Source organism: Deltaproteobacteria bacterium (assembly GCA_016178705.1).
Lineage (GTDB): Bacteria > Desulfobacterota > Binatia > HRBIN30 > JACQVA1 > JACOST01.
This window is the reverse complement of sequence record JACOST010000031.1, coordinates 173015-230685: the sequence shown is the minus strand read 5'-3', so window position 1 is coordinate 230685 and position 57671 is coordinate 173015. Positions and strand designations below refer to the sequence as shown.

The 57671-nt window shown below is 62.8% G+C and carries 55 protein-coding genes and 1 pseudogene (1 of these 56 cut by a window edge); 24 read left to right on the top strand and 32 right to left on the bottom strand.

Features of this window, described 5'->3' with window-relative positions:
• Window positions 1-176: 176 nt before the first annotated feature.
• The 18 genes and pseudogenes from HYR72_24200 (at window position 177) to HYR72_24115 (ending at window position 15627) form a co-directional block, all read left to right on the top strand.
• The gene (locus tag HYR72_24200) at window positions 177-995 is read left to right on the top strand and encodes a dienelactone hydrolase family protein (protein ID MBI1818094.1); all 819 of its coding nucleotides are present in this window, start codon (window positions 177-179) and stop codon (window positions 993-995) included.
• 33 nt (window positions 996-1028) lie between these two features.
• Complete coding sequence (locus HYR72_24195) at window positions 1029-1565, top strand: GNAT family N-acetyltransferase (protein ID MBI1818093.1); 537 nt, start codon at window positions 1029-1031, stop codon at window positions 1563-1565.
• A gap of 185 nt (window positions 1566-1750) precedes the next feature.
• Window positions 1751-2293, top strand: a complete 543-nt coding sequence (locus HYR72_24190) for an isochorismatase family protein (GenBank protein MBI1818092.1) — start codon at window positions 1751-1753, stop codon at window positions 2291-2293.
• 490 nt (window positions 2294-2783) lie between these two features.
• On the top strand, window positions 2784-3449 hold the full coding sequence (locus HYR72_24185) for a dienelactone hydrolase family protein (GenBank protein MBI1818091.1): 666 nt from the start codon (window positions 2784-2786) through the stop codon (window positions 3447-3449).
• Between the two features lie 549 nt (window positions 3450-3998).
• Window positions 3999-4865, top strand: coding sequence for a toll/interleukin-1 receptor domain-containing protein (locus tag HYR72_24180; GenBank protein MBI1818090.1), 867 nt, complete (start codon window positions 3999-4001; stop codon window positions 4863-4865).
• A gap of 99 nt (window positions 4866-4964) precedes the next feature.
• Window positions 4965-5969: a hypothetical protein gene (locus tag HYR72_24175; protein MBI1818089.1), complete on the top strand. Its 1005-nt coding sequence runs from the start codon at window positions 4965-4967 to the stop codon at window positions 5967-5969.
• A gap of 110 nt (window positions 5970-6079) precedes the next feature.
• The gene (locus HYR72_24170; GenBank protein MBI1818088.1) at window positions 6080-6493 is read left to right on the top strand and encodes a VOC family protein; all 414 of its coding nucleotides are present in this window, start codon (window positions 6080-6082) and stop codon (window positions 6491-6493) included.
• A gap of 204 nt (window positions 6494-6697) precedes the next feature.
• Window positions 6698-7351 carry a DsbA family protein gene (locus tag HYR72_24165; GenBank protein MBI1818087.1) on the top strand — a complete coding sequence of 218 codons (654 nt, stop codon included), beginning with the start codon at window positions 6698-6700 and terminating at the stop codon, window positions 7349-7351.
• A gap of 260 nt (window positions 7352-7611) precedes the next feature.
• A complete protein-coding gene (locus HYR72_24160) occupies window positions 7612-8100 on the top strand; it encodes a hypothetical protein (protein MBI1818086.1) in 489 nt (162 codons plus the stop codon).
• Between the two features lie 18 nt (window positions 8101-8118).
• Entirely contained in the window at window positions 8119-8430 is a 312-nt protein-coding gene (locus HYR72_24155) for a hypothetical protein (GenBank protein ID MBI1818085.1), read from the top strand.
• 99 nt (window positions 8431-8529) lie between these two features.
• Entirely contained in the window at window positions 8530-9372 is an 843-nt protein-coding gene (locus HYR72_24150; GenBank protein ID MBI1818084.1) for a DUF4242 domain-containing protein, read from the top strand.
• A 1503-nt stretch (window positions 9373-10875) separates the two neighbouring features.
• On the top strand, window positions 10876-11232 hold the full coding sequence (locus tag HYR72_24145) for a hypothetical protein (protein ID MBI1818083.1): 357 nt from the start codon (window positions 10876-10878) through the stop codon (window positions 11230-11232).
• A gap of 407 nt (window positions 11233-11639) precedes the next feature.
• Entirely contained in the window at window positions 11640-12035 is a 396-nt protein-coding gene (locus HYR72_24140) for a DUF1304 domain-containing protein (protein ID MBI1818082.1), read from the top strand.
• 75 nt (window positions 12036-12110) lie between these two features.
• Window positions 12111-12464 (top strand): DUF2834 domain-containing protein, encoded by a 354-nt coding sequence (locus HYR72_24135; protein ID MBI1818081.1) that lies wholly within the window; start codon window positions 12111-12113, stop codon window positions 12462-12464.
• A 205-nt stretch (window positions 12465-12669) separates the two neighbouring features.
• Entirely contained in the window at window positions 12670-13158 is a 489-nt protein-coding gene (locus HYR72_24130) for a DUF1772 domain-containing protein (GenBank protein MBI1818080.1), read from the top strand.
• Window positions 13155-13721, top strand: a complete 567-nt coding sequence (locus HYR72_24125) for a hypothetical protein (GenBank protein MBI1818079.1) — start codon at window positions 13155-13157, stop codon at window positions 13719-13721. Before HYR72_24130 ends, HYR72_24125 begins: the two co-directional genes overlap by 4 nt.
• A 171-nt stretch (window positions 13722-13892) precedes the next feature.
• The gene (locus HYR72_24120; protein MBI1818078.1) at window positions 13893-14243 is read left to right on the top strand and encodes a YciI family protein; all 351 of its coding nucleotides are present in this window, start codon (window positions 13893-13895) and stop codon (window positions 14241-14243) included.
• A gap of 150 nt (window positions 14244-14393) precedes the next feature.
• A pseudogene (locus tag HYR72_24115) lies at window positions 14394-15627 on the top strand (RNA polymerase subunit sigma-70).
• A gap of 12 nt (window positions 15628-15639) precedes the next feature.
• On the opposite strand, the gene HYR72_24110 reads toward HYR72_24115, so the two are convergent.
• Window positions 15640-17916, bottom strand: coding sequence for an aconitate hydratase (locus HYR72_24110; GenBank protein ID MBI1818077.1), 2277 nt, complete (start codon window positions 17914-17916; stop codon window positions 15640-15642).
• 148 nt (window positions 17917-18064) lie between these two features.
• Here HYR72_24110 and HYR72_24105 point away from each other — a divergent pair, with 148 nt between their 5' ends.
• Window positions 18065-19783, top strand: coding sequence for a PAS domain-containing protein (locus HYR72_24105; GenBank protein MBI1818076.1), 1719 nt, complete (start codon window positions 18065-18067; stop codon window positions 19781-19783).
• Window positions 19784-19811: 28 nt separating this feature from the next.
• Here the strand turns inward: HYR72_24105 and HYR72_24100 are convergent, their stop codons facing one another.
• From HYR72_24100 to HYR72_24000, 21 genes are all read right to left on the bottom strand, one after another.
• Complete coding sequence (locus tag HYR72_24100) at window positions 19812-20354, bottom strand: GNAT family N-acetyltransferase (GenBank protein MBI1818075.1); 543 nt, start codon at window positions 20352-20354, stop codon at window positions 19812-19814.
• A gap of 64 nt (window positions 20355-20418) precedes the next feature.
• Complete coding sequence (locus tag HYR72_24095) at window positions 20419-21156, bottom strand: hypothetical protein (GenBank protein MBI1818074.1); 738 nt, start codon at window positions 21154-21156, stop codon at window positions 20419-20421.
• 170 nt (window positions 21157-21326) lie between these two features.
• Window positions 21327-21917, bottom strand: coding sequence for an SCO family protein (locus HYR72_24090; GenBank protein ID MBI1818073.1), 591 nt, complete (start codon window positions 21915-21917; stop codon window positions 21327-21329).
• A gap of 71 nt (window positions 21918-21988) precedes the next feature.
• Window positions 21989-22306, bottom strand: coding sequence for a cytochrome C oxidase subunit IV family protein (locus tag HYR72_24085; GenBank protein MBI1818072.1), 318 nt, complete (start codon window positions 22304-22306; stop codon window positions 21989-21991).
• Between the two features lie 18 nt (window positions 22307-22324).
• Window positions 22325-22930, bottom strand: coding sequence for a cytochrome c oxidase subunit 3 (locus HYR72_24080; protein ID MBI1818071.1), 606 nt, complete (start codon window positions 22928-22930; stop codon window positions 22325-22327).
• Between the two features lie 14 nt (window positions 22931-22944).
• Window positions 22945-23238 (bottom strand): hypothetical protein, encoded by a 294-nt coding sequence (locus HYR72_24075; GenBank protein MBI1818070.1) that lies wholly within the window; start codon window positions 23236-23238, stop codon window positions 22945-22947.
• Window positions 23239-23242: 4 nt separating this feature from the next.
• Entirely contained in the window at window positions 23243-23893 is a 651-nt protein-coding gene (locus tag HYR72_24070) for a heme-copper oxidase subunit III (protein ID MBI1818069.1), read from the bottom strand.
• A gap of 129 nt (window positions 23894-24022) precedes the next feature.
• Window positions 24023-24922, bottom strand: a complete 900-nt coding sequence (gene cyoE, locus HYR72_24065; GenBank protein MBI1818068.1) for a protoheme IX farnesyltransferase — start codon at window positions 24920-24922, stop codon at window positions 24023-24025.
• Between the two features lie 17 nt (window positions 24923-24939).
• The gene (locus tag HYR72_24060) at window positions 24940-26706 is read right to left on the bottom strand and encodes a cbb3-type cytochrome c oxidase subunit I (protein MBI1818067.1); all 1767 of its coding nucleotides are present in this window, start codon (window positions 26704-26706) and stop codon (window positions 24940-24942) included.
• 5 nt (window positions 26707-26711) lie between these two features.
• Window positions 26712-27431: a cytochrome c oxidase subunit II gene (coxB, locus tag HYR72_24055; protein MBI1818066.1), complete on the bottom strand. Its 720-nt coding sequence runs from the start codon at window positions 27429-27431 to the stop codon at window positions 26712-26714.
• 85 nt (window positions 27432-27516) lie between these two features.
• Window positions 27517-28227, bottom strand: coding sequence for a hypothetical protein (locus HYR72_24050; protein MBI1818065.1), 711 nt, complete (start codon window positions 28225-28227; stop codon window positions 27517-27519).
• A 22-nt stretch (window positions 28228-28249) separates the two neighbouring features.
• The gene (locus HYR72_24045) at window positions 28250-30934 is read right to left on the bottom strand and encodes a c-type cytochrome (GenBank protein ID MBI1818064.1); all 2685 of its coding nucleotides are present in this window, start codon (window positions 30932-30934) and stop codon (window positions 28250-28252) included.
• Between the two features lie 10 nt (window positions 30935-30944).
• Window positions 30945-31115: a hypothetical protein gene (locus HYR72_24040; protein MBI1818063.1), complete on the bottom strand. Its 171-nt coding sequence runs from the start codon at window positions 31113-31115 to the stop codon at window positions 30945-30947.
• A 32-nt stretch (window positions 31116-31147) separates the two neighbouring features.
• Entirely contained in the window at window positions 31148-31975 is an 828-nt protein-coding gene (locus HYR72_24035) for a cytochrome C (protein MBI1818062.1), read from the bottom strand.
• Between the two features lie 4 nt (window positions 31976-31979).
• On the bottom strand, window positions 31980-32132 hold the full coding sequence (locus tag HYR72_24030; protein ID MBI1818061.1) for a hypothetical protein: 153 nt from the start codon (window positions 32130-32132) through the stop codon (window positions 31980-31982).
• A 20-nt stretch (window positions 32133-32152) separates the two neighbouring features.
• Window positions 32153-32917, bottom strand: a complete 765-nt coding sequence (locus tag HYR72_24025) for a cytochrome b N-terminal domain-containing protein (GenBank protein MBI1818060.1) — start codon at window positions 32915-32917, stop codon at window positions 32153-32155.
• A 45-nt stretch (window positions 32918-32962) separates the two neighbouring features.
• Window positions 32963-33562 carry a Rieske 2Fe-2S domain-containing protein gene (locus tag HYR72_24020; protein MBI1818059.1) on the bottom strand — a complete coding sequence of 200 codons (600 nt, stop codon included), beginning with the start codon at window positions 33560-33562 and terminating at the stop codon, window positions 32963-32965.
• Between the two features lie 12 nt (window positions 33563-33574).
• Complete coding sequence (locus tag HYR72_24015; protein ID MBI1818058.1) at window positions 33575-33931, bottom strand: hypothetical protein; 357 nt, start codon at window positions 33929-33931, stop codon at window positions 33575-33577.
• Between the two features lie 182 nt (window positions 33932-34113).
• Window positions 34114-34908, bottom strand: coding sequence for a bifunctional nuclease family protein (locus HYR72_24010; protein ID MBI1818057.1), 795 nt, complete (start codon window positions 34906-34908; stop codon window positions 34114-34116).
• A 65-nt stretch (window positions 34909-34973) separates the two neighbouring features.
• Entirely contained in the window at window positions 34974-37604 is a 2631-nt protein-coding gene (locus HYR72_24005; GenBank protein MBI1818056.1) for a 1-acyl-sn-glycerol-3-phosphate acyltransferase, read from the bottom strand.
• Between the two features lie 42 nt (window positions 37605-37646).
• Window positions 37647-38756, bottom strand: coding sequence for a mannose-1-phosphate guanylyltransferase (locus HYR72_24000; GenBank protein ID MBI1818055.1), 1110 nt, complete (start codon window positions 38754-38756; stop codon window positions 37647-37649).
• An 83-nt stretch (window positions 38757-38839) separates the two neighbouring features.
• On the opposite strand from HYR72_24000, the gene HYR72_23995 reads away from it, so the two are divergent.
• Both HYR72_23995 and HYR72_23990 read left to right on the top strand, forming a co-directional pair.
• A complete protein-coding gene (locus HYR72_23995) occupies window positions 38840-39673 on the top strand; it encodes an alpha/beta fold hydrolase (protein ID MBI1818054.1) in 834 nt (277 codons plus the stop codon).
• A 164-nt stretch (window positions 39674-39837) separates the two neighbouring features.
• Complete coding sequence (locus HYR72_23990) at window positions 39838-40809, top strand: TauD/TfdA family dioxygenase (protein ID MBI1818053.1); 972 nt, start codon at window positions 39838-39840, stop codon at window positions 40807-40809.
• Window positions 40810-40853: 44 nt separating this feature from the next.
• Here the strand turns inward: HYR72_23990 and HYR72_23985 are convergent, their stop codons facing one another.
• Together HYR72_23985 and HYR72_23980 are read right to left on the bottom strand one after the other, a co-directional pair.
• The gene (locus HYR72_23985; GenBank protein ID MBI1818052.1) at window positions 40854-45416 is read right to left on the bottom strand and encodes a DUF4215 domain-containing protein; all 4563 of its coding nucleotides are present in this window, start codon (window positions 45414-45416) and stop codon (window positions 40854-40856) included.
• 321 nt (window positions 45417-45737) lie between these two features.
• Window positions 45738-46637: a hypothetical protein gene (locus tag HYR72_23980; protein MBI1818051.1), complete on the bottom strand. Its 900-nt coding sequence runs from the start codon at window positions 46635-46637 to the stop codon at window positions 45738-45740.
• A gap of 667 nt (window positions 46638-47304) precedes the next feature.
• Between HYR72_23980 and HYR72_23975 the strand changes: the two genes are divergently transcribed.
• Window positions 47305-47754: a Uma2 family endonuclease gene (locus HYR72_23975; GenBank protein ID MBI1818050.1), complete on the top strand. Its 450-nt coding sequence runs from the start codon at window positions 47305-47307 to the stop codon at window positions 47752-47754.
• Between the two features lie 212 nt (window positions 47755-47966).
• Here the strand turns inward: HYR72_23975 and murJ are convergent, their stop codons facing one another.
• Window positions 47967-49607, bottom strand: coding sequence for a murein biosynthesis integral membrane protein MurJ (gene murJ, locus HYR72_23970; protein ID MBI1818049.1), 1641 nt, complete (start codon window positions 49605-49607; stop codon window positions 47967-47969).
• A gap of 89 nt (window positions 49608-49696) precedes the next feature.
• Between murJ and rpsT the strand changes: the two genes are divergently transcribed.
• Window positions 49697-49966, top strand: coding sequence for a 30S ribosomal protein S20 (gene rpsT / locus HYR72_23965; GenBank protein MBI1818048.1), 270 nt, complete (start codon window positions 49697-49699; stop codon window positions 49964-49966).
• 31 nt (window positions 49967-49997) lie between these two features.
• Here the strand turns inward: rpsT and HYR72_23960 are convergent, their stop codons facing one another.
• From HYR72_23960 to nrdR, 7 genes are read right to left on the bottom strand one after another with little or no spacing between them, the layout of a single operon-like run.
• A complete protein-coding gene (locus HYR72_23960; protein ID MBI1818047.1) occupies window positions 49998-50579 on the bottom strand; it encodes a hypothetical protein in 582 nt (193 codons plus the stop codon).
• Window positions 50576-52990, bottom strand: a complete 2415-nt coding sequence (locus HYR72_23955; protein MBI1818046.1) for a leucine--tRNA ligase — start codon at window positions 52988-52990, stop codon at window positions 50576-50578. Before HYR72_23955 ends, HYR72_23960 begins: the two co-directional genes overlap by 4 nt.
• A gap of 11 nt (window positions 52991-53001) precedes the next feature.
• Window positions 53002-53454 (bottom strand): transcription antitermination factor NusB, encoded by a 453-nt coding sequence (gene nusB, locus HYR72_23950; protein ID MBI1818045.1) that lies wholly within the window; start codon window positions 53452-53454, stop codon window positions 53002-53004.
• Window positions 53455-53475: 21 nt separating this feature from the next.
• Window positions 53476-53943, bottom strand: a complete 468-nt coding sequence (locus HYR72_23945) for a 6,7-dimethyl-8-ribityllumazine synthase (protein MBI1818044.1) — start codon at window positions 53941-53943, stop codon at window positions 53476-53478.
• Between the two features lie 7 nt (window positions 53944-53950).
• Window positions 53951-55162 (bottom strand): GTP cyclohydrolase II, encoded by a 1212-nt coding sequence (gene ribA, locus HYR72_23940; protein ID MBI1818043.1) that lies wholly within the window; start codon window positions 55160-55162, stop codon window positions 53951-53953.
• Window positions 55159-56265 carry a bifunctional diaminohydroxyphosphoribosylaminopyrimidine deaminase/5-amino-6-(5-phosphoribosylamino)uracil reductase RibD gene (gene ribD, locus HYR72_23935; GenBank protein MBI1818042.1) on the bottom strand — a complete coding sequence of 369 codons (1107 nt, stop codon included), beginning with the start codon at window positions 56263-56265 and terminating at the stop codon, window positions 55159-55161. Before ribD ends, ribA begins: the two co-directional genes overlap by 4 nt.
• A gap of 3 nt (window positions 56266-56268) precedes the next feature.
• Entirely contained in the window at window positions 56269-56763 is a 495-nt protein-coding gene (gene nrdR, locus HYR72_23930) for a transcriptional repressor NrdR (protein ID MBI1818041.1), read from the bottom strand.
• Between the two features lie 147 nt (window positions 56764-56910).
• Here nrdR and HYR72_23925 point away from each other — a divergent pair, with 147 nt between their 5' ends.
• Window positions 56911-57671, top strand: partial view of an LLM class F420-dependent oxidoreductase gene (locus HYR72_23925; GenBank protein MBI1818040.1) — the 5' portion only. It continues 85 nt past the right edge of the window; the window shows 761 of its 846 coding nt (coding positions 1-761); it begins with the start codon at window positions 56911-56913; its stop codon lies beyond the right edge, outside the window.

Sequence of the window (57671 nt, the reverse complement as noted above, 5' to 3'; positions counted from 1 at the left end):
GATGACGTTAAGGATGCACGGGAAGCCCTGCCCAACCGCGCAACTGGTGTGGGCAAACCGCAACCGCGCCGCCCATGTTCTGTCACATCAGGGCTAGTTCACCCGACGATCGACGGACATTCCGACCCGTGTGATTGTCCCGTGATCGACTCATCCCGACTCAAGGAGCTACCCCGATGCCGAAACGGAATATGAATGAGGACGACCGGCTCGAAGACTTCGATCGCCGCGAGATCACTCTCGACGGCAGCGCGAAGGTGGTGCACGTGGCCGGGGTCGGACCAGCGGTGATCGTCATGACAGAGATGCCCGGCATCAGCCCGCATGTGGCTCGCTTCAGTCGCTGGGTTCGCGATGCCGGATTCACTGTGTACATGCCTTCGCTGTTCGGTCGCGATGGTGCCGTGCCGAGCGTCGAGGAGGGTACGGCCATTTTCCAACGGGCATGCGTCAGCGCCGAGTTCCGCGCATTCGCCGCCAACGAGTCGAGCCCGGTGACCAAATGGCTTCGGTCGCTGGCGCGGCTGGCGCACGAGGAGTGCGGCGGTCCGGGCGTCGGCGCGATCGGGATGTGCTTCACGGGCAACTTCGCGCTCACGATGATGCTCGAGTCCTCGATGCTCGCGCCGGTATTGTCCCAGCCGTCGCTACCGCTCGACAACCCGGCCGGGCTGGAAATCGCTCCCGACGAACTCGTCGCGATTCGACGACGCATGGAGCGGGACGACCTGACCGTCATGGCCTACCGGTTCGAGGGAGATCGGTTCTGCAAGGCGCAGCGGTTCGCCGCCTACTCCGCGGGGCTTGGTGACCGCTTCATCGCACGGGTGCTTCCCGACAGCGCAGCCAACCGCGACACGCCCCCGTTTTTCGAACGAGTGGTAGGATGCCCGCACAGTGTCGTAACCGCCCACCTGATCGATGAAGCCGGCCAACCGACGATCGCCGCGCGCGACGAGATCCTGGCCTTCTTTGCCCGCCGACTGAGGTCATGATTCTCTCGGCGGAGCGACCAGAGAAGCAGAAACATGAGATCGATCGTCTACCGCGATCTCCAAGCCGACGAAGCACAACTGCTGGGAACCATCGATCGGTCGGAAGTCATCGAGGGAATCTATCGGGTAACCAACGGGATGCTCGAGTTGAACGTGACGCGGCAGGAGTTCCCGTCCTGGAACGGTGCCGAACTCGCGGCTCGGGTTGCACGATTGCAGGCACTCATTGCCTCAGGAGGAAGAGTGATTGCGGCGTGGGACGAGCGCAGACTCGTGGGCATCGGATCGTTGGACGTTTCTGGCGTGGGTGGCGATGGTGCGGTCATGGCGCTCGACATGCTCTACGTCAGCGCCGAGTACCGCGCGCGGGGAATCGGTCGCAAGCTAACCGAGATGGTGGCGGATCTCGCGCGCTCACTCGGCGCCACCACTCTCTACATCTCAGCCACTCCGACACGCGGTACCGTCGATGCCTACCTGCGCATGGGCGCCACCGTGCTGCGAGTGCCCGATCCAGAGTTGCTTGCGCGTGAACCTGAAGACGTCCATCTTGCGCTGAGTCTCGCGTGACGTGACACCGTGAAACTTGGGTTCGGCGGTGCGAGATCTGTCAAGAATGCTCGCCGGCATCGCGCGGCTTAGAGCGGAGCGACTTCATCTCGGAAGTCGTCGTTCAAGCCATTGTATCAACGCCGAGTTGTGCGCTATCACCGCGCGCATGAGGCGGCACGTTTGACAGACCGATGGAACGACCCTTGGACGCGTTGGTGATAGTCGACATGCAGGTTGCGTCGTTTGCCGACAACGACAAGCACGACGTCTCCGGCGTCGTTCACCGCATCAACCGGCTCGCGAGCTTCGTCCGAGGGTGCGGCGGTATCGTTCTCTTCGTGCAACACGACGGGGCGGACCAGGACGGCCTCACACCCAATACACCGGGATGGCAGGTGCTACCAAGCCTCGAGACGCGGTCCGTCGACCTCTTCATCCGCAAGACCATGAACGATTCATTCGCCGGCACGCCGCTGCTCGATGAACTCGTCAAGCTATCGGTGAGTACGTTGGGGGTTGCAGGTTGGGCCACAGACTACTGCGTGGACAGTACTATTCGGTCTGCCGTTTCCCGTGGATTCCGGGTTGTCGTGCCTTCTGATGCTCACACCGTCAGCGATCGTACCCACCTCACTGCAGCGCAGATTATTGACCACCACAATCGCACTTGGGCTGGCCTGATCGCCAAGCCTCCGGTCCGCGTTGCTCCGACGGAGGAGTTACTCGCCCGGGTTTTCCGAGCTTGAGCAACCACGGGACGGCCGAAAGGTGCTCGGTTGGGCCGTTGTGTTTCGTTCAACTCCACCCCTGCCGCGAAGGTAACTCCCGAACGGGCTGCCCAACATGGCGTTCAGCAGCCAAGCTTGTCGGTCGCGTTGCGCACTTCCTCTGGCGATTGTTGCTGAACGCCGATACCTTGGGCGGCAAGTGGAGGGATCTACGATCGCACATCGAGCTTACAGGAGTGGTCACCGGTACGATGAGCTTCGATGATTCATTCGTCGCTGAGATGACGGGGCAGATCCAATGTGCGGAGGCGCAATCCGCTCCGCGCGGCGCAACAAGCGATGAAGTTGACGGCCTGCGGGCTTCGGGTTTGCAAACAGCTGAACCTACATGCAGCGTGGTAGCATCACGCGTCCGTTAGCGGCCATCCGCTAGACGGCTCCAGAGCGAGAGACTGCTATGGTCGAGACCGAGCTCTCCCGAGTCAGCGTCCCGGCGGTTGATGGCATGATGCCCGCCGTGCTTTGCCGCCCGACGCAAGGCGAGCCGCACGCTGCGGTACTCGTCTTGATGGAAGCATTCGGACTCACGCCGCACATCGAGGACGTGACCACGCGCATCGCGCGCGAGGGATACGTGGTGATGGCGCCCGACTTGTACTACCGCGATCTTCCGAACAACAAGTTTGGCTACGATCAGGTCAACGAGGGCGTGACGATGATGCTTCGGCTTGATGCCGCCAAAGTCGTGGATGACGTCCGCGCTGCTCTCGCGTTCTTGAAATCTCGCGAAGACGTCGTGGCGGACAAGATCGGCGTCACAGGTTTCTGCATGGGCGGCGGCTTCACATTTCTCACCGCCTGCGAGCTGTCTCCGGAGATCGCTGCGGCGGCACCGTTCTACGGCATGGTTCAGGACGAGTGGATCGAGGCGGTTCAACGGATCACCGTACCCGTCTACCTGTTCTTCGGCGGTGCTGATCCGTTCATCCCGCCTACCCGCGTACAACAGATCGAGCGGCGATTCCGAGAGCTGGGCAAGGATTGCCGAGTCAAGAGTTACCCAGGAGCGGATCATGGCTTCTTCTGCCACGAACGTTCGTCTTACAACGCAGCAGCCGCGAAGGACGCATGGAGAGAGCTCACGCGCTTCTTGGCGCAGCATCTTCGACCATAGGAGCTTCTAGTCGTAGATTGACGGCGCAAGAGTTCCAGACTTGGGCGCCGAGCTTAGTGCGCCATGACCGCAGAACGAGTCTTCAGTCGCGTTTTTGTCGTGCCTCGCGGCGCTTGGCATCGCGTCCTCGGCCGAGAGCCGGGCAAGCTCATGTTCTGCACACCAGGCCCACGAACACCGCCCCGCCAATCGCGCGGCATCGCGGAAGTCTCCAACGCGCCAGAGTCGTCGGCGTAGCTGAAGTTCGGCGGGCGGCCTTGGAAATGGATGCGCCGACCCATAGAGCACCACTCGCGAACGACGCAAGCGATGCATCATTGCACTGCAGCTAGATCGGTCACAAGCGTGTTAGCCCGCCAAGTCGCGCGGTCTAACACAACGCGACTTCATCTCAGCACTCGTCATTCAACCCGTTGTATCCACGCCGAGTTCTGCGCTATCACGACGCTCATGAGTCGGCATGTTAGGCCGCGCAATCTCGCGGCCTTTGCAGACAACGTTCGGCAGCCTAATTGTAGTTAGGCATCGAATGGAGCATCGAGTGAGCACATGAAGCACCCTGCCATCACCGTCTCCGGCCGTCTCTATACAAAGAATCCGGATGTCGACCGGTACCAGATCGACGTCGCGGAGCTGGACGATCTCAGGATGTGCGACATTCCGCCTCACTCTCACCTCGAAATCATGGGGTTGCCCGTCCCGGACGGAGCGGAATTCGAAGTGTATGGTCTGAATATGGACGATCCAGGGATCTATGAGGGCCTGTGTGTCTACGGAGGAGTGGGATTTCGCGTGGAACCCAATGATGTACCAAGAACTGTCCTTCGTCTTCAGCAAGCGTTTCCTCATACGGCAGCGGATCCATATGGGTTCGCACGCAACCCACAAGTGACCACCCACGTCGAAGGCCCGACGGTTCTGGCATACGTGTTTCTGAACATTGCCTGCGCCAGCGCACCACGGGCGCTGGTTCGAAACGCAGTCGCTGCTTACGTCGAAGGCCTCTCCCGTCTCACAAAACCCAGCATCCATGCATTCGTCTGCTATGCGTCCGAAGACCGTACGGTTGCGCGAGAACTCGCTAAGACACTCTCACAACTCGGCGCCGATGTCTGGCTTGACGAGCGAGAGATACGTGTGGGCGACTCTATCGTTCAACGCATCAACGACGCGCTTGGTATCGTGTCCCACTTTCTGTTCCTGCTGTCGACGAACTCTGTCAACAAGCCATGGGTGCAGCGCGAGCTATCGTCGGCGCTCATGTTGCAGCTTTCACAGAAGGGCATCAAGATTCTTCCGGTGCGTCTTGATGACTGCCCGATACCATCCATACTCGCGGACATCAGATACGCGGACGCTCGAGAGGGCATGGGAGGTGCCGTTCACGAACTTGAGGGTGCTTTGTACTCGCTTTGATTGGTGGCCGATGCTTGGCAACACTGATTCTACAGGGATTGGCGGGTTGTTCTACAGGCTCAACGCGTGCTCGTTCAGGCCGCCCGAGCATACCCGACGATGAGCTACTGCTCCTCGAATAGTCTGGAGCCCGGCACGAAGGTCAATGATGTCATCGAGTTTGTCCGGCTACTGCGATATCGACCGGAGGGAAGTCTCAGTTCAGAGGAGGTCGGGCGCCTCCGTTGCTTCCATTGGTTTGACGAGGCGGACTACCGTTCGTGGTCAGGCATCGAGCTATCAATCCACGAGACCCAAGGGACAGTGCAGGTTGAAACCCGCACGCCGATTGGCCGCAGCTACTATGATCTCAGCCATCAGAACGATACGATTCGTCTCTTGCGCAAGCATTTCGGTGGATCGTTTGTCACCGACGAAGGAAGAGGTAGATACCAGCGGCCTGGCAGCGGACCACCAAGCCCTGCGGCCTCCGGTTGCCACCTTGCCTTTCAGCGGTTCGGTGCAAATCTCATTACGTGCCATGTCTACTTTAGAGATCGAGAGTTCAAGTCGCCGAAGCGGAAGCGGCCTACCGGTGTGTACGTGATGGATTTCACGAATCCCTGGCTGATCTCGAACAACCTGCTGCTCCCGTATCTGGTCGCGATAACAGAAGACTACTGGAAGTCCACCTTCATCCCGCTTCTACGGTATTCGAGCAAGAAGGAAGCAATACTGAGGTCAGGTCGCCTGACCGCGGAGCATCTCGCTGCGGTATCGGACGGGCGGCGCTCGGTTGAGGAGGCCCTTGTCGAGGCGTTGCCCTTCCAACGGGTGTCGGCGGCTTGTAGGCACTTCTCCGCGCTTGATCCGAACCTTGACTTCGCCGGAGTGCTCCGAAAACCATATCGACGGCGAAGGCAGTCGCTGTTTGAGTCGTTGGAGCAGATGACCGAGATTCGTCACGAACTCGTTCATCGTGCGCGATTGAGCGAAGTCCTCACCGACGAGTTTGTGGCTAGCCTTCTTCACAACCTGCAGGTTGCCGTGGTTCGCTGCTATCGGCATCTCACAAAGAGGAACGGTTGGGCATTCGAGAAATGGTGGGCAGTAGGAGGATTGTAGTCGCAGATGTCGCGCCGATTCGGCCTAACAACGGCATCCACACGACGCGCGGACAAACGCGGGCGTGTGATGCTTGGCGTTGGATGTCGAACTGGTCCCACATGCCACAGATGAAGCAATCGCTTGGTTTGGTCTCATTCGTCGTTCGCGACTACGACGAAGCGCTCGACTTCTTTGTCGGCAAGCTGGGGTTCCTTCTCCTCGAAGACTCGTTCGTCCCCGAGCAAGCAAAGCGATGGGTTGTCATCACGCCCCCGGGGGCGCGTGAGTCGCGTCTCCGGCTGGCGCGGGCGTCAACTCCAGAGCAGGAGTCACGGATCGGCGCACAAACGGGCGGTCGTGTGTTTCTATTTCTCTACACGGACAACTTTTGGAGGGATTACGAACGCTACAAGGCGCAAGGTATCGCCTTCGTTCGCGAGCCGCGGAACGAGCCGTATGGCACGGTCGCAGTGTTCAAGGACCTCTATGGAAACCTCTGGGATTTGGTCGAGCCGAAGAGCCATATCGAGGCGGCTCAGTGACGACACCTAACAACCAGTTGACTGACCCCGCATGCTTCGAGACGCGCCTATCGGCGCTCCTCAGCACGAGCGGTTCTCCCCTTCTGCCAGAACGTTTTCCCGCTCGTCCTGAGGAGGCGCGCAGCGCCGTCTCGAAGGGCGCCGCCCTTCTCCAACTGCCTGCCAACCCCTTCATCGAGCGGACATCACGCAGCAAGCCGGTTGATGCCGCTCGTATCAAACATCGGGCATGACACCATGACCGACCGTAGCCCCACACCCTCGATTCGCTTCTACTTCAGCTTCCGCAGCCCCTACGCCTGGCTTGCGGCCGAGCGCCTTGAGACAGAGATTGGGATTCTCGGGGTCCCGATCGAGCGGATACCGGTCTACCCAACACCTGAACTGTTCCCGAACCTCTTTGTGACGACGCCGGCCAGGATCGCCTACCTCGTGCAGGACATCCGGCGTCTCGTGCGCGAGCGCGGGCTGACGGTACAGTTTCCCTCGGCTGTGGATCCCGACTGGTCGCTCTCGCATGCCGCCTTCCTCGGGGCGCAGCAGCAAGGCGCGGGACACATGTTCATGGTGGAGGCGTTCCGCAAGCGCTTTTGTGAAGGGCTCGACCTCGGCGACGACGACGTCATCGCCAACGCCGCCCATCGCGCCGGGCTGGATCGGGGCACCATCCTGGCCGCGGCCCACTCCGACGCGCTACGCGCCGAAGCGTCCGAGGGCTTCCGTCTCGGCATGCAGCGCGACGGCATCTTCGGCGCTCCGAGTTTCGTCTATGCGGGGAAACTCTACTGGGGCCAGGACCGGATGCATTTCCTCCGCGACGCGGTCGTGCGGAAGTCAACTAACCTTGATGTGACATAAACGGATCCACCGCAGAGCGCGCCGAGAGCGCCGAGCCAAGGAGCGGGAGACAGGAAGGCACCAAACGAAGGTCCATTGCCAATTAGACCAAATGCAATAGCTCGAATACTTTCGTGCCGACTCTCCGTGTTCTCGGCGGTGAGTCTTATGTCCGATCAAGGCTAACAAAGCCGTCGTGAGCTGCGCTGGCTGCGCCGAAGCAGGGCAGGCGTGGCTCTCTTCGCGCTGCGGCGATAAGATCCCCACGCTGGAGGAGCCACATGGATGAGTTCGATCCGTCGCATCGCACCTTCGTCAGCTACATCGACAAGTCGCGCGAGTACTACCTCGCGCGGGGTTACGGAAACCCGTACAGGTGGGCACACCACGAGGACGTACCATTCGCGCCGCTCACAAAGTCGCTCGGCCAGAGTCGGGTCGCACTGATTACGACCGCGGCACTCACCGAGGAGGACCGAAGTGTGACGGAAGTTTACGCCGCGCCCGCCTCGCCGCCGCCAGCCGTGCTCTTCACCGACCACCGCTCGTGGCACAAAGAGGCCACGCACACTCGCGACGTCGAGTCCTTCCTCCCGATCCGCCGCCTCGAAGAATTCGCGACTCTCGCTCGCATCGGCACTCCCTCGCCGCGCTTCTACGGCGTGCCGACGGACTTCAGCCAGCGCCGAACTGTCGACAAGTATGCGCCGGCCGTCCTCGATCTCTGTCGCGCCGACGCCGTCGACGTCGCGTTGCTCTTCCCGCTTTGACCAGTTTGTCACCAGACCGTGAGTCTGGTCGCCCGACACCTTGAAGCGAATGGCCTGCCGACGGTCGTAGTCGGTTCGGCGCGGGACATCGTCGAGCAGTGCGGCGTCCCCCGCTTCGTGTTCACCGACTTTCCGCTCGGCAACCCGTGCGGCAAGCCAGATGATGTGCTGATGCAACGAGCGATCGTTGGCATCGCGCTCGACCTGCTTGAAACGGCGCGCCATCCGCGCACCACCGTGCAGACTCCATTTCAGTGGGACACGACCGGCCAGTGGCGCGCCACATACATGCCGATTCCCTCGATGTCAGAGAAGCCTGGATCATCCTGAGCTTGTCCCTTCTCCGATCACATGGGTTCGTGGTATGCGGTCGCTGCTCGGTGCGACTGAGCGTTGGGTGGTCAGGCGTCGCACTTTTCGGAGGTCGACATGCCAATGTATATGGACATCCACGAGGTCCAGGGAGCCACCGCGGAAGCGCTTGCGAAGGCGCACGCCGCCGATGTCGAGGTGCAGGGGAAGCACGGCGTCGAATATGTTAAGTACTGGTTCAACGAGAGCCGCGGCAAGGCTTTCTGCCTCGTCAACGCGCCTAGTCCGGAGGCGGCGGCCTCGGTGCACCGTGAAGCACACGGCCTGGTCGCAGAGCGGATTATCGAGGTCGAGCCCGAGGTAGCAGAGGGATTCCTCGGCGGAGGTGAAGTGAATCCATCGGGAGCGGTCCTCATCCCTGGTGGCATGGGCAGCGAGCGAGACCCTGGAATCCGGACCGTTCTCTTCACGGATATCGTCGACTCGACGGCGCTGACTCAACGCGTTGGCGATGACGCGGCCATGGTTCTGCTGCGTATCCATGACACCATCGTCCGGGACGCCCTGAGCGCGTTAGGCGGTCGTGAGGTTAAGCATACCGGAGACGGCATCATGGCGTCGTTTGCGTCGCCGGTTGCAGCGGTTCGGTGCGCAACTCGGATTCAGCGTACGTTGGCTCAGTATCAGCAGGAGCACGCAGACGACCCGATCAAGGTGCGAATCGGTGCCGCGGCGGGAGAACCCGTCGAGCATCAACACGATCTCTTCGGATCGACGGTTCAACTGGCCGCACGGCTCTGTTCCCACGCACAGCCGGATCAGATTCTGGTAGCGAACGTGATCGCCGAGCTGTGCATTGGAAAGGGCCTGACCTTCCAAGATCTCGGAGAAATGTCCCTCAAGGGATTCGAGCGCCCGGTCCGCGTTCACGCTGTCGAATGGCCCGGCGCCGCGGGCTAGCGTCGCGTTGAGCATCGAATTGGGACAATCCGAGTGCAACGCCTATCAAAGGTATGGAGTCGACGCCCAAAATCGGTGCGGCGCATGCCTGGGCGTATACGCAAGGGAGAGCCCATGGATGAGGCGACGTATAGAAGCCGAGACCTAGTACTGAAGGTCGTAGCGGGATTACTCGCCGCCATCGGAGCCGGGTTTGGGCTCTACGAGTACGTCGATGGTGTGCAGCGGGAATCGAAGAGGCCCTACTGGGAGCGCCAGGTAGCGTTGTACTTTGACGCGACAAGCGCCGCAGCCACGCTGGCTACGTCGCGCGATGAGCCAGAGCGCAAGAAAGCAGCCGCCGAATTCTGGAGACTCTATTGGGGTCCACTTGCTGTCGTTGAGGATCCACAGGTTGAGGCGGCGATGGTCGAATTCGCGAAGTGCATCGACAAGCAGTGCCCGCAGGATCAACTCCAGCGGTTGTCGTTGGCGCTAGCCCACACATGCCGCAACTCGCTGCGGACCTCTTGGAAGCTCACCCTTCGAGGAACTGAAGGGGAAACTCGACCGGATGAAGTCACCCGAAGGATCCAGCTAGCACGCCGATCAAGCTGCCAGGCTGCACTTGCTGCTTAACGACTAGCGGTGATTCGATGTCAAGCAATGTCCTGTAGCCGTCCGCACTCGAGGCAAGCGAGACTTATGAGACCGCTTCGAAGGTGGATTCCCAACTGGGGCGCTTGCGCGATGGCACTGCTAGTGGGTTGTGCGACAGCGCGACCGGTTCCAATTGCCGATCCGACCCAGCGCCTGGAGTTCCAGGGTTTCTCCATTCTGCCTCCGAGTGGAGAAAACTGGTTCGTGGCGCCTCCGGAGCTTCGCCAACAACTCGGGCCCGGTGTGATTGTCTCGTTTGGCAAACGGCTCACACCACCATCGCAAACCCATACGGTTACTGCGACAGTGAGAGGCGGTCGGGTTCCCATCTCAGCAGGAAGCCACGCCGAGGTCCTCCAGAAGATTGCCCAGGCCTACTCTGAGCAGACGGGACGCTACCGGCCTCTCTCAGTCAATACTTCTCTCGACGGCACTCCGGCACCGGACTGCTTGAGATATGATGCGACAGTTGAGGACCGCGGAGTCCCCGGGTTTCCAGACTCTCTCTTCGTCCTGGACATGCATGGCTTTGTCTGCCTGCATCCGGATTCGCCGGACGTCGCCATCGACATTCAATACAGCCAAAGGAGGCTCCAAGAAGAACAACCGCTATCCCTGGGAGCAGAGGGGGAACCTTTTGTGAAGAGCCTCATGTTCAACAAGTTTCCGATCCGCTCAGAACTAACAGCAACGAGAGACGATCGAGGGCCTTCATCGGGCGGCGGTGCTAGTACGACGGCAGCAACGATTCCGGCCGGGTATAGCCTGGGAGAATCCGCAGAGTCAGTAGTCGTTGGGCGCGTGGAAGTCGTCCGTCCGGATGGCCAACCATTGACGCCCGCTCCGAATCTGTTCGTTGGTCGCATGGAGCTCACCATCGAGAGCGAGACCGACGGCAAGAGCTACGCCATTTCATGCGATACGCGCGGGTTTCTCTCCGACTTCTATGTGTCGCTACCCGCGGGCCGATATCGGATCGTGAAATGGAATTCGGCGGCTATGAGCAGCCAGGTTCAGGCATGGTTCGAGGTGGGCGCTCGCCAAGTGGTCTACGCGGGCACATTGCGGTTCACTGGTGGGGGCAGCATCGTTGAGTGGGCGAGTGGTGGCTGGACCGTGGTCGACGCCTCGGAGAGCACTCTGCGGGCCTTTCGCGAGCGTTTTCCCCAGCTCCGACAAGCAGTCGCAAAGTCGCTTATGCAGACGGCGCCTGAGCGGTGATGCCAGGTATGAATCCGTCGGAAGCTACGACCCGCAGCACCTGCGATGGTGGAGGCTCTCAATCGGGGTGCTCGCGGCTTGCGCCCAACGAAGAGTAGGATCAAGCTGCGACGCGATGGCCTTTCGCCATCGAACGGAGGGCATTCATGGGCGACAAATCTCCAAAGGCGAAGCAACGCGACCTGAAACAAAAGAACGTTGCCAACCAGCAGTCCAAAAGCGAGAAAGACAAGCGGCAGGGAGCGCAGGCATGGCTTCCGACTAAACCGAAGAGGTAGCGCGCCCTGTCGCCCGCCCGGCGTGCGTCATGGGTTCAGAGCGCAGCTTCACGCGGCTTAGCACGCTAGTGCCGGCGCACCGGCCGTTCATGCGCAACCCGTTGAGCGGCCCACCAGAGGGAAAGCAATGTGATGACTGCAGCTAACGCGCTCGTCGCAATCGTCGCCATCGAACACCTCTGGTTTCTCGTTCTGGAGATGTTCTTGTGGACCACACCGCTCGGAACGCGCACGTTCGGTCTGACGCCAGAGTTTGCCGAAGCGTCGCGGGTGCTCGCCGCCAACCAAGGTCTTTACAACGGCTTCCTTGCGGTCGGTCTGATCTGGGGCCTGTTCTCGCAGCGCGCGGCCCGCTCGATCAAAGTGTTCTTTCTCGGCTGCGTGGTCGTGGCCGGCGTCTTCGGCGGACTCACCGCCAACGCTTCGATCCTGTTCGTTCAAGCCGCGCCGGCGTTGGTTGCGCTGGGGCTGGTCGTCGTCTCCAAACGAGGAGGCAAGGCCACGCTTCGTGGGCCGTCGAACTAGGCGCGATGAAGCAGGGTGGAGTTCACCGCAGACGCTGAGGTACAGGCAGGACGGATGACAGACCAGAGGAAGAGAATGCCCAGCGGCGACAGGCTGCTCTGTATCGTGTACGCCGTCATCGCTGTCGGCGCGTTGATTGCCACGTGGGGAACGGAGAACCTGAAGTTCTTCGCACTCCCTAACAACGGTGGCGCGCTAGGCTTCATCGCGCTTGCCTATGCGAATCCGGCGGCAGCCTCGATCGCCAACGATCTGGTCTTCCTTCTCCTCGCCGCGTTCACACTCATGATTGTTGAAGCGAAGCGTCTGGGAGTCCGTTTTGTCTGGGTGTACATGCTGCTCTCCGTCGCCGTCGCCATCTCGGTGATGTTTCCCCTCTTCATGATCGCCAGGCAGTTGAAGATCGCCGCGCAGCGACCCCGCTCATAGGTGCGCGCCCCAAGGCGAGATCATGATGCAACCGCCGATAGACGCCGATGTTCGCCGATCAGAGCGTTTTGCAAAAGCGAACGAGATCAGTAAACCCCATCGAAAGGCATTTGATGATCAAGCGGTGAGTCGCGTCGAGTTCCGCATCTGCGTTCATCGGCGTGCATCGGCGGTTTCCTCTCCTCCTTCGGATTGAGCCTAGCTCGTGTCCAAAACAAGAACGTCACTGGATACCATTGCGTCGGTAGTCAGCCTGCTCGCCGTGCTCGCGCTCGGACTATCAGCCGGTGCGATGCTCACGGAGGCCGCAGTGCTCGTACCGTACTGGCGGTCCTTACCGCCCGAGTCGTTCCTCGATTGGTATGCTGCCAACGCATCGCTGTTGTTCAACTTCTTCGGCCCGCTGGAGATTGGCGGCGCCGTCCTCGCGGTAGCAGCGGCGGCTCTGCACGGATACGGGCGTCGCCCCGGCCGTAGTCTGCTCATCGTGTCCGCCGTTCTTACGCTTGCGGTTCTCGCGGCGTTCCCGTTGTACTTTCAGGACGTCAACGCGCGCTTTGCCGCTGGAACTATTGCGCGCGATAGCGTCGCGACAGAGCTTGCCGCTTGGGCGTGGTGGCATTGGCTCCGCACCGCGATCGGGGCCAGTGCCTTTGTCGCAGTGATGCTCGGCGTGCGCGCTGATCGCCAATGACTGATCAAGTCTCTCAGCCATCCGCTGTATTGGTCAGCGGCATCCAGGCCGCAGGTAAGTCCACGGTGGGCCGCCTGCTCGCAGAGCGCTTCGAGCGCAGCGCTTTCGTCGAGGGCGATCTGATGTGGAGGTTGCTCGTGTCCGGCCGCATAGACATGACCCCGGACCCGTCTCCGGAGGCGATCAGTCACCTCCATCTCCGCTATCGCAACGCAGCGTTCCTGGTTGATTCGTTGGTGGCCGCAGGCTTCATCGTGGTTTCAACCGACATGGTCCTCGGCGCGGACCTCACGCGATACCTCAGTTGGGTGCGGACCAGACCACTTCGCATTGTCGTGTTGGCCCCAAGTGTCGAGGCCGTGGTCGAGCGCGAACTCGGGCGCGAGAAGGAGGCCTACCGGAGGTGGATGTCGAGAGGTGAGCGCATCGAAGATGCGATTCGCACATTTCAGGGATGGATCAATGCGACCCCAGAGATTGGGCTGCGGATCGATTCATCAAAACAGTCGCCGATCCAGACGGTTGATGCGATTCTCGAACGCTGGGACGAGGCGCTGGTTTAATCGGATGAGATAGACGCCCCTTGTGAGCGCCGGCGGGTGAGAATCGCAGACGCGTTCTGCAAACTAGCTCCGGAAAGAACATCTTGGCGCGCCTGTCCAAATCGCCGGCGTTCGAGCGTCATCGTAGTAGCGGGCATGTCGCCCACCCACGAACCCAGGAAGGAGACTCCCATGCAATACATGCTGATGACCTATGTGAACGAGGCCGGTTGGTCCAAACTGACAAAGGCCGAGCAGGAACAAGGGGTAGCGGCCTATACCGCTTTCATGGACGCACTGACGAAGGCGGGCGCCCTCAGGGGCGGCAACCGCCTCCAGGCGAGTTCGGCAGCGACGACCGTGCGGGTCGCGAATGGCAAGTCGCAGGTGCTTGATGGCCCCTATGCGGATTCGAAAGAGCAATTCGGCGGCTACTTCGTCATCGACGTAGCGGACCTTGATGCCGCGCTCTCGTGGGCGGCCCGCTGCCCGGCCGCAAGTCATGGCGTTGTTGAGGTGCGTCCAGTCTGGGTCATGGCGTGAGCCGCAAACGAGCACAACGCAACACGGCCGGCTTTGCACAAGTGCGCCCTCGATACGCTCGCTTCGGTCGCTACTCGGGCAAACGGTTTTGGAAGGCCGTGAACAGCACTCGTTTCCCCGCGTATCGAGGGGCACTTCTCGTGCAAAGCCATGCTACAAACCAATGGCGTGAATGAACCACGCGACGGCGACACGCAGGCGCGTAGGACGGCAGACGCAGTCGCGCGTCGCAGTTACGGCAAGCTCGTCGCCTTTCTTGCGGCACGCACGCGGGACGTGGCCGCTGCCGAAGACGCGCTCTCGGAGGCGTTCGCCTCAGCGCTGGCCGATTGGTCGCTGCGCGGCTGTCCGTCGAACCCGGAAGCGTGGCTGCTGACCGTTGCGCGGCGAAAGACGATCGATGTCGCCCGACGACGCCGCAGCGGCGAGAACGCCGCCACGCAGTTGCAGTTCCTTAGCGAGGAGCTGAACGCGGCGCCAACGGATGCGGAAATCCCAGATCATCGTCTGGCCTTGATGTTCGCCTGCGCGCATCCGGCCATCGAGGTCGGCATCCGTGCGCCGTTGATTCTGCAGGTGGTGCTCGGGCTGGATGCGAAGACAATCGCCTCGGCGTTCCTCACATCTCCGGCGGCCATGGGTAAGCGACTCGTTCGGGCCAAAGACAAGATTCGGCAGGCCGGCGTTCCATTCGGCGTCCCGGAGCGCGAGGAACTTCCCGGCCGGCTCGACACTGTACTCGACGCCATCTACGCCGCCTTTGCCGAAGGGTGGACCGACCCCGGTGGGACCGATGTCGTCCGCCGCGATCTCACCGACGAAGCAGTCTTTCTCGCCCGACTCGTGACCGAGTTGCTGCCCGAGGAACCGGAGGCGCTGGGCCTGCTTGCACTCATGCTTCACGCGCACGCCCGCCGCCGCGCGCGGAGAAATGTGCAGGGCGAGTACATTCCGCTCGCCGAGCAGCATCCGGCGTTGTGGGATTGCCAGCGCTCTGGGCGCCATCGGCCGCTATCAGCTAGAGGGTGCGTTGCAGTCGGCACATGTGCATCGTTGCCGCACGGGCCACGCCAACTGGACAGACGTGGTTCAGCTATACGACGCACTGTTCGCGCTCGCTGGCTCGCCGGTGGTCGCAATCAATCGCGCGCTGGCGATTGCGGAGTTACAGGACGCGAGCACCGCTCTCGAGGCGATGCCAGAGGTAGCCGGCGATGCGCGGCTCGCCGAATACCAGCCCTACTGGGCCGCGCGCGCCGAGCTGCTGGCCAAAACAGGCGCGCATGACGAATCCCGCCGCGCATACGAAATCGCAATCGGTCTCGAGCGAGACCCTGCGGTCCGCCGCTTCCTGCAGCGACGTCAATCGGCGCTACCGGCTTGATTCTCCCCGCCGCTACTTGCCGTGGAACAGATTCAGCGCCGAGCCTTTGCGAAACCATTCGAGCTGAGACGTTCCGTAAGAGTGCGCGAGTGCGAGTCGTTCGCTGGTTCCGTCGGCGTGTTTGACGAGACACGCGACGGGTTTGCCCGGCGCCATGCCCGCGAGGTCGACTAGGCTGATGCGATCATCCTCGCGGATGCGGTCGTAGTCGGCGGGATCGCGAAACGTCAGCGCCAGCAAACCCTGCTTCTTCAGGTTCGACTCGTGGATGCGCGCGAAGCTGCGCGCCATCACTGCGGCACCGCCGAGCAAACGCGGCGAGAGGGCGGCGTGCTCACGGCTCGAGCCTTCGCCATAGTTGCTGTCGCCCACGACCACCCACTTGATGCCCTTCGCCTTGTAGTCGCGCGCGTTCTTCGAGATTGATTGGCCAGCGTTGCCAGTCAGGACGTTCTTACCCTTGCCGGCTTCGCCGGTGTAAGCGTTGATCGCGGTCAGAAACATGTTGTCGCTGAAGCGATCGAGATGGCCGCGGAAGCGCAGCCACGGACCGGCGGGCGAGATCTGGTCGGTCGTCGTCTTGCCTTTGGTCTTCATCAGCACCGGCATGTCGACGAGATCCTTGCCGTCCCACGCCGGCCACGGCTCCATTGCCTGCAGGCGCTCGCTGCTCGGATTGATTTCGAGGGCGATCGCGCTCCCGTCTGCGGGCGGCGCGATGAAGGTGGCGTGGCCGCGGTCGAAACTGCGCGCGGGCACCTCGGGGGCGACCTTCGGCGGCGCGAGCGTGAACGGCTTGCCATCGGCGCCGTTGAGGGTGTCGGTGAGCGGATTGAACGACAGTCGCCCCGCAACCGCGAGCGCGGTGACGATCTCCGGGCTGGCGATGAAGTTCATCGTCGTCCGCTGACCGTCGTTGCGTGCCGGGAAGTTGCGGTTGTACGAGGTCACGATCGTGTTCGGAGCCGCCGCCGCCTCTTTCGCCCGGCGCCACTGGCCAATGCAGGGACCGCAGGCATTGGCGAGCACGGTTGCGTTGATATCCTTGAGAGAGCGCATCTGGCCGTCGCGCTCGATGGTGGCGCGTACTTGCTCGGAGCCCGGCGTCACCATCAGCGCCGAGGCCGCCTTGAGTCCGTGCGCCTTCGCTTGCTCGGCAACATCCGCCGCGCGGCTCATGTCCTCGTAGGAAGAGTTGGTGCAGCTACCGATGAGCGCGGACGAGATCGTATCGAGGAAGCCGTTGCTCGCGTCGGCGACCTCGGCGGCGAGCCGGCTGATCGGCCGCGCGCGGTCCGGCGAGTGCGGGCCGACGACATGCGGCTCCAGCGTTGAGAGGTCGAGTCGCACGACGACGTCGTAGTATGCCTCCGGGTCGCGCTCGACTTCGGCGTCGGGTTCTAGCAATCCGTGGTACTGCTGCATGAGAGGCACGAGATCACCGCGCTCGGTCGCTCGCAGGTACGTCGCCATCCTTTCGTCCGCGGGGAACATCGACGTGGTCGCGCCGAGTTCGGCGCCCATGTTGGTGATCGTCGCCTTGCCAGTGGCGCTGATCGTGCGCGCGCCGGGACCGATGTACTCGACGATCGCGTTGGTTCCACCCGACACGGTGAGCTGGCCGGCGACGTAGAGGATGACGTCCTTGGGCGCCGTCCACCCGCGCATCTGGCCCGTAAGGAACACCGCGATGTGCTTCGGATAGAGCACCTCCCACGGCAGACCGGCCATGACCTCGACCGCGTCGGCGCCGCCGACGCCGACCGAGCAGGCGCCGAGCCCGCCCGCGTTCGGAGTATGGGAGTCCGTGCCGATGATCAGCTCGCCCGGGAACGCATAGTTCTCGAGCACGACCTGATGGATGATGCCGGCGCCCGGTCCCCAGAAGCCGGCGCCGTACTTCGCGGCGGCCGAGCGCAGGAACTCGTAGACCTCCTTGTTCTCATCCAGTGATTCACGCAGATCACGCTCGCCCTCGACGCGTGCCTGGATCAAGTGGTCGCAATGGATCGTGGTGGGCACGGCGACGCGATCGCGACGGGTCTGCCGGAATTGCAGCATCGCCGTCTGACCGAGGACATCCTGCAGGACGACGCGGTCGGGACGCAGGAAGAGATAGCTTTGGCCCGACTTCATCTCTTGATGCTCGGGGTCGTCGAGATGTCCGAGCAGCACCTTGTCGGCCAACGTCAAGGCGCGCCCGAGGCGGCGACGGACGATGGCGAGGTTCTTCTCCATCGTTTGATAGACCTTGGCCGCCATTGCGGGGGTCGAAGCGATCGATGCCATTTGCTGGCCCTCCTTTGCAGGCCGGCAATCAATCTAACGTGTGGTGACCTGGAACGCGAGACTGGTCGCCGCTCGGGAATACGCGAGGCTTCGCTCGCGCCGCCCGAGTGCGCTACGCTTGGGTAGCGATGACGGGGCCGTTGTTCGAATGAATTGGGTTCTCGCAGCCAATATCGGGCTCTCGTTCGTTGCCGTGCCGATTACCGTGGCCGTCTGCTACGCGGCCTGGCGACGTCGCAGCGCGCCGGGCATCCTCTCCTTCTTCCTCATGATGGCGAATTGCTCGGTGTGGGTGATCAGCGATTTTCTGTCGACCCTCGGTCCGACCGAGCGGGTAGCGTTCGCTTGGCAGATCCCGATTCGCATGTCGGCGGTCAGCCTGCTGCCGCTGTTCTTTCTCGCGTTCTCTCTGGAGTATACCGGCAACAGCGCATGGCTGCGGCCGCGGCGTTTCGTCTGGCTGACGATCCTTCCGATCATCAGTCAGGTATTGATTTGGACGCCGCTGCACCCGCAATTCATTCGCAGCATCGAGTTCGCCCACATCGGCCCCTTCTTCTTGCGCCAAGGCGCAACGCTGGGACCGTGGTTTCCCATCCATCGCGCGTACAGCTACGCGCTCGTTGGCGTAAGCCTCTTGCTCTTGTTCGCTCAGATCTTCCGCTCGTTCCATTTCTATCGCCGCCAGGCAATCATCCTGTTCCTCGGCATGCTGCTCGCGGTAAGCGCGAATGCCATCGCCAACCTGAGCATCCCGCAGCTAGGGGGGACGGTCGCGCCCTGGCTGGACTGGACGCTGGCCAGTTTCACGATCAGTGGCATTGCCTGGTCATGGGCGCTGTTCCGCGTTCGCTTTCTCGACGTCATGCCGTTCGCGCTCGACGCGGTGTTCGACAGCATGAACGACGCGGCGATCGTTCTCGACAGCGCCGGCCGCATCGCCGATCTCAACCCTGCAGCCAGCTGGCTACTCGGGCGGACGCGCATGGAAGCCGTCGGGGTCGCGCTGCCGGAGGTCGCCGAGGATATTGCAGCCGTGGTGGACCGTCTGGATCTACCCGGCCAGCGCGCCGAGATCGCGGTGGGGGATCGTGTTCTCGAACTGCGGATTTCGCCGCTCGATGGACCGCGCGGTGTCGTCGGCCGCCTCGCGGTCCTGCGCGATGTGACGGAGCGTGTCCAACTGACGCGCGAATTAGACGCCTACGCACGCACCGTGGCTCACGATCTCAAGAATCCACTGACGGTCGTTGCTGGATACGTCGAGGTGATCCAAACCTCGGGAGTGCCGCTCGATCAACAGACGCAAGGCTATCTCGCGCGGATCGCCGACACCAGCAATACCATGGCTCGCATCATCAATGAGCTTCTCCTCCTCGCGCGCGTGCGCAACGTCGCGCAAGTGAAGACCACGCAGCTCGATATGGCGCGAATAGTCGCGAATGTCGTGGAGCGTTTCGGCAGTGAGATTCAGCGAACCGGTGCCGAGATTGTCGGTCCACCGGCATGGCCCTCGGCCCGCGGCTATGGCGCCTGGGTGGAAGAGATTTGGGCGAACTATGTGAGCAACGCGTTGAAGTACGGCGGAACACCGCCGCGCGTCGAGATCGGCGCCACCGAGAACTCGAACACCGTGCGATTCTGGGTGCGCGACCACGGTCCGGGCATGAGCGACGAAGCGTCCGTTCGAGTGTTCAAAGAATTCGAGCGCCTCAATGGTGAGCATGCCGAAGGGCATGGGCTCGGACTGTCAATCGTCACGCGCATCGTCAGGAAGCTCGGCGGCGAAGCCGGCGTGACGACTAAACTCGGCGATGGCTGCACGTTCTGGTTTACGCTGCCACGCGATCGCGACGTGAGCACGTAGGCGTAGCCTGAAGTACTCAAAGCTATAACTAGGCGGCGTTTGGCGACTGCCAGTCGGACGCCAAGAGCGAGTACAGCCTCTGGTCCCAGAACCGACCTTTCCAGTATGCGTAGGCGCGCAGATGGCCTTCGAGATGAAACCCGAGTTTCGTCAGGAGGCGTTCGGAGCGGTGATTGCCTGGGGTCACGAACGCCTCGATCCGGTGAACCATCAGGGATGACAAACCAACGGGGACGACCGTCGAAAGCACTTCGTGCATGATCCCTTTTCCCCAGACCTTCGCGCGCAGATCGTACGCTACCTCTGCCCGTGACCCGCGTTCGCGAACCAGGGTGTTGAATCCGCATGTTCCGAGGAATTCGCCCGATTCCCGCTCTCGGATCGACCAACGCACACCGCGAGCGTCGCGAAGGAGCGACTCTGCCCAGATGACGATAGAGGCGGCGTCCTCCAGGCTCTGAAGAGGACCGATGTCCAGAAACTCGGTGACCTCCGGCTGTGAGAAATGAGCGTAGAGATCTGGTATATCGCGAGCCGACAGGACGGTGAGGGCGAATCGGTCGGTTCCCATCTGTGTCGGTATCGACGCCATCACTGACCTGTCGCGCGCTGCCGCTCAACGTCCAGCGTCAGGCCTAGCCAATCCTGAGCGACGCAACGTACCGACCCACGCTCCAGCGCGGGCGGTCGCGCATGCCGTCGAGCTCGCCAAAGTAGCCGTCATAGCCGCCGCTTTCTGGGTTCGCACGCGTGATGGCTTCGCTGAATCGACCGATGAAGTCATCCGTGTGCTCCGGTAGAAGCGCCAGTACGTGCAGTTGGTTCCACCCCGGCATCCCTTCGGTTTCGAGGATGACGTGCTCAGTTTCGAGCGGTATGAAACTGAAGGTAAACCCCTCATCGTGCATTTCCCGACTGGCCGGGCCGGCGTTTCGTATCATCAACTCCTGGTAGTGCTCCAGCGCTTCCGGTTGGACGCGAATGCACTCCACGCTAAGCAGAGTGTCATTGTAACGCTCTCTGACGGAATCGATTGGCTGCGGTGAGTGCGAGTTCGGCGTCGTACGCAGGCTCTCACATCGCAGAATGGATGCAAGCGAGGCTTGCTCCTCACGCAGTGATGGCTGGCGAGCGAAGAGCTCATCCACCATCGCCCGCTCAAGCTCGAAGAACGCCGCACCGTTGCCGTGTTCTGGAACGCACCCGACCTGTAGAAGGTTCCAGTCCGGGACGCCCTCATCTCGCTTGAGGTCGCGAGTCAAGCGGATCGTCTCAAGCGAGGCCACGTCGCCTCGCTTGTGCATCTCGCGCCAGATGGGGAGCCGGTGCTCCTCGATGAACGAGAGATATTCCCGCTCGGCGCCCGGCCGCATCGCAATGGTTCGCGCGAAGTATGTCGCTGGTTCGTGGATCACGTGGGACTCCCGATACTAGTCTGTCCGGCTTTGCATGCACCCAACTTCACCATGTCGACCGCGTGTGGAGTCTCAGGACTAGCGCCGCGCCAGACGAATTCCAAGGATGTGCGAAACAATTGCTGCGCTCACCGGTTCGAATCGAGCAATGTGAGATCGGCACCCAGTCGTCCCAACGCTTCATCGTCGGTGCCACGATAGTAGCCGCGGATCTGCAGCGCACTATCGACCAACACAAAGCGGTCGCTATGGGTGATCAGATCGTTCGGATTTGCGTTGGCCGCACCTTCGCGCTGTTCGACGCTCAACCGAAAGCCTTGCATGATGAGCTGATCGAGCGCGGTGCGCTCACCGGTTAGGAAGAGCCAACTCTTCGCGTCCGCGTGAAAGCGACCGGCATACTCTTGCAGCACGGCCGGAGTGTCGTTGGCGGGATCGACGCTGAAGGAAACTAGCTGCACTGCTCCCTGCAAGCGCGCAAATCGCGCAGAGAGCGTCGGGCACACACCGCCGCACCGCGTGAAGATGAAGTCGGCTACCCACGGCTTACCCTTCAACCCGTTGGCCGTGACGATCGTGCCGCTGCGTTCAGTGAGCGAAAACTCCGGCACCGCACCGAGCACCGGGAGCGATGGGGGACGTTTTGATGATCGCAGCAGCGCGGTGCCGCCAACAATCAACAGCACGATGACGAGTCCCGCCCAAATCGCGCGCTGCATGGCAATCGGCGGAGACGAGGACGGAGGATCGGAGCGCGCCACCAGCGTGAGTCAGTCGCGCGCAATGGATGCTAGTGATGCCCCTCGACGGCCGCCGGAACGTTTGCCGTGTGGTGATCCACTGCCGTCAGGTCCGGCATCAATGCGAAGACGAGCAAGACACCGAGCACGAGTGGCGTGACCGCAATCACGCCGAGTGTCGTGCGTTCGAACTTCAGATGCATGAAGTACAAGCCGACGATCGCCGCTTTCGTCAGCGCCATGCTCACCAGCAAAATGCCGATCAGCACTTTCGGCAGCGCAAGAAACGTGGCGCCGACCTCGGCGACGGTCAGCACCCCGAGCCAGAGAAAGACCGCGTAGTAGTTTGGTTCCGCATGGGTATCCATGTGATCTCCTCGCCGCCGTTAGAGCAGATAAATGAACGTGAAGACCAAGATCCAGATCAGGTCCACGAAGTGCCAGTACAGCCCGGCGATTTCGATCGGGCTGTAGTTCGTCTCCGAATACTTTCCCGACATCACCTGCATCGACATGATGGCGAGGTAGACCACGCCGCCGAACACGTGGCAGCCGTGGAACCCGGTGGTGAGGAAGAAGGTCGTGCCGAACAGCGACGCACCGAACGGGTTGCTGGTGAGGCCGAGGCCTTCGCGGATCAGGTGGGACCACTCGTACGCCTGCATGCCGAGGAACATCGCGCCCCCGAGCACAGTCAGGAGCAGAAAGTTTCGCGCCCCAGCGCGGTCGTTGTGCTTGATCGCCGAGAGCCCTTTGACCATGGTAACGCTGCTGCAGATCAGCAAGAAGGTCATGAACGCGGTGAGGCCGATGCCCAACACGGTCGACGGCCGCGGCCAATCCGCGCTGGTGACGCGGAGGGCGCCGTACACACACAGCAGCGCGCCGAACGACATGGCGTCGCCGGCCAGGAACAGCCACATGCCGAGCTTGCCCCAGCTCTCTGGAGTCAGCGGGGTTTCGGCGGGCTCCACAGCTGCGGCTTGATTCATCGTCGCGGCTTGACTCACAGCATCCCCTCCTTCTGGCTCGGCGCCAGGTACGCCACCGGGCTCGCTGGGCGGCGGTCGCGCGCGTGCCAGTACTTGTAGACGATCCAGCCTCCAATCGATCCGAACATCAGGTACGGCGCGCAGATTAACATGAGAATACTCCAGTTGAAGGCGCGCACCGTCGGATCGTTGGGATCGGTGAACGAACTCCCGCACATCGCGCACGACTGCGCCAATGTTTCCGTCGGCATGAACGCGACGACCGCGAGCGCGAGCAGACAAAGATACAGAGCGATTGGTCTCATCATCACCTCACATTAGATAGGCCAGCCAAAACAGCACCAGCCAGAGCGCACACACGTACCCCCAGTACATGCCACACAAGCCGACCGCCTGGGAACTCGCGGGGGCGTACCGGCCGCGTGAAACTCCTCGCATGACGACGGCGAGCCACCCCACCGCGCCGATCACGTGCAGCGCGTGCAGGCCGATCAGGATGTAGAACGTCCCACCGTAGACGCTGCTCGACAAGGTGAGCCCATGATGAATCAGCCGCACCCACTCGAAGCCCTGCACAGCGAGAAACAAACTACCGAGCGCAAACGTCGCGGACAGATCGGTCCCGATGTGCGCACCCGCGCTGCGACGATTCGCCGCGGCCGCGCGCCACATCGTCCATCCGCTCGCCATCAGGATCGCAGTGTTGATCCAGGTGACCGCGATCGGCAGATATGGCTGCCCCACCGGTGGCCAGGCGCGGCTGCCAACGCGGAACACGACGAAAATCCCCATCAGTCCGGCGAACAACATGGTCTCGGTGGCCATGAACAGCAGGAGCGCGAGGCGAGCATTGGCCACCGGTGGTTCGCTTCGCGTCCCCGGTGGGCGCGCGCCGAAGTCCACTTGCGACTCCGCGGGAGCGAGCAACTTCGGGGCGATCTGAATGGCTGGAGATGCGGCCATGGTTCAACCCTAGTTCAGAATCAAGACGCTGACGACAGTCATCACGTACAACGCCGCCAAGGTCGCCACCAGGGCGAGCCCAACACGGCGGTTGCGGCGACTCAGGGTCTGATCGAGCTGCGCCATGATTTAGAGCGCCACCTTATCGAGCGCCATCACCACCAACAACAGGGGGAGATACGCGAGGCTGGCGAACAACAACCGCCGTGCCGCGGCGGGCGTGCGCGAGCGCGCCAACGAGACGCCGAACCCAAGCAATGCGCTACCGAGCAATGCAGCCACGGCGAAGTAAATGGGGCCGGTCAATCCAAGCAGCGTCGGCAGCAGGCCCACCGCGAGCAGCGCCAAGCAGTTGGTGACGACTTGGCGGCCGGTGCTCCGGCCATCGGGCTCGACGACGGGCAGCAGCTGCATGCCCGCGCGCGCGTAGTCTTCGCGGTACAGCCACGCGATCGCGAGCGAATGCGGCAATTGCCAGAGGAAGAGAATGGCGAATAGCACCCACGCTTCAACCCCGAGATCACCACGCGCCGCGGCCCAACCGGTCAACGGCGGCAGCGCACCCGGGATCGCACCGACCACGCTGCACAGCGAGGTCTTCTGCTTCAGCGGAGTGTACATGAACAAATAGGTCACGACGGTCGCGGCTGTCACTGCTCCGCTGAGGGGGTTCACGGCAAAGGTTAACAAGAGTAACCCAGTCGCGACCAGCAGCGCCCCGAATACGAGGGCATCGGTGGGCGCCAGGCGGCCATCCGGCAGCGGCCGCATACGAGTACGCTCCATGCGCGCATCGAGGTCGCGTTCGAGATACTGATTGAGCGTGAGCGTGCCGCCGGCGGCCAAGCCGGTGCCGACCACTGTGGCCACCAGTCGCAGATAGTCGACCTCGCCGGACGACGCCAGATAGAAGCCCACCACCGTCGTGAGCAGCACCATCACCACCACGCGCGGCTTGGTGAGCGCAACGAAGTCCGCCGCGCGGCGACGCGCGACGGCGACGGAAAGAGTGGCGGTTTCCGGCGGCATGCCTATCCTACGCTACCTCAATGCGATGCGCGCGCGGAGACTTCGGGCGCGAGTTTGCGCGACTGCGGCAGAAAATCCTCCGGCACCAGCGGCGAGCTGTATTCGTAGGGGCCGCGGTAGACGGTGGGGATCTCGCCGAAGTTGCCGTGCGGCGGCGGCGACGGCGCATCCCACTCGAGCGTGTTGGCGTTCCACGGATTGATGGTCGCCTTCTTGCCGGCGAACAAACTCCAGAAGAAATTGATGACGAACGGAATCTGCGCAACGCCGAGGCAGAGCGCGGAGACTGTAATGAATACGTTGATGGGCTGCATCGGCTTGAGGAAATCGTACTGCAGCGGGTTGTAGATGCGGCGCATGTGGCCGCCGATGCCGAGGATGTGCATCGGGAAGAAGGTACCATTGAAGGCGAGGAACGTCGGCCAGAAGTGAATCTTGCCGAGGGTCTCGTTCATCATACGGCCGAACATCTTCGGGAACCAGAAGTAGACGGCCGCGAAAATCCCGAACACGCTGCCGCCGAAGACGACGTAGTGGATGTGCGCCACGATGAAGTAGGTGTCGTGGATGAAGATGTCCACCGGCGTTGACGCCATGTAGATTCCGCTCAGTCCGCCGATCACGAACATCGAGACGAACGCCAGCGCGTTCAGCATCGGCACGCTGAAAATGATGTTGCCGCCCCACAACGTACCGAGCCAGTTGAAAGTCTTGATCGCCGACGGCACCGCGATCACCATCGTCGAGATCATGAACGTGGTGCCCAGCGCGGGGTTCATACCGCTCTGGAACATGTGGTGACCCCAGACGATCCAGCTCAGGAAGGCGATGCCGATCATCGAAAACGCCATCGCCCGGTAGCCGAAAATCGGCTTGCGCGAGAACACCGAGAGAATATCCGACGCGATGCCCATCGCCGGGAGAATTAGGATGTAGACTTCCGGGTGACCGAAGAACCAAAACAGATGCTGCCACAGCAACGGTTCGCCGCCGCCGGCGGGCTGGAAGAAGCTGGTGCCCGCCATGCGGTCGAATAACAACATCGCCAACGCGCCGGTCAGTACCGGCAGCGCCAGCAGCAAGAGGATGGCGACGATGAACAGCGCCCAGATCGTCAGCGGCAAGCGGAAGAATCCCATGCCCGGCGCGCGCATATTGATGATCGTGGTGATGTAGTTGATTGATCCCATCAACGACGAGATGCCGAGGACGATGAGGCTGATGCACCACAAATTCTGTCCGGCGTTGACCCCAGTGAACGCGGGCACAGCGGCCAGCGGTGAGTAAGCCGTCCACCCGGACGCTGCGTGCGTTTCGCCGGGAATGCAGAAGCCGGCGAGCATGATGAAGCCGGAGAACAAGGCGATCCAAAACGACAGCATGTTAAGCAGCGGGAAGGCCATGTCGCGGGTACCGATCATGAGCGGGATCAGAAAATTCCCGAAGGCGCCAACGAGGATGGGCATCACCACGAAGAAGATCATGATGGTGGCGTGCATGGTGAAGAACGAATTGTACGCGGCGGCATCCATGTGGCCGGCGTACATGTGGGGCTCTGGTATCCATTGCGTAAACGGCACCTCGGATTCCGGCCACGCCAGCTGCCAGCGCACCAACAGCGCGAGCAGTCCGCCGAGAATCATCATGAACAGTCCCATGAACAAGAACTGGCGCCCGATCATCTTGTGATCGGTCGAGAAGACGTACGTGCGGATGAATCCCAGCTCGTGATGCTCCGCGTGCGCCCCGTGCGCGTGCGCGCCTACCGCTGCCGTTTCACTCATTGACGCTACCCCCTTGCCTCGGCGACCGGTGCTTGTGCCGCCGCAGCCGCCGGAGCGGCGGCCGGCGCCGGCCACTGCTCCTTGACCCACTGGTCGTAATCGTCCTTGGTTTGCACGAACAACGCCCCCTTCATGCCCGAGTGACCGAAGCCACACAGTTCGGCGCAGGGGATCTCGTACTGCCCCGCCTTGGTGGCCTGAAACCACACTTGAATATCGCGTCCCGGCACGGCGTCTTGCTTCAGCCGCATCTGCGGTACGAAGAAACTGTGGATCACGTCCTTCGATCGCAAGATGACGCGCACGACCTTGTTGAGCGGCACGTGCAGATCGTTGTCCACTTGTAGATCGTCGTCGGTATCGAACTTACCGTCCGGTCCCGGATAGCGAATCTCCCAGTTGAACTGCTTCGCGGTCACGCGCACGTACAGGTCTGGCGGCGGCATGTGCGCCGGACTCTTGATCTCTTCCCAACGTGCCTTGCTCATGAAGCCGAGCATGATGAGGATGAGCGCCGGCACGATGGTCCAGATGATCTCCAACGTCGTGTTGCCGTGAGTGTAGGTCGCGCGCCGCCCGTCGCTGTGGCGGTACATCACCAGAAACGCGATCATGCACCCGGCCACCAGGATGAAGGTCACCGACGTCAGGTAGTAGATCAGATAGAAGAGATGATCGATCTGCCCTCCGTAGGTGGAGATATTCTCGGGAAGCCAACTCATCATTGGAAATCACCTGTCCTTGGGAAATCACCCGTTCTTGGGGAATCACCCGCCCGTGCCGGTGGCCGGCGTTGCGACACGCCCGCCACTATTTTCCGGCCAATTCAAAATCAGCCTTGGCCTCGCCCTTCGCGGCGACAGTCACCTTCTGGCTTTTCTCGCCGAGCTTCTCGTGCCACACCTTCAGTTCGTACTCACCAGCCGGCACGTCAGTCAGCTTGAACATCCCGTTCTCGTCGGTCACGACGTAGTACGGGCTGTCGGTGATCACAAACCAACCGCCCATCCACCCGTGCGCATCGCACTTCACTTCGAAGGTTTCCGGTTGATCGAATTTTGTTTTCAACAGCGGCTTGAACTTCGGCTGCGCCATATTCACCGGCGGGTTCTTCTTGCCGTAGGTGTGGATGTTGTGCAGGATGCCGTCCGAATTCTTGATGTCCATCTCGGCGCCGGCCGGAATCAGCATCACGTGCGGCGTGTACTGGCAGCCCTTTTGATCGAGGGCCGGCTTCGCCGCATCCTGCGCCTTGCCCTTACTGATGTTGGTGATCGAGACGACGGCATTCTTCAAGCCGCCATCCTTGCCGACCACCAAGCTCTCTTCGGTCTTCGCCGCCACACCGCAGACTTCCTTGTCCTTGGTGATTTCAATCGCCTTCGGGGCGGGCGCGCTACCCTGAAACTTCACCTTACCCATGATCGCCCCGCCATCCGCGACCGCACCGCCTTCGTAGGCCCATGCGGCGGCGCTGACGCCGAGTACGATCGCTCCTATTGCCCATGCTGTCGATTTCATAGCTGCAGTCCTCCTGCTTAAGTTAATTGACTGATCCATTGCTGCTCGCGGCGCTGGTGCGGCCCGTGGCGCTGGTCGCCACTTGCGCCGGCTGGTTGATCATCATCAGAAAATCGCGCAGAGCGCGAATTTGCGCCTCTTCGTCGCCGCCCAGCACGTCATCAGGTCCACCCGGGTAGAACGACGGCATCTTCGTCCCCGGCTGCACCTGCTGCGGATCGTGCAGCCAGCGCACAATCCACTCGGGGTTCAGCCGCGTGCGGGCCATGCCGAGATCCGGCGCCCACCCTTCCGGTGGGCCCTCGGGTTTGCGGTCGCCTTGCTGGTGACACGAGAAGCAGTTGAAGTAGTCGACGCCGGTGAGCGCCTTGCCCGCTTGGATGGTCTCCGCCGGAATGCTTGCCTCGTCGATGTGAACGAACGGAATCTGCACCGCCTCTTGCGCCAAGAAGTACGCGACCAGCGTGTTCGTCTCTTCGTCGGACAGCCCAAAGGTCGGCATGCGAACCTTCAGCCACGGTCGGATGTAGACCGGACGTTTGAGGAAGTTGAACATCCACGGCGGCTGCACTTTGGCGCCTTCGCCGTTGAGAATCGGCGGCGCGAGCGTCGGCGTCTCTTCGTAGCGTACGCGAATCGCGCCGCCGCGCTGCTCGATGATGTGACAGCCAACGCAGTTGTAGCGCTCGACTACGCGCCGCCCTTGCACCAGCGCGTTGGAGCGCTGCACGTTGGGATAGCGGTACTTCACCGGGATCTTGTCGTCGGCGCGGCTGCTCAGGAAGATGCGCAGCGCTTTGATGTCATCCTCGGCGAGATCGAACTGCGGCATCACCTGCTCGATGCGGTCGGTTTGATAAGTGCGCGGGCTCTTGAGTTTGTTGGTGGTCCACGCGTCCCACGTCTCGGGAATGTCGGTGTGGTTGCCAAAGAACAATTCTTCCTTCGGCTTGGATCCGAAGGTCGACAGCTCGACACCGATGCGCGACTCGGTTTCCATCCCCGGAATGTCGTGGCAACCGAAGCAGCCGTACTTGCGCACCAATGACTGGCCCATCGCGATCGTCTCGGGCTGGTGCAGGGTTGCCGCCAGCGCCTCGTCATCGCTCTTCGGTGCTCCGAGCGTCAGCAAGAAGGAGGTCAACGCGGTGGCCTCGTCATCGCTGAGACGCAGATTGGGCATGCGTGAGACCGGCGAGTAGCCGCGAGGATTCTTCAGCCAGTGATAGATCCATCGGGCACCGGTCTTCTCGGCAATGTTGCTGAGATTCGGAGCGATGTCTTTGTTGGCGCCCAGTAGCGCCGGTGACTCGCCGGGCGCGAAGCCGTGACAGCCGCGGCAACCGAGACTGTCCGCCAACGCTTGACCCTGTGCGACCCGCTCGGCGCTGTTGGAATTCACCCCCACCGGTGCCACGTGACTCGCCGTCCATTGTTCGCTGTCCGCCTTCGAGGCATCGAGCAAGTAGGCCGCGATCGCCGTCGCCTGCGCCCGGTTGAACATGAAGTTCGGCATCTTCGTGTTCGGACGGAAGGCGTGCGGATTTTCGATCCAGCGAACCACCCAGGCCGGGTCGGCCTTGGCCGCGATGCGGCGCAAGTAGGGGCCCACCTTGTCTAGTCCCTCGTAGCCTTCGACCAGGTGACATCCGTGGCAGCCGAGCTGTACGAACATGTCCTCGCCGTGCTCGACAATTTCGGCACCGGGGATGCGCAGATCGGTGTGACACTTGATGCAGCTCGCCTGCACGTTGTCGCCGCGCAAGAGTTCCTTCTCCCAAAACTTCACCTCGCCGTGCGCCTTCTCCACCGAGTTCACCGCCGGGCCTTGCCCTTGGTGACACGGAGTACAGCCGAAGCGTTCCGGCGGGTGCTTGAACAGGATGACCTCGCGGTTGGGATGAGTCTTGAACGGATTCGGATCGTTTTCGAAGCCCGCCTTCTCGATGGCGGAGTGGCAGGAGGTGCAGCGGTCGACGCGGCCGAGCGGATTGTTGAAAGCGCTGCGGTCGAACTCATCGAGCACGACCTGCTGGATCTTGGGAATGCGTGGCAGATTGGCCGGGCCAAGATGGATCTGGAGAGTATCCAGCTTGCGCTCCAGTCCGAGACGCGCCACTTCCATGTCGCGCTGTTTGTCTTCGAGGCTCTTGATGGTCGAGTTGACCTCGTCGATCTCCTTCCCAACCTGGTCAACTTGGGCTTGGCGCTCGGCGAGTCGCTTGTCGACCTCGACCTTGTCCTTGTTGAGTTCGTCGATGTGGGCCTTGCGCGCCTCGGTGGGGCGGTTGGTGAGCGTGGCGTGCTCGTACTCGTACCACGCCTCTTCCAATTTGCTCTTCACCAGGCGCAACGCGAACTCGGCATCGCCCGCCTTCACCGCCAGGTCGCTGCGCTTCGCGGCCAGCTCGCCGAGTTTCTTCGCCGTGTCCCCCGAGCGTACGCTCTCGCGCGCGGCGGCGAGTTCCTTGGTGACGTCTTGATACCCAGTATCCTTGGCGAGACGGTCGACTTCGTCTTGCAACGTCTTCTGCGCGCGTTGGACTTCCAGGGCGAAGAATTCCGCCTGATACTTCTTCCATGGGCGGCGGGTAATGTTGTCGTCCCACACCGACCAGACCGCTCCGGCCAGCAAGCAACCGACCGCGAGCAGGAAGATGCCGCTGTAGGACTTCTTTTCGTCGTCGATACCTCTCGCCCCTGCCACGACATCACCCTTACGCGGCCGTGCGCCGCTCGATCAGCCGCCCGACATAGAAGATTGCCGTACCCAGCAGTAGCAGCCGCAGTTCATGACCCATCGCGTGTTCTTCCGTTACGCCGACAAAGAGCGCGTAGCCCACATCCGCAAAGCCAAGCGCTTGGACGAACTTCGCGAGATAGAACATCGCCACGTCACGTAGTCACTGCCGACGATGCGCTAGACGTTGAACCACGGCGTCACCCAGATGTACTTCAGGTTCAGCGCGTGGCGCAGCAGCATCTTGATGAGCACGGCCATCATGTTGAGGAACAAAAACGACGTGGTGAAAAACCGCGGCATGCCCCAGCGCTGCATGAACTCGCGGCCTTTGAGCCAGATCACCCACCAATACATTCCCACCGTACCAACTACGAAGAACGCCAACACGGTCGCTGCACCAAACACCGACGACCAGAAGTAGTCGCGGAACCCGAGCAGGTACGGCAGGTCGACGTTGGTCATCGCTTCGACCTTGTGCGCGTCCCACTTCTCCCACGGCCAGAACCAGTTCCAACCCGGTCCGCGCAAGAAGGTGCCGATGATGATCAAGGAGATCCACAGCACGTGAAAGCCGAAGAAGAAGGTGAGCAGCTCGATCTTGCGCGATTTGAACGCGTAGTAGCCGTTGCCGTGCGGGTTGATGTCGATATACGGAATCACCATCAGCCCGACGATGATGAACGTTGGCAACATTACGCCCGCGTGCCACGGGTCGAAGAACACCAGCATCTCCTGCAACCCCAGGAAGTACCACGGTGCCTTCGATGGATTCGGCGTACGCGTCGGATTGGCCGGCTCTTCCAGCGGTGCATCGACCAGCAGCGACCACACGACCAGCAAAACCATGATGAAGAGGGTGCAAAGGAACTCCGCGCGCACCAGATGGGGCCAGGTGTGGACCTTGTCGTCGCCCGGGCCCACTGCTTTGCGAATCGGCACTTCGATGCGTTTGCCGCTCGGCTCGGCAATCGGTTTCACGATCAGCTTGGTTTGTGCCTCGGCCATCGCTCTACTCCTTGGCCCGTGGCTTCGCTGCCCAGAACAGCAGCACAAGCATCAAGATGAAGATTGCCGGGAGCACCAGGACACGTCCCCCGGGAATCACCAGCGTGATCCCGAGCAGGATGAGGCCCCCGATTGTTGCCCGGAGTTCTGATGACACCGCCCTACCCTCCACAGCCCTTACAGTGGCGGACCCGAGAACCCGTCACGACGGATGCGCCAGAAGTGCACCGCCATGAACAGGCTCGCGACCAAAGGAAAGAAAATGCAGTGCAGGATGTAGAAGCGCAGCAGCGTGTGCGGGCCTACTTCGCCGCCGCCGAACAGGAACGCGCGCGCATCGTAGATCGGGTTCACGCCGGTGAACTCCGCGAACGGCCCCTCGTTGCCCATCAGCGGGGCCGCGCGCCCCATGTTCGAGCCGACGGTCACCGCCCAGATCGACAACTGATCCCACGGCAGCAGATACCCGGTGAAGCTCAGCAACAGCGTCAGCACCAACAACAGCACGCCAACGACCCAGTTGAACTCGCGCGGCGGCTTGTACGACCCGGTGAGGAAGACGCGGAACATGTGCAGCCACACCGCGATCACCATGCCGTGCGCCGACCAGCGGTGCATGTTGCGCATCAGCATCCCGAACGGCATGTCGAATTCGAGATACTTCATGTCGGCATACGCGTACTCTGCGGTCGGGCGGTAGTAGAACATCAGATAGATGCCGGTAACCACGGTGACGAGATACATCAGGAACGTGATCCCGCCCATGCACCAGGTGAAGCGCATGCGCGTGGCGTGCTTGCGCACCTTGGAGGGATGCAGGTGCAACCAGATGTTGCCCGACACCATCAGGATGCGATTGCGCGGCGTGTCCTCATAGCCGTGGCGGAAGATGGACTGCCAGACTTGCGATTCCTGAATCTGGCGCTTTACTTCATCCCACATGCTCATGCTTGATTCCGTCCCTCGGTCATAGAGGCGAGTGTGCGATCACGCCTTCAGGAATGCGCCCGGCTTGGTCCAGTCGCCCTTCTCGTAGCGGTACTTCACGCTCATATCGACCAGCAACTGTCCGTCTTCGGCGAGCGCGATCCGATAGCGCTCCAGCGGTCGCGGCGCCGGCCCTTCGAAGTTGATCCCCGAGCGGCGGAAGCCGCTGCCGTGGCAGGGACACTTGAACTTCTCTTCGACTGGCAGCCAGCGCGGGGTGCATCCGAGATGCGTACACTTCGCGAACAGCGCGTAAAACCCGTCCGAGACCCGCACGATCCACACGCGGTGATCCTTCTTGAAGCGTTCGCTGATTTCGCCCACGGCGTAGTCGCTCGGCAGTCCCGCCTTGAACGTGCTCGGCGGTGTGAACAGCACTCGCGGGAATGCCGACCGCACAAAGGCAAGTAGCCCGATCCCGCCCAGCACGCCGAAGCCGCTCCAACTCAGTCGCCCCAGAAAATCGCGCCGCGACCAGAGCCCCCCGAGCGCCGCCTTCTCGCGCGTGCGTTTGGCGCGCTCGCGGCTCTGTTCTTGCCGCCGCTGTTCTTCCAGCGCGGCCAGCGCTTCGGGGGTCAGGACCTTTTCCGCCTTCGCCATGCCAGGGACACCTTACGTTGTGCTTCGGTTCCGAGAGAACGCCGCTACCGCGATACCGCACACCACCGTCAGCCCGCCAGCGGCGAAGAACACCAAGCCAATCGGTGGAAACAGGAAGAAGAAAACCGATCCGACCAGAAACAGTGGGATACCGATACCGAAAAAATTGAACGTCCCGACACTCGCATTCTCCGCGCCAGGGACCGTGTTGACGATGTAGACCTCATCCCGCACTATGCCGACTGCGATCTCGCGCAGCGTCTCCCGCCCCTCTTCCGGCCCCATGTTGATGTGCCGAACCACCTCACGCGCGAGCCGTTCGAGTTCCGCCTCGGCTTCGCGTGGTTCCTCTTGTCCGTCGTCGGTCACGGTTCAAACCGGCGCCCACGCCCTTAATATGAATGTCCGGACGGAGTCAACCAGCTCTCCTTGCACCGCAGCGCTCTTCTTGCACTGGCCGCCGCAATCGTCAACTCGCTGGCGCGGCGCACGGAGACAAATTGCTTCATGACCCGATTCGCACGGCTAATGTCCAGCGGAGAGGCCGGCGCTCACTCGGTTGCAAACTCCACGTGGACGCGTTGGTCGCCGCGCTGCACCGCGAGATCGGTTCGCCCGCCCGGTTGCACCCCATCGAGCTTCGCCCGCAAGTCAGCGACATCGCCGACACGATCGCCGTTGGCTTCGACGATGACGTCGCCCCGTCGCAACAGCGTACGCGCGTCATCCGCGACGTTCGACACCAGCACACCCTCGCCGGCGCGCATGCCGAAGTGGCTGGCTAACTCCTCGCTCAGATTTTGCAGCGTGACTCCGGCCAGCGTCAGCGCCCCAGCGCGCGCGGCTTCGCGGCGCAGATCAACGGCGTCGTTACTCTCCATCAAGGTGCGGGCTACGAAGATCGGCTTGTGGAAGCGCATCGCCAGAGCGATCGCATCGCTCGGCCGGCTATCGAGTTCCACCGGCTTGCGACCACTGTGGAGGAAGATGCGCGCATAGTACGTGCTCTCCTTCAGAGCCTGGATCACGACCTTCTCGAATTCGACGCCCGACTGCTCCAAGGCCAGCTTCATCAGATCGTGTGTCATCGGCCGAGGCGGCGTGACGCCTTCCAATTGCATCGCGATCGCTTGCGCCTCTGCGGGGCCGACCCAGATCGGCAACGCGGTCTGGTGTGCGGCCTTGTCCTGCAGCACCACCACTGGCGCACCCGAGGCGTGATCCATCCCGACACTGCGCACTTCAACTTCAACTTCGGTAGGCTCGCTGGCGCGACACCCGGTTAGCAGCGCACCGCCGAGTGCCGCGACCGTAAGCAAACGAAGCGAGGAGCAATGCGGGGTCATGACCAGGCTGCCAACGCGACCGTCCGAGTCTAGGGCCAGCCCCACGAAGCGTCAACCGCCGACGATCATGACGGTGGTGTCACTCGACCAAAGGGTGCGCCCAAGCGCTCGATCAATGCGGGGGCGCCCGGCAACTTCGGCCCCGGGCGGATCACCTGGTCTCTCGCCTTGCCGGGCGGAATGACAACCAAACCGAGTTCCGCGTAGCGATTGAGCGCATTTTCGATCGTGACGACCGAGTTCGCCTCGCTCTTGTGCACTTCGCCGAGCAGGACGCTGGTCTCGAAACGCTTGCGGATCATCTGCACCAACTGTTTGCGCGACTGCCCCTTGGCCGGCAGCTCCCGCACGGTCGCCGCCACGACCCAGTACGACTCGCGGAAATTCTCGAGTGCCCCGAGCAGCGGCGAAACCAACGGGTGCTGTCGGTTCAGTGCGTGAGCATCACTGCTGGTCACTACTCCATCGGCACGAAAATATTCCAGCAGGCGGCCGAGGTCGGCCGCCATTGCTTCGCGCTCCGGCAACGGGAACTCCCAGCGGAATAGATCGAGCCACCAGGCCACCTCGTCTTTGACCGCGCTGCCCCGGCAGCCGACCGCCAGGCTGTGGGCGAGCAACGCGGGCAACAGGAAGAAATGAATCGAGTTGTTCTTGTAGAAGTCGAGGTTCATGCGCTTGTCGGCCGGAACATGAATGACGCCCCCGTGCTCACCCGGCAGGCGCTGCACCAACCCACCCGACTCCATGAAGACGATGCTCTCTTTGAAGTCCGCCCCGCAATTGCGGTCGAGCGATGCCGTGAAGCGCACGCCGATGAGGCGCAGCAACCCCACCAATGCCTGGGCGGCCGCCACGAAGTCCGGGCGCCGCAGTGCTGGCTGCAGCGCGCTCAGCAGTACGGTCGCCGATACCGACGTCGCGCCGGCGACCTCAACCCGGTTCACCTCGCGCAGCAATTGAAAGCCCAACTTCTGCGTGAAGCGGCGCTTCTCCTCTACGATCGCGGGATCGTCCTCGCTGCTGCGCCAGCGCTCCGTGCGATCCGCCAACGCGTCGTTGAGCGAGATCGGCGGCGCAAAGGTCACGTACACCGTGCCGTACTTTTGCCGCAACACCGACCGCGCCTTGAGCAGGCCCCACAAGGTCTCCTTCGGCTTCTCTTCCCCCGTCAACTCGCGCTTGTACGATTCCTCTTCGACGATCCGGCCATAGTGAATCGACACCGGCACGAGATAGAGGTCGCGCCGCACACCGCCGACAAAGGCGTTGACGATCGCGGACAGCATGCCCAGCTTCGGCGTGAGAATCTTTCCCGTGCGACTGCGGCCACCTTCGATGAAGAACTCTTGCGTGTACCCCTCGCGAATCAAAAACGTCAGGTAGTTTCGGAACACGATCTTGTACAGCGGATTGCCGTCGAAGCTGCGCCGAATGAAGTACGCGCCGGCACCGCGGAACATCGGCCCCAGCGGCCAAAACGACAAGTTGATGCCCGCCGCGATGTGCGGCGGGCTGAGATAGTTGGCGTGGAAGATGTACGACAGAATCAGATAATCGAAGTGGCTGCGGTGGCACGGCACGAGGACGATCGGGTGCTCCTTGACGCACTCGATCACCTTGTCGAGGCCGGCGTACTCGAAGCCCTGAAAGACGCGCGGCCAGATGCGCGTCACGAGAAATGCCACCACGGCAAAGTACGAACCGTGAAAGTTCGCCGCGATCTCATCAAAGTACTTCTCGGCCGTGCGCCACACTTCCGATTCCGGCAGCTGTCGCTCGCGCGCGACGGCGCGCACCGTGGCTGCGAGATCCGCCCCCTGCAACACCAACTGCCGCACCTGCCGCTTCGGCAACAGCGTCGGCCCCCACACCACTCGCTCTTCACGGTACAAGAAGATCTGCAGCGCACGCGCCAACCGCCGCACGATGCGTTCCTCGCTCTCTCCCTGGTACTGCGCACTGAACTCGCGCAGCTGCACCTCCTTGCCGGGGCTCACTGACGTGTCGCGCGCATTCCACAACAACGACACGAACCGCTTCACGTCGCCCGGTGCTTCTTGCAAGCTATAGACGAGCGTCGCCAGCCGCGACTCCTTGCGGCGATACCCGCGTCCGCGCAAGACCGCCATCGGCACCAAGAACACTTCCCTCTCCACGCGTGGCATGACGTGGAGGATCTCGCGCAAGTAGTCCGAACCGGAGCGCCAACGGCTGCGGGTCACCGCGCCGCGCCTTCCGGCGAGGAAGTGTACCCCCGAGGCGCGACTGCGCATAAAAATCAGAACCGGCCTCCCCTGCCCCACCAACCGCTGGCAGCGATCGCGATCCTCGAAAGTGCGCACCTCGCGTCCGAAGGCCTGCAGCGCCCGCGCGCGCCGCCACAGCGTCACGACGATTTCATGGAGCGGACGCATGATCAGCGACGGGATGTCGTTGACAAACTCCGGAAGCGGCAGCCCCTCGCGCAATAAAATGAACAGCACGAGCAGGTAGTCGACCAACGAGCGATACCGCATCACGTAGACGACCGTCCCGCGCGCCGCCAAGTCGCGCACACGCGTCACCGCGTCCGGGTCCATCCGCACCTCGGACAGGAAGAGACGACAGAGAAAGTGCGGTAGCCATCCCAACCGCATCGGGGTACTGGGCTGGGCACGCCCCGGCAGCCGGCCTACTGCAGCCGCGTCATTCACGATCGCATCCTCATCCGCGTCGACATTAGCAACAAGCTCGCATCAGAGAAACTCGCGCCAGCCCCGCCGCTCCAATTCGGCCACCACCCGCCGAACGTCCTGCGCCCGACTGGTGGGGCAAATGAGCAACGCGTCGCCGGCGTCCACCACCACCAGATCGCGCACACCGAGCAGTGCGATGACCTTCTTGCCGCGCGCGTTGCCGTACACCGTGCTGTTGGCCGTATCGAGCAAGAGGGCTTTGCCTCGCGCGGCGTTGCCATCGCGGTCAGATCCCCAGAGCCCGGCCAATGCCGCCCAACTCCCGACATCGCTCCAACCAAAGTCGGCAGCGACCACGGCCACCACCAAATCGCGCGCCCTCGCAGCCGGCTCCATCACCGCCACATCGATCGATAGCGACGGCAGCCCGCGGTAGAGCTTCGCCGGAATGCGCGGGCTCGCCTGCGGTAACTGCGCCATCGCCGCCGCAATGTCCGGCCGATACCGCGACAACGCCGCGCGGATCGCCGCCGTCGGCCACACGAAGATTCCGGCATTCCACAGGTACTTGCCCGACGCCACAAACCGGCGGGCGCGCACCCGATCTGGTTTCTCCTTGAACTCGGCGACGCCTGCCGCCATCGGCGCGCGCCTGTCCATCGCTGTGCCGACTCTGATGTAGCCGTAGCCGGTCTCCGGATGACTGGGTCGCACGCCGAGCGTGACCAACGCATCGTTGCGCTCGGCCACGTCGAACGCGCGCGCTAGTGCGCGGCGAAACCGCTGCGGCTGCGTGATCGCGTGGTCCGCCGGTAACACCGCCATCGACGAACCGGGTGCGCGGCGGTGAATCCATTCTGCCGCCACGGCGATGCACGGCGCCGTGTTGCGGCCAAAGGGCTCGATCAACACGTTGGCCGCCGGCAGGCGCGGTAGCTGTTGCCGCACCGCCGCGGCATGCTCGGCGCCGGTAACCACGACGATCCGTTGCGGCGGAATCAGCGCCGCCAGCCGCCCAGCGGTCTCCTGCAACATCGTGCACGCGCCGGCAATCGGCAGCAGTTGCTTCGGGCGCGCGCGTCGGCTCAGCGGCCAGAAACGTGTGCCCGATCCACCCGCCATGATCACCGCAAAACGGGTCGGCGAACTCTTCCGTGAAGCCTTCGGCATGGCGTGGAATGATTCGGGATGCCGGCGCGGAAAGCAAGCGGACTTTGAAACTGCCACGCAACCCCGATAGACAGCGAACGGTCATGTGCACCGTTGATTGGCTCGCGGCAGCAATCGCCGTCGTCTTCGCTGCCGCGGTGCTGTTCAACAGCGTTGCCTACATCCAGCGCTGGTGGACTCACGTGCCGAGCTGCGAGGACGACGAGCCGCTGGGCATTCTCGATGCCGTCGCTGCGTTCGTGGTCGAGTGTCTGTCTCTTGCGGTGCTAGTTGTCGTCTCGCCGCTCGGCTGGTTGGTGCGCCACCAAACGGCGGCACCAGGCAACGGGCAGGCGATCGTGCTTGCACACGGCTGGGGACTCAACGCCGGCTCGCTGTGGCTGTTACGGCGCCGCCTTGCCCGTGCGGGCTTCGGCCCAATCGTGATCTTCACCTACCGGACGCGCGGGATCGAGATCGAGCCCGCCGCTGAGCGCCTGCGCGATCAGTTGGCGAGCGTACACGCGACACACCCGGGACCGATCACGATCATCGGCCATAGCCTCGGCGGTCTTGTCGCCCGCTATTGCCTGCGCCGCTACCCGGTGCCTGGCGTGCAGCGACTGGTGACCATCGGCACACCCCATCACGGCACGATCGCCGCGCGTGTTGGACTCGGGACCAAGCAACTGCTGCCGGATGCGCCGCTGATCGTGAAACTCAACGCCGCCGACCACGTCCCTCAGCAGTTCGAAGTAATATCGATCTCATCACCGTTCGATGCGCTAGTCATTCCGCATCGCAACGCCGACTACCCGGGCGCGTGCAACATCGAGATCCGCGCAGTCGGTCACAACGCGTTGTTGTTTTCCCGTCGCGTCGTCAAGCTGATTGAAGAACAGCTCCGCGCTTCGGCGCAACCGGCGCCGCGCTTTTGAAGTCGGTCTGGAAACGCGCATCCAAATCGGCGACTATGACTGCGTCTGGAGGGACCACAATGGAGGCTGCCCAGCAATCTGGCGCGACAAGCGCAGAGTATCGCATCTCCACACTCAACGGTCGGACGCTCCCGCTGGTAATTGAGCCCATCGAGGATCGCTCGGTGGCGCACCTCTCCGACTGGTTGCATGCGCGGGCCGACTGGGTGCAAACCCACCTCGTGCGCCACGGTGCGATTCTGTTTCGGGGGTTCGAGGTGCGCGACGCACCGGCCTTCGAGGGCGTGGCGCGCACGATCGACAACGACCTCAAGAACAAATACCTCGGCACCTCGCCGCGCGACGCGATTACCGACTACGTCTTCTCGGCAAGCGAACTGCCTGGGTACTATCCGATCCCACAACACTGCGAGATGACGTTTACCGCCAATCCGCCTCGGCGCATCTTTTTCTGCTGCCTCCTCGAGCCCGCCACCGGCTGTGGCGAGACGCCACTGGTCGATTTCTGCGCCGTCTATCACGACCTCGACCCCAGCGTTCGCGAGCGCTTCGAACGCGGCGGCGTGCGCATCGTGCGCAACTACAGTGGGCCTCGGGGTGGTGGCACCTTCGATTTCTTTCAGCTCAAGCGCTGGGACGAGATGTTCCAGACCACCGATCACGCCGCGGTTGAAGCGCAGTGTCGCGACGAGGGGTTCACCCCGCAGTGGGGCCCAAAGGACAGTCTGCGTTTGATCAGCACCCACCCGGTAACCCGCGAGCATCCGATCAGCGGCGAGCAGGTTTGGCACAATCACATGCAGGTCTTTCACTTGTCCGCGGCATCGGGCGAGTATCGGCGCATCTACGCGCTGCGCCCGACGTTGCGACACTGGTTAGTGTGGCAGTTCACCCGGGTGATGGTGCACACCAATCGCGCCCTGCGCGCGGCCGACGAACAATCGATGCACTGCACCTACGCCGACGGGAGCGAGATTCCCGATGCCGACATGGAGCATCTACGCGATGTCATCTGGCGGCATCTCGTCATCAATCCCTGGCAGCGCGGCGACGTAGTCGCCATCGACAACTACGCCGTGGCGCACGGCCGCCTGCCGTATCAGGGTCCGCGCCAGATCGCCGTCTGCTGGGCGTAGCGGCGCAGCCGCGGCGAGGCGACGCGTTCTGTTACTGGCGTCGCCTACGGCTTGCAGACCAAGGTCAGGCCATCAAGGTCGATCATCACGGGGATCGGGGACGTGTCTTGCGCCCGCGTGATCGTGCGCAACAGTACGCGGCCGAGGAACTGACGCGTCCCGACGATACGCAACGGCACCCGGATCGCAAATACGTCCGTGCACACGTCGGTCCGGTACGAATCGATCGGCAGCGACAGCGTGTCGCCAGTGTTCGGGTCGCGGAACTGCCGCAGCGCCTGGTACAGGCTCGTGTAGTTCATGGGGTCGCGGCTCGCGATCGGCAGCACGATGTCGATGCCACCGAAGCGCACGTCGAGTCCGGCCCGCACGCCCTGCGGCGTACAGCTCGAGAGCTGGGGGTCGAGGTTGTTCACGCAGACCGCGACGCGAAACTCGCAGGCCAATGGATCGCTGCCCAGATCACAGGTGGCATCGCCGTTCCGGCAGGTTTGAGTGCTATTGAGCCGCCCGTTGCGATCGAGTCGGGGCACGTTGTTCGGATTGACGACGGAGAACTCCAGCAGGCACGCCCGTGCATTGGTCGTCTTTGCACCAACACCGTTGCCCGGGATGAGTTCGTAGCGGCAGTTCGCCGCGCAGCCATCGTTGCCATTCGCATTGCCGTCGTCGCACTGCTCGCCGAGCCGCAGCAAACCATCGCCGCAGGCGGTACACGCGTTGGTGCAGCCGTCGAAGTCGTTGCGGTTGCCATCGTCACACTGCTCGCTGCCACTGACGATGCCGTCGCCGCAGACCGTGCAGTCGTTGGTGCAACCGTCGGCGGGATTAGAGTTGCCGTCGTCGCATTGTTCGGGCGGCACGACGCGGCCATTGCCGCAACGCGGTAGCGTGCAGTTCGCATCGCAGCCGTCGCCATCGATGCGATTGCCGTCGTCGCATTCTTCGTTGCCGGCACGGACACCATTGCCACAGCCGGCCGGGATAGTTTGCGTCGTAGTTGGCGTTCCGGACGCCGTTGCGGTGGTTGTCGCTGTCAAGGTTGCGGCGGCATTCACGGTCGGTGTCGGGCTCTTCGTGCCCGTAGCCGTCGGCGAGCCGGTCGCCGTGGCTGTGTTGGTGAGCGTCTTCGTCGGTGCTGTGGTCGTCGTGTTGCTGGGCAGCGTACCGGGTACTGTCGCGCTCGGCACAGGGCTTTGCGAGGGGGTGGGGATACTCGTGAGTGTCTTCGTCGGTGCTGCGGTCGTCGTGTTGGTGGGCAGTGTGCCGGGTACGGTCACGGCGGGGGTAACGCTGGCCGTCGGTCCAGTCGGCGTCACGGTTCCCGTTGCTGCCGCCGTGGGTGGCCCGCCGGTTGCGGTCACGGTTGGCGTTAGAGCGAGGGTGGCCGTCGGTTCGGTCGGCGTGACGGTTGCATCGGCCCGCACGCAAACGGCTGCGACTGCGACACCTAACGGAAAACTACCAACCGGAATCGTTGCGGAGACCGTGTTCGTTGCCGTGTCGACAACGGAGACCGTGTCAGACACACGGTTCGTCACGTACGCCGCCGATCCATCAGGAGTAAAAGCTACAAACGCCGGATACTGCCCAACCGGAATCGTAGCAATCACCGTGCTGGCTGCCGTGTCGATCACTGAGACAGTCCCAGACGACTGCCCGTTTGCCACGTAGGCGATCGCTCCGTTCGGACTGAACGCGACACCGAGCGGGTCGACGCCGACAGGTATCGTCCCGACGACGGACTTGGTTCCGGTGTCGATGACCGTCACGGTTGCGGCCGCGTTGGCATTGGTCGCGTAGGCCCTGGAACCGTCGGGACTGATTGCGATGCCGACGACGTCGACACCGGCCGGGATAGTCGCGGTGACGGTGTTCGACGCCGTGTCGACTACGCGAACGTTCGAGAATCCCGAGGTCCCTTCGGTTACATATGCCGAAGCGCCGTCGGGCGTGATCGCGATGTCATACATGGGGAACACCGGTGTCGTTGCCACCACACCGTTCGTGGCGGTGTCCAAAACGAAAACGCCGCTCGATGTCGTGGTCACGTAGGCGCGTGCGCCGTCAGGTGTGATTGCTACCATGTGCGAACCGTTTCCAAACCCAACCGTCGCTGCCAAGAAATTTGTGCTCGTGTTGATCACGGACATGCCAGCAGAGACCTGATTCGCGACATACACGAGGGCTGCGTTTGGCCCGACGGCAACGCCCTCCGGGTTTGATCCGACGGTGACGGTCGCTACCACGCTGTTCGTCATTGTGTTGATGACAGAAACAGTGCCCGACTGGCCGTTCGTCACATACGCGGCGACTGTGTTGGGGGCTTCGATCTGACAGGTCGACGAGCAACAGTCGCCGCTGGTAGTGTTCCCGTCGTCGCACTCCTCGCTGCCGCGGAGGAGGCCGTCTCCGCAGATCGGCGTGCACACTGACGGCTGGCCACTGCAGGACCAGCCGGTTTCTGTCACGCAGGTGGCGGAGCAACCGTCATCGCTTGCCGTGCTTCCATCATCACACTGCTCGCCGGTGTCGAGGATCCCATTGCCGCAAGCGCAGCAGGTCGGTGCACCGTTCATGAGGTAGCGCGCCAGCGCGTAGTTCCAGTAGGCCCCAGTCCGAGCGGCCCCCGCCGCAACGAGCCTGCCGTCCGGCTGAAGCAGCACGCTGCGGAACTCATCCGATGCATCCGGCTCGCTGCTGAGCATGGTCGTTACGATCCCGTTGCAGCCAAAGCTGCTGTCGAGATTTCCGTTCGAGTCGTACCGCACGAGGGCGGAATCGGCACCTGCAGCAGGTGATATGTGGCCCACGCCGACGAGCTTGCCGTCGGATTGTTCCACTATGGCCGATATCGAGCTGTGGCTGCTTGCGGTCGCCGTTGTGACCTCTCCCCCGACCCCGAACGCCGTATCGAGGCCGCCGTCCGAGTTGTAGCGGACAAGTGCGAATCGGTCGTAACCTCCAGAAAAAGAGCCTCCTGCCGCAACGAGTTTGCCGTCGGGCTGGCGCAGTAAGGCAGTTGCGATGTCCTCGTCGGTCCCTATCGGCGTGATCACCTTCCCTCCGCTACCAAAACTGCTGTCGAGACTCCCGTCTGAGTTATAGCGCGCGAGCGCAAACTTCTTGGCATTGTCGCCGCCGTACCCCGCTGCCACAAGCTTGCCATCTGGTTGGAGCAACAGGGCGTCCGCTCGGTCGTCGCCATCGCTGATTGAACTGATCACAATGCCATTGTTTCCGAAGCTCGTATCCAGACTGCCGTTCGGGTTGTAACGCACCAGAACAAAATCCGCGGGCCCCCCACGGTTGGTGAAGCCCGCCGCGACGAGCTTTCCATCGGATTGGAGCACCAGTGCGTTCGCTCCATCGCTGGTGGAGACACCAAGGGCCGCGCCGATATCGGTCCTTACGATTCCACCGTTGCCAAAGCTGGTATCGAGGGTCCCGGTTGACTCGTAACGCACCAACGCAATGTTCTTGAGATTATCCGGGCCGTCTTCTGCGCCCGCCGCGACTAGCTTGCCGTCGGGCTGCAACACAAGGGCACGCGGTTGCGCGCTTCCATCGAGAAAGGTCGTTACGATCCCGTCGTGTTCCACACTGTCGAAGGTTGTATCGAGACTGCCGTTGACGTTGTACCGAACGATCGTGAAGAGGAAGTGGAACTGGTTCTGGTCCGGCGCCCAGTCCCCTGCCGCAACGAGTTTGCCGTCTGGCTGAAGTACGACAGCATTGGCCTCGTCGTCGAAGCTGCCGAGTGCGGTGACCACCTTCCCTCCGCTGCCAAAGGTCGGATCGAGGATGCCGTTGCCGCAGGCGCCTTGGATGCACACACCGTTCATGCATCGCTCGCCCGCCGCGCAGGCTGGTCCGGCTCCGCAGGCGCAGGCGCCATTGGTACAGGTGTCCGCAAGCGCAGTGTCACAGGTGAGGCAAGAAGCTCCGCCAGCACCGCAGCTCGTTGGCGACGGGACTGTGCACGTACTTCCGGCGCAGCAGCCGTTCGGGCACGAGGTGTTGTCGCAGACGCAGCTCCCGCTCACGCAACGTTGACCCGCGATGCAGGCTGGATTGGTACCGCAGGTGCAGACGCTCGGGCTTCCGATGCAGGTATGGTCGGGTTCCACTGCACACGTCGCGCTGCAGCCGTCGTCGGGGTTGGTGTTGCCATCATCGCACTGCTCGACACCAGTGACGAAACCGTCGCCGCATATTGCGTTGCAGACACTCGGCGAGCCGGCGCAGGAGTAGCCCGTTTCGGTCGAACATGTCGCACTGCATCCATCTCCGTTCAGCGTGTTGCCGTCGTCGCACTGCTCTCCAAACTCGACGACACCGTTCCCGCAAACGGCCTGCGTCAACGCCGATCCGCAACCCGACTGCATCTGAAACGACGAACTCGAAGACGTCCCGCCCGCTTCCGGCGCCGGGGGTAGGCAGTCACTGAGTGAGAAGCTCGCCGAGTTCGATCGGCCGCCGCCGGTGTTCAGCGCCTCGCTGGTCATGCGGAAGCTCGCGCTCGACGACTGCGCCAACGCGGGCGGGGCGGGGACGAGCAACACGAAGCTGGCCAACTGCGCGACACGAACCAGCGTCTTCTTCATTGTCCGTCCCCCCTCAAGGGCCAAGCTGAAAGTGCGGCGCCGAAACGATGCATTACTGACTCCGAGCCAATCCCATCATCGACGCCCACCAGCCTGGCCGCCCTTCTCCGGGAGGGAAGGAACCTGACTACGACCCAGCGCGCACGGAACCGAAGAGGACCAAACCCATCTAACGGCCCGCCTATGAAACCCTGTTGCGCAGGGTCGCCCACGACACGCGGCTGACCGGATGCCGGGCTCCACGCCACCACGTTGTCCCTGGATGCGCATGGGCGAGAGGGACCCCTTCCTCTGGCGGGCCGAGAGTCGATTGACCACAACTCAGTTTATCCGCTCGACGAATCCGTGTGAGAAGGTGAACAAGTCGTTCACGCTCTGGTTGTTCAGCTGCGCGGTCAGCGTGAGTGTCTTGTCGACCGTGCTGTTCTCGGTCGCGCTGTTCGCCCTGTTTCCGGTCGCCGTCAGGTTGGCAGCGATGTTTGTATCGAAGCTCACGAGGTCGGCCGTCTTCGGCGTGGCCACGACGTTGATAGACATCTCTTGGGCGTTAGTCGCGCCGGAGGCGACAATGAAAGCCTCCACACGAAGGCTTCCGGAGCCACTGCCGCCGATCGTCCCGCCGCTGGCGTTGGCAATGTCGATGTCCAGCGAAGACGTCCCATAGTTAAGAACCAGTGTCAGCCTTTTGCTGTTCGACAGTCCGAAGCGGTCGAAGATTGCAACGACATGAATGATTTTGTCGCTACCGAGCGTCCCGCCCGGAACCGTGCCGGTCATACAGGTCGTGAGCGCGGTACTGCTCACGACGGCCTGGTCGGCCGTCGTCCGATAGATGAGGCCGTTGGCCCCCCCAGACATCGCGTATGCGGCGCTAACGATCCGCCGCCGCGGTGATAGCGCCTCACCATCCACCGTCACCTGCAAAAATCGTAGCGGCCCCGCCGCGTCCGACGGGCCGCCGGTGAACACGTTTGCCGGCAACGCGGTTACGCTCCCAAGCAAGACATTGAACACCCCATTCGTCACCGTGACCGTCTGCGTCTCGGCCCAGGCGCTTCCGATTGGCAGCTGATTCCCGGCGCTCTCGGCATCGTAAACCGCGAACTGCATCGTGAACGTTCCGTTCTTCGGAGCGCCAGCCGGATCGGTGAGCCGTCCCTGGTAGTTGAGCAGGTTCGGCACATCCGCAGCAACTGGAAGCGCGCATGTGGCCAACGCCACGATTCCTAAGAGTACATGCATTCTCTTCATGGCATCACCTCCCTGAAGTCGCGACTCGTGGCCGGCGTTCCGCAGTCGAATAGACGTATGCTTCACCAACCGACGAGACGCGCCTGCGGAAAACGTTCGAGCCAGTCATCGGAACCCCCTCCTACAACTGCAACGTCCCACAAGTGCAACGGGCGACGGACCGGACAAGCGTAACGGATAGATCAGCGCGAACGCATGCCGGCTAACATGATCCCTTACCGCAGGTCAAGAACAATCTCAGTGTGAATCTTCGCGGGGCTTGCCCGCAGCCCAAAGTTGAAAGTTCCAAAGTCGAAAGTAGCGGGCACAATTCTTCGCGCAGCGCGACGACCTTCGGAAGTAGTAGCTCAGTGTGGTGCGACCAACTCTATTTTGCTGGGCCCCGCGCCGCCCTCAAGAGGTCTCCTAGCACCGCTTGAAGCCCCAGTGTTGAAGCCCCAGTAGCGCGCGCGGGCGCGGGTGTGGTAAGCAGGAGTCCGTGACTCTCGCCGACCGATACGAGGAGTCGATCACACTTCCTCGCGCAGTTCGGTTCCCCGTCGAGTTGTTCCCACCTGCGGGCTTCGATGCCGACCGCCCGGAGACTTGGCCAAAGATCCCGGGGCGCCTGGAATACGTGAACGGGAAGCTACTCTTCATGCCACTGTGTGGAGACGTGCAGCAGGATGTGGTGACAGACACCGTCATCACCTTGGGTGCCTGGATTCGTGCTCATCGCGAGTTCGTCCTCGGTACCAACGAGGCGGGGATGCGTTTGCTCGGCTCCACCCGAGCCGCCGACGCGGCTATCTGGCGCCGCAGCGATCTCGGCAACTATCGCGGCGGCCTTCGCCGCGTGCCTCCGGTGCTCACCATCGAAGTCGCCGGCGCGGACGAGGCCGAAGATCTCCTGCGTGAAAAAGCACTCTGGTATCTCAACGCAGGGATCGAGGCTGTGTGGGTCGTGTTGCCGGAGCCGCGTGCCGTACTCGTCATCACAGCGAGTGGGGAGGCACGCTTCCATCTCGGCGATCAGCTACCGCCCATACCCAGTCTGCCTGGCCTCACACCGCAGGTCGGCGACTTCTTTACGCAGCTCTCCGCCTGAAGGCGCACTCAACCCTCTTGAGAGCGGAGCGGTGCTCCGCATTTCCGCCGCTTGCCCACGCTTGCCGGCGTCAAACAGGCCCGGCTGAAGGAGGCGGGCGGAACGCCCACCCCACCGAGGATTTCGCAATTCAAGAGAATCCCGGTAGCGCAGGCGGCGCGCCTGCGTCTTCAGAGTGCGATCCGACTGACCGCGATCTGCGCAATGCGACTCTACGATCGCCCCAAGCGCTCGCGCAGCCAGCTCAGCACGCGCCGCCGGTCTTCGCCGCCGACGAGCAACATAGCGACCGCATAGACGCCGATGCCGAGTGCCATCGCTGCCGCTAACGCCGCACACTTGTAGAGGAGCTGACCCGGTGTCAGCCAATCCACACGCGCCGCTAGCCAACGCACCGGTACGGTCATCACGACGGCCGCTAGACTGCTGCGCCCCAACGTCGTGAGTAGCGGTGCGAGACGCAGCCCCTCAATGCGCCGGCGCATCACCGTGACCAGCAGCACCACGTTCACCGTCGCCGCAATCGACGTTCCCAACGCGAGGCCGGCGTGCCGGAGATCTGCGAGGTTGAGTGTTCCGCTCAGACGCGCGAACAGGTCCGCAATCGCTGAGTCGCCGCGCGCCGCAACCGGACCCATGAGCATCAGACTCACCAGCAGGTTGACGAAGAAGACGAGTGCACCGATCAGCACCGGCGTGCGTGAGTCGTGCAACGCGTAGAAGGCCGGTGTCAGCAGCCGGACAACCGAGGCCGACCACAATCCCACCGTCAGCGCGCACAGCGCTTGCGCCGTGAGCGTGACCTCGCGCGGCCCGAAGGCCCCACGCTCAAACAGCACCGCCGTTATCGGTGTCGCCAGACACAACAGCCCGGCCGTCGCGGGCACCGCGATGAGCGTGCTCAAGCGGATCGCAAAACTCAGGCTGTCGCGCAGTTCGCCATACGCGCCGCGCGCCGCCTGGGTGGCGAAGCTTGGCAACGCGGCGGTTCCCAGCGCCACCGAGAACAGCCCGAGCGGAAACTCGAACACCCGGCTAGCGTACCAAAGATAGGAGACGCTGCCGCTCGGCAGCACCGACGCCATGATGGTGTTGACCACGAGATTGATCTGCAACACTGCGGTGCCGAACAGCGACGGCGTCATCAGCCGCAGTACTCGCCGGACCGCCGGATGCGCGGGATCCCACCGCGGCCACACGTTCACGCCGCGGCGGCGCAGCGGCACAACGTGCGCGAGCACTTGCAGCACGCCGCCGAGCAACACACCGCAAGCGAGCGAATAGACCGGAATGTGCAGGTGTGGACCGAGCACGAGCGCCGCACCGATGATTGCCAGATTGAGAAAGATGGAGGCGGCAGCCGGCGCGGCGAAGTGGCGATAGGTGTTGAGCAACGCGCCCAGCAACGCGGCGATCCCCACCAAGACGAGATACGGAAACACCAACCGGCTTAGCGCAACCGTCAATGCGAACTTTGCCGGATCGGCCGCGAACCCCGGCGCGAAGACCGCCGTGAGCATCGGCGCGACCACCATGCCGGACACCGCCAACAGCAGCAGCACAAGTACCAGCATCGTCCCGACTGCGCGCGCGGCGCGCGCGGTTTCCGCCGTGCCGCGGTTCGCGAGGTAGTCGCTGAACACCGGAATGAAGGCGACATTCGCCGCTCCCTCAGCTACCAGGCGACGCATCAGATTGGGCAAACGGAAGGCGACGAAGAATGCGTCGGCGGCGTTCCCAGTTCCAAAGACGTAGCCGATCACCGCGTCGCGAATCAGCCCGCCGATGCGACTGAGCATCGTCAACGCGCTCACCAAACCGGCGGCGCGCGCAATCTGCCGATTTTCACTCATGATCCTACCAGCGGGTTCGCCGCGAGCGGCTTGCCCATGCGCGGGGGGCGTGGTACACAAACCGCCACTTTTGCAAAGGGAGAAACGACTTGGCTACACGTCACAAATCGGCCATCAAGCGCCACCGGCAAAGCGTCAAGCGCGAAGAGCGCAACACCGCCATCCGTACGCGCGTGCGTCACATCGTACGTGAGACCCGCGAAGTCATCGCGGGCAAAGAGCCGGCACCGGCCGCGGAGCAGCTGCGCCTCGCGATCAAGGTGCTCTCCAAAGCTGCCTCCAAGGGCGTGCTGCACCGCAACAACGCTTCCCGGCGCATCGCGCGCCTGAGCAAGCAAGTCGCGGCGCTGAAGTCCTGATCGTTGCCGTCGTCAGGCCCAAGCGACGGCATCAAAATCCCTCGATCATTTGATCGTACGCATCGCGCACGGCCGCGGTGAGCAGCCGGTCGATCGCCAAGCGTTTCTCGGTCTCGGCGAATTGAATGTTGCTGATCTCCGGCAGGTCGGCGGCATTGAGTTGGCCACGCTGAAACTGCGATGAGCTGGTGATCTCCACGTTGGCCGAGGCGCTGTACTCTTCGATCTCACGCAAGCCGCGCACCTCCCACAACACCTCCCCATCGCGATGCCGCCGCAAGGTCAAGTCGAGCAGCAGCACCACTTGATACTGCAAGGCTTGATCGCTCGAATTGAACGACACCGGAAATGTCTCGAAGCGCCGGATCGTTCCCGTCAGCACCGCCTCGCCGCCCGCGGGATCATTGACCACGCCAACCATACCACGCCGCAGAATTTCCTCTTCGAAGGCGAAGGCGAGCCGCTTGTCGAGCGCAAATTCGCGGGAGCGGTTCTCGATCTTGCCGACGCTCACCGTGCGCACATCCGCCGGCAAGGAACTCGTGGTACCGGCCACGTGATAGCCGCATCCAGCCAGCAACAGGCAGAGCGCCGCCGCGACCCGCACGCTCACACCACCAGACTCACCAAGCGTCCGGGCACGACCACGCGGCGTTTGATGGGCTTGCCGGCGATGGCGGCGTGCACCCCGCTGTCGGCGAGCGCGGCGGCGATCACCACATCCTCCGCGTCGTCAGACGCGACCTGAATGCGGCCGCGCACCTTGCCGTTCACTTGCACCGCCAGTTCGACCACGGCATCGCGAGTCAGCGTGTCGTCGAATGCGGGCCAGCGGGCGTTGAAGACGCTCGTGCCGTGTCCCATGGCTTCCCACATCTCTTCGGCGATGTGGGGTGCAAACGGGGCCACCATCAGCACCAGCGCCTCACTCACCCAGCGGTTCGCCGGCCCGTGACGCTTCACATCGTTGAGCAAGGTCATCAGCGCGGCGATCGCCGTGTTGTAGCGCAGCGCTTCGACATCCTCGCCGACTTTGCGGATCGTCTTGTGGGTCGCTCGCAACAGTACCTCCGCCACGTCGCGCTCCGGCTCGTGCTCGCGCACCACGCGCCACACACCTTCGAGGAAGCGGCGCACGCCGGTGATGCCTTCGTCGCGAAAATCGCCGCCCTCTTGATAGGGTCCGAGAAACATCATGTAGAGCCGAAACACATCGGCGCCGTACTGCTCGATGTACGCATCCGGGGTCACGACGTTGCCACGCGACTTCGACATCTTGGCGCCGTCTTTGATGATCAGACCGTGGGCGCGGAACTGTTTGAAGGGCTCCTCGAACGGCAGCAGCCCAAGCTCGTGCAGCGCCATCGTCAAGAAGCGCGAGTAGAGCAGATGCAACACGGCGTGCTCATTGCCACCGATGTACATGTCGACCGGTAACCACTTGTTCGTCAGCGCGGGGTCGAACGCCACATCGTCACGCTGGGCCGACGGGTAGCGCAGGAAGTACCACGCGGAGTCGAGAAAGGTATCGGAGACATCGGTCTCGCGCCGCGCCAGTTGACCACATTGCGGGCAGGCGACGCGGTAGAACGTCTCGACCCGCGCCAGCGGCGCGACGCCACTCGCATCGGGACGGAAGTCTTCGACCGCGGGCAACAGAACCGGCAGGTCTTTCTCCGGCACCGGCACGATGCCGCACGCGTCGCAGTAAATCATCGGGATCGGTGGGCCCCAGTAGCGTTGGCGCGAGACGCACCAGTCGTGCAGCCGATACTGAATCCGCGCCGTGCCCTGCCCTTGCGCGTGCAGCCACTCGGTGATCGCGCGCTTGCCCTGCTCGGCGTCCATGCCGTCGAACCGCTCGCTGTTCACCAGGCGGCCGGGGCCATCGTAGGCTGCGGCCAGTGGAGTGTCGGCGCCCTCACCGTTGTTCGCGATCACGCGCTGAATGGGCAAACCAAACGCCTGCGCAAACTCGAAGTCGCGCTCGTCGTGCGCGGGCACGGCCATGATGGCGCCGGTGCCGTACTCGGCAAGCACGTAGTCGGCGATCCAAATCGGGATGCGTTGCTGCGTCGCCGGATTGATCGCGTCACTGCCGGTGAAGACGCCTGTCTTCTCCTTCACCGCACGGCGCGAGACCACGTCCAGCTTCGCGGTCCGCTCGCGGTACGCCATCACCGCCGCGCGCTGCTGCGGCGTCGTCAACGACTCCACCCAGGCGTGCTCGGGCGCCAGCACCATGTAGGTTGCGCCGAAGAGCGTATCGGGCCGGGTCGTGAACACGCGCAGTCGACGCGTCGGATCGTCGGCAAGCGCGAAGTCGATCTCGGCCCCCTCTGAGCGTCCGATCCAATTGCGCTGCGCCATCTTGGTGGTATCTGACCAATCGATCCAGTCGAGGTTGTCGAGCAGCCGTTGCGCGTACTGGGTGATCGCAAAGAACCACTGCTCGAGCAGCCGCTGCTCGACCCGAGTGTCGCCATGCCGTTCGCAAAAGCCGTCGATCACTTGCTCGTTCGCGAGCACTGTCTGACAGGCCGGGCACCAATTCACCGGCGCCTTCTTCCGCACCGCCAGCCCGTGCTTGTAGAGTTGCACGAAGATCCACTGCGTCCAGCGGTAGTACTCGGGCGAAGTGGTATCGACCTCGTGCTCCCAGTTCAGCATCAGTCCAACTCGGCGCACTTGGCGCCGGAAGTTGGCGACTGATCGTGGTGTGAGCTGTGCCGGATGCGCACCGAGTTTCAGGGCATAGTTCTCCGTATGAATCCCAAATGCATCGAAGCCGAAGGGTTCGAAGACATCGAAGCCTTGCAATCGTCGAAAGCGAGCGAAGATATCCACCCCAATGAAGGCGAATACGTTCCCGATGTGCAGCCCCTCGGCCGACGGGTAGGGAAACATCATCAACGTGTAGAACGGCCGCGGTGCGGTGCGCAGATCGACGCGGTTGGTGCCACGCTGCTCCCACCCCTTTTGCCACTTCGCCTCGACGGCGGCCGGTTCGTACTTCTCGTTCATTGCCGAATCGTTCACTCTTCCTCGACCTCCACCACCTCGGCGGTCTTGCCAACCGGCTTCACGCCCAACTGAGTGGCCACTTGATCGAGCACGCCGTTGACGAACACGGCAGACTCTTCCGAGCCGAAGCGGCGGACGATCTCGATCGCTTCGTTGATGACCACGCTGGGCGGGACTTCCGGTGTTCCGAGCAACTCATAGGTCGCCAAGCGCAGCACGTTGAGATCCACCTTCGAGAGTCGATCGAGCCGCCAGTTCGCGGCCGCCTTGTCGACCAACGCATCGATCTCGGCGCGTCGACCCACGACGCCTTCCACCAGGCTGAGGGCGAAAGCCTTCACCGGTTCCGTCGCATCGGAACTCAGCCAGAAGCCGCGCAAAGAGTTCTCCGACACTTCGCCGGTGATCTCCTGTTGGTAGAGTGCCTGGAGCGCCAGCTCCCGGCCTTTGCGTCGCATGCCCATAACGATGTCGTTGCGAACGGCTCAAGCCAGCGCGCGCTTCACGTTGGCCATTTCCAGCGCACACAGCGCGGCTTCGGCGCCTTTGTTGCCCCCGTCCGATCGCGCGCGCGCCAGCGCTTGCTCCACCGTGTCGGTGGTCAGCACACCGAAGGCGACCGGCACGCCCTGCTGCACCGCGAGCTGGCTCAGGGCGACCACGATGCCGCTCGCCAAGACTTCGTTGTGCATGGTCTCGCCTTTGATGATCGCACCCAAGCAGATGACACCATCAACCTTGCTGCTGCTAGCCAGCAGATGCGCTGCGAACGGCAACTCGAAGGCGCCGGGCACATGAATCACCTCGATGTCGTCGTCGGGCGTGCCATGCTCGCGCAACGCCCCCAGCGCCCCGTCGAGCAAGCGATCGGTCACCACGCTGTTGAAGCGCGCGACCGCGATGCCGAAGCGGAGACCGCGGCCGATCAATTTGGTTTCATAAACTCGCGGCATCGCTCGCTCACGTGAGGAGTTGGAAGCCGGTCAACAAATGCCCGAGCTTCTGCTGCTTGGTGCGCAGGTAGCGGATGTTGCCGGCGTGCGGCGGGATCTCGATCGGGACGCGTTCGACGACATCGATGCCATAGGCTTTGAGCCCATGCAGCTTCTTCGGATTGTTGGTGATCAAGCGCACGCGGTCGACACCGAGATCGCGCAGAATCTGCGCCGCGATCCCATAGTCGCGCCCGTCTTCCTTGAAACCCAATTCGAGATTCGCTTCGACCGTGTCGCGGCCTTCATCCTGCAACGCGTAGGCGCGGATCTTATTTCCCAGACCGATGCCGCGCCCTTCCTGGTCCATATACACCAGCACGCCTTTACCGGCGGCGTCGATCATTGCCAGCGCCTTCGCAAGCTGGTCGCCGCAGTCGCAGCGTTCCGAGCCAAATACGTCGCCGGTCAAACACTGCGAGTGAATCCGCACTAGCACCTTGTCGTGCGGGCGGAGCACGCCCTTCACCAAGACGATGTGCTCGTCGGGATCGACGTCGCTGCGAAACACGACGGCGCGGAACTTGCCACCGACGCCGGCGCTGATGCGCGCTTCGGCTACGCGATGCACCAGCGACTCGGTGCGCAAGCGGTGCGCGACGATATCGGCGATGCGAATGATCTTCAGCTCGAACAGCTTGGCCAGCTCGGCCAGATCTTCCGGCTGAGCCAGCGTGCCGTCGTCGCGCAGAATCGCGCAGAGCGCGGCGGCGGGCTTGAAGCCGGCAAGCCGAGCGATATCGGCCGACGCTTCGGCGAGCCCGGCGCGCACCAGGACACCGCCGCTGCGGATTTGAATCGGGAAGATGTGCCCGGGCATGACCAGATCATTCGGCCCGGCGCCGTCGCGTACCGTAACGCGAATGGTAGTGGCGCGATCGCCGGCGGAAATGCCGGTGGTGACTCCTTCGCGCGCTTCGATTGAGGCTCCGAACGGCCGCACCTTGCCCGCTGGCGCATCCGGCACCATCAACGGAATGCCCAACTCGCGCATGCTCTCGCTGGTCAGGCTCAGGCACACCAAGCCGCGGGCGTGCGTGGCCATGAAATTCACACTCTCGGGAGTCACGCGCTCAGCCGCGACGCAGAGATCCGCTTCGCTGCCCTCACCTTCCACGACGATGACGGGCTTGCCCTGCCGCACATCGTCCAGGGCTTCGGTGATGGAAGACAGGGTCATCGCTTCCTCTCGCTCGCAAACACGGGCATGGCCGTGATGAGGAGGTCCGCACCGACGCGTTGCACTCGGATATCGCTCAACGCCAACGCGTGGCGCATCGCACGCACACCGAGCGCGTCGATCATCGGCCGGCCATCACCGCCGATGAGTTTGGGTGCGAGAAAGATCATCATGCGATCCACGAGCTTTGCCTTCAATGCAGTTGCGGCTACCGCCGCGCCGCCTTCAATCAGTACCGAACTCATACCCCGCCGCCCCAACGCCGCCAAGACCCGCGGCAATGAGACGCCGCCGTCACCGGCAGGCACGGTCAACAACTGCACGCCGCGCGCTTCCAGCCGCCGACGCTTGGCCCCTGCCGACACGCTCGTCGCTACGACCGTAGCTGCTGCGCCGCGCTTTGTCAGCACCTGCGCGGTTTCGGGAATCCGCAAGCGGCGATCGAGGACCACCCGCACCGGGTCGCGGCCACCGCGCAGGCGGCAGGTCAACGCCGGATCATCCCGCACGATTGTCTGCACGCCAACGAGGACGGCGTCGTGTTCATTGCGCAGCCGGTGCACAAGGCGGCGTGCTGTTGCGCTGGTGATCCATTTCGATTCGCCGGTGGCAGTGGCGATGCGCCCGTCGAGCGATGCCGCTAGCTTTAAGATCACGAACGGTCGCCCTGCCGTCACATGCGTGCGGAATGCTGCGATCTGTTCGTCACAGGCACGCTGCTCGACACCTACGGTCACCGCCAGGCCAGCGCGACGCAGCTTCGTTGCGCCACCGCCCGCTACCTGCGGATTCGGATCGCGGGTACCGATGACGACGCGCGCGATGCCGGCGGCGCGGATTGCCGCGATACATGGCGGTGTCCGCCCGAAGTGCGCACACGGTTCCAACGTCACATACAACGTGGCACCGCGAGCGCGCCGACCGGCATCGCGCAGCGCGTTCACTTCGCCATGCGGTCCGCCCGCCGGCGCGGTGAAGCCGCGGCCAACCACGCGACCGTGCTGAACGATGAGGGCGCCGACAGAAGGATTCGGGCTGGTCCGCCCCAGGCCGCGGCGGGCCAGGCGCAACGCGAGCCGCATGAAGCGCGTGTCGTCGTCCACGCCTCAGGCCTTCTTCACCTTGCGCTTCGGGCGCGCGGCGCCGACACGCTCTTTCATCAACTGCTGCAACTCGCGCATGAATTCTTCCGCGTCCTTGAACGATCGATACACCGACGCGAAACGCACGTACGCCACCTGGTCCAGCTTGTGTAGCTCGCGCATCACCGCTTCACCGATCACGCTGCTGGCAATCTCTTTGTCGCCCCGTTCCTGCAGGCTGCGCTCGATGCGATCGGCAATCTGGTCGATGGTGGCCACGCTCACCGGGCGCTTCTCGCAGGCGCGTTTGAGGCCGGTAATGATCTTGGGACGATCGAACTCCTCGCGGCTGCCGTCACGCTTGACCACAACGGGAAACACCTCCTCGACTCGCTCGTAGGTGGTGAAGCGCCGCTGGCAATGCTCGCAGACACGGCGGCGGCGGATCACGCCGCCGTCCTTCGCCAAGCGCGAATCGATGACGCGATTCTCCAGATCGTGACAGAACGGGCACTTCATCGGTAAACCAAAGCGTGGTGCTGCTTACCGAAAAGGTACCGCAGCCGCAAACACGCTCTGTCGTGCCCTGCGCCTGTGCGTTGAATTCCGAGTCCCTTGCAGGGTAAGAAGCATCAACCTTCGACAACAGCGAAAAGGAGCAGCTTTATGGACTTCGGCGTCTTGATGTTCGCCACCGACTACGCAATCCGTCCCGACGATCTCGCGCGCGCTGCCGAAGAACGCGGCTTCGAGTCGTTGTGGTTTCCGGAGCATACCCACATTCCGGCCAGTCGGCGCAGTCCGTGGCCCGGCGGACCCGAGCTGCCGAAGGAGTACTGGCACACGCACGACCTATTCGTCGCGATGACGATGGCGGCAGCGGTGACCAAGAAGCTCAAGGTCGGCTCCGGCATCTGTCTGGTGATCGAACGCGATCCGATCGTCTTGGCAAAGGAAGTGGCGACGCTCGATGCGCTGTCGAATGGGCGGCTCCTGTTCGGCATTGGCGGCGGCTGGAACGCCGAGGAGATGGAAAACCACGGCACCAACTTCAAGACGCGCTGGAAGCGGTTGCGTGAGTCGATCGAAGCGATGAAGGCGATCTGGGCCAACGACAACGCCGAGTACCACGGCGAGTTGATCAACTTCGATCCGCTCTGGTCATGGCCGAAGCCGACGCAGAAACCGCATCCGCCGATCTACCTCGGCGGCCACGGTGAGAAGGCGCTCAAACGCGTGGTGAAGTATTGCGACGGGTGGATGCCCATCGGACTGCGCGCTGGCGACATGAAGAAGGAGATCGCCGCGCTGCACGCGCTCGCCAAAGCCGCGGGCCGCGATCCGAAGTCGATCGCGATCACGCTCTACGGCGTCCCGTCCGACGCCGATGTGATTCGCTCATACGCCGACATGGGCATCCACCGCGT

Coding starts and splice junctions, on each gene's coding strand:
- HYR72_23955 (MBI1818046.1), bottom strand. CDS start 52,990: ATGAACGAGAAGTACGAACCGGCCGCCGTCGAGGCGAAGTGGCAAAAG.
- HYR72_24025 (MBI1818060.1), bottom strand. CDS start 32,917: ATGTGGGATGAAGTAAAGCGCCAGATTCAGGAATCGCAAGTCTGGCAG.
- HYR72_23995 (MBI1818054.1), top strand. CDS start 38,840: ATGTGCACCGTTGATTGGCTCGCGGCAGCAATCGCCGTCGTCTTCGCT.
- HYR72_24150 (MBI1818084.1), top strand. CDS start 8,530: ATGCCAATGTATATGGACATCCACGAGGTCCAGGGAGCCACCGCGGAA.
- HYR72_24035 (MBI1818062.1), bottom strand. CDS start 31,975: ATGGCCGAGGCACAAACCAAGCTGATCGTGAAACCGATTGCCGAGCCG.
- HYR72_24040 (MBI1818063.1), bottom strand. CDS start 31,115: ATGTTCTATCTCGCGAAGTTCGTCCAAGCGCTTGGCTTTGCGGATGTG.
- HYR72_24110 (MBI1818077.1), bottom strand. CDS start 17,916: ATGGCATCGATCGCTTCGACCCCCGCAATGGCGGCCAAGGTCTATCAA.
- HYR72_24090 (MBI1818073.1), bottom strand. CDS start 21,917: ATGCAGCGCGCGATTTGGGCGGGACTCGTCATCGTGCTGTTGATTGTT.
- HYR72_24100 (MBI1818075.1), bottom strand. CDS start 20,354: ATGGGAACCGACCGATTCGCCCTCACCGTCCTGTCGGCTCGCGATATA.
- HYR72_24170 (MBI1818088.1), top strand. CDS start 6,080: ATGAAGCAATCGCTTGGTTTGGTCTCATTCGTCGTTCGCGACTACGAC.
- HYR72_24020 (MBI1818059.1), bottom strand. CDS start 33,562: ATGGCGAAGGCGGAAAAGGTCCTGACCCCCGAAGCGCTGGCCGCGCTG.
- HYR72_24060 (MBI1818067.1), bottom strand. CDS start 26,706: ATGAGTGAAACGGCAGCGGTAGGCGCGCACGCGCACGGGGCGCACGCG.
- HYR72_24165 (MBI1818087.1), top strand. CDS start 6,698: ATGCCGCTCGTATCAAACATCGGGCATGACACCATGACCGACCGTAGC.
- HYR72_24050 (MBI1818065.1), bottom strand. CDS start 28,227: ATGAAATCGACAGCATGGGCAATAGGAGCGATCGTACTCGGCGTCAGC.
- HYR72_24105 (MBI1818076.1), top strand. CDS start 18,065: ATGAATTGGGTTCTCGCAGCCAATATCGGGCTCTCGTTCGTTGCCGTG.
- cyoE (MBI1818068.1), bottom strand. CDS start 24,922: ATGCCGCCGGAAACCGCCACTCTTTCCGTCGCCGTCGCGCGTCGCCGC.
- murJ (MBI1818049.1), bottom strand. CDS start 49,607: ATGAGTGAAAATCGGCAGATTGCGCGCGCCGCCGGTTTGGTGAGCGCG.
- HYR72_24145 (MBI1818083.1), top strand. CDS start 10,876: ATGGAGCTCACCATCGAGAGCGAGACCGACGGCAAGAGCTACGCCATT.
- HYR72_24175 (MBI1818089.1), top strand. CDS start 4,965: ATGAGCTACTGCTCCTCGAATAGTCTGGAGCCCGGCACGAAGGTCAAT.
- HYR72_24180 (MBI1818090.1), top strand. CDS start 3,999: ATGAAGCACCCTGCCATCACCGTCTCCGGCCGTCTCTATACAAAGAAT.
- nusB (MBI1818045.1), bottom strand. CDS start 53,454: ATGGGCATGCGACGCAAAGGCCGGGAGCTGGCGCTCCAGGCACTCTAC.
- HYR72_23945 (MBI1818044.1), bottom strand. CDS start 53,943: ATGCCGCGAGTTTATGAAACCAAATTGATCGGCCGCGGTCTCCGCTTC.
- HYR72_24070 (MBI1818069.1), bottom strand. CDS start 23,893: ATGGCCGCATCTCCAGCCATTCAGATCGCCCCGAAGTTGCTCGCTCCC.
- HYR72_24125 (MBI1818079.1), top strand. CDS start 13,155: ATGACTGATCAAGTCTCTCAGCCATCCGCTGTATTGGTCAGCGGCATC.
- coxB (MBI1818066.1), bottom strand. CDS start 27,431: ATGATGAGTTGGCTTCCCGAGAATATCTCCACCTACGGAGGGCAGATC.
- HYR72_23985 (MBI1818052.1), bottom strand. CDS start 45,416: ATGAAGAAGACGCTGGTTCGTGTCGCGCAGTTGGCCAGCTTCGTGTTG.
- HYR72_24085 (MBI1818072.1), bottom strand. CDS start 22,306: ATGGATACCCATGCGGAACCAAACTACTACGCGGTCTTTCTCTGGCTC.
- HYR72_23975 (MBI1818050.1), top strand. CDS start 47,305: ATGCCACTGTGTGGAGACGTGCAGCAGGATGTGGTGACAGACACCGTC.
- HYR72_24185 (MBI1818091.1), top strand. CDS start 2,784: ATGCCCGCCGTGCTTTGCCGCCCGACGCAAGGCGAGCCGCACGCTGCG.
- HYR72_24120 (MBI1818078.1), top strand. CDS start 13,893: ATGCAATACATGCTGATGACCTATGTGAACGAGGCCGGTTGGTCCAAA.
- HYR72_24010 (MBI1818057.1), bottom strand. CDS start 34,908: ATGACCCCGCATTGCTCCTCGCTTCGTTTGCTTACGGTCGCGGCACTC.
- HYR72_24160 (MBI1818086.1), top strand. CDS start 7,612: ATGGATGAGTTCGATCCGTCGCATCGCACCTTCGTCAGCTACATCGAC.
- HYR72_24200 (MBI1818094.1), top strand. CDS start 177: ATGCCGAAACGGAATATGAATGAGGACGACCGGCTCGAAGACTTCGAT.
- HYR72_24195 (MBI1818093.1), top strand. CDS start 1,029: ATGAGATCGATCGTCTACCGCGATCTCCAAGCCGACGAAGCACAACTG.
- HYR72_24075 (MBI1818070.1), bottom strand. CDS start 23,238: ATGATGAGACCAATCGCTCTGTATCTTTGTCTGCTCGCGCTCGCGGTC.
- HYR72_24135 (MBI1818081.1), top strand. CDS start 12,111: ATGCCCAGCGGCGACAGGCTGCTCTGTATCGTGTACGCCGTCATCGCT.
- nrdR (MBI1818041.1), bottom strand. CDS start 56,763: ATGAAGTGCCCGTTCTGTCACGATCTGGAGAATCGCGTCATCGATTCG.
- HYR72_24080 (MBI1818071.1), bottom strand. CDS start 22,930: ATGAATCAAGCCGCAGCTGTGGAGCCCGCCGAAACCCCGCTGACTCCA.
- ribA (MBI1818043.1), bottom strand. CDS start 55,162: ATGACCCTGTCTTCCATCACCGAAGCCCTGGACGATGTGCGGCAGGGC.
- HYR72_24000 (MBI1818055.1), bottom strand. CDS start 38,756: ATGCCGAAGGCTTCACGGAAGAGTTCGCCGACCCGTTTTGCGGTGATC.
- HYR72_24095 (MBI1818074.1), bottom strand. CDS start 21,156: ATGCGGCCGGGCGCCGAGCGGGAATATCTCTCGTTCATCGAGGAGCAC.